Genomic DNA, 44,465 nt, shown 5'->3' with positions numbered 1-44,465 from the left:
CCAACAGCATTGCGAGCTAAATTGTATCTTACTGCAAATCGTGCAGCTTTTAATCAACTGGAAAATCTCAAAGTTTCTTTCGCTATGAAATTCTAAAAAATATAACTATACGCATCGGGTTGCGTAAGGTGAGTTATTAATTAAATAATAAAGCCTAACCAGCGGGTCAAGCTGACCGCGAGTACGCTCGCGGAATATGAGTAATTGAAATGTTGGTTCTACCGTGCAAGCATTCTTGTTCGGTGTAGTTTGTAAATGAAGGTTTGTTCTAATTAATAAATTGTTTAATAAAAGCGGCATTGTTGTGCAGGGCGGACAGCTTACCCGCAACGTCGTTAGTTTGCTAAATAAAATATCGAGGTATTATGAAAAGACAGATAACAGATTCAGAAAAAGAAAAAGTAAAAAATGCTTATCGAGATAAAAAAGGTTATGTGAAATGTTTTATTGACAACGAGCCAATCCTAGATGAAAAAGAAATCCAATATGACCATATAATTCCATTTGTCAAGACAGAAGATAACTCCCCAGATAATATTGCCCCAGTTTGCAGAAAACATAATCTTGCTAAGAAAGATATGTCGTTGTCCGAATACCGGGATAAACTTGAAATGGATAAATTATTTGAAGCAAAAGATGACAAAGGTGAGCAACTAAAATTGAATGAAATTCTAAGTGTAAAGTTGAATGATAATTATGGATTCCCTGTATTATATGATTTTGATTCTACCAAAGAATCAGTTGATTTGAAAATATTCAATGATAAGGACAAATTAAAACTTCCTATGAAGGAAACATATCGAGTTTTTAAATGCCCAATAAGTGGGATGAATTATTTTTATGCAATGATTCCGGTTAGAAATATATTAAATGATGGTAAAGAAGAATCAGAACTTGAACTTCAACCACGTCCAATAATGAAAGAACATTTATGGAATCTTTATAGACACTTGAGAGTAAATACTCAACTTCAACCTTCAATCGGTAGACTTAATGGGGATTCATCAGTTTTAATTTTTGATGGACAGCATAAAGCAGCCGCAAAAATCTGGGCTGGAGCTGAAAGAATTGAAGTGAAAATTTATATAGAACCCGAAGTAACTTGGTTGATGAGAACTAATTTAGTTGCACACGATAAATTGAAACAACTCCGTTTCTATTCTTCAATATTAGCTGATAAACTCGCTCAATTATATGGTGCAAATTGGCAAAAATATATTGAAACCGCAGACAAGAAATCAGAAAAAGGATTCTGTCATTTTATAAAATACGCGGATGACAAGTCAGACGAAAAACCTGATAAACAAATTCAAGCATTTTTAATAACATCAATTTTATCGAATGAAGAAAATAAATTTTCTCAATTTATTGCTCCGGAGAATAAAACTGGTAAACAATATGCAATAAGTTGGGATTCTATGAATAAATATTATTTTAGATATTTTTTGACTTCCCCGCCTCTGGATGTTGAAATCGACTCTAAAGAAGATTTTAGAAATCAAGAAATAGAAAATAATATTAGGCTTCTGAATATTCTTGCAGATAAAATTCTAATTAATAAATGGAATCCAAACGCATCTGATGAAGAGCATAAAAAAGCTGAACGAATATTTAGACCCGGTGCAATTATGGTATGGTTCCCAATGTTAAGGGATATCGTCTTTAATAAATTAGACTTAGTCAGACCTGATGAATCAAAACAAATATTTTTTAGAAACATTCCGAATGAAAAATGGAATGTTATAGAATTATTTGTTGAAAAAATGTTTAACAATAAAATATGGCTTGAAAGAGATACAAACATTGATGTTGTTCTTGGAAATAAAAAAGCTGATTATACTAAAAAGTTGTATGCCGATAAAGGATTTTCAACTGAATGGGTACTTGGTATTAATAAAAACTAAGACGCAAACTAACAAGCCAATCAAGCGGACGCCGTTTTCGCATTAGGCATTTTATAAATTTTGGTGTTAGTCGTTACGTTTTGGCTAACTTGTTAAAGGTAGTTCTATTAAATAACATTGTTGCAAACTGCGCTTACGATTAAAGTTAAGCACAGTTTGCTAAATTAACGGCAGTTGTTTTTAAAGTGGCATCGCTGTTCTGGGGCGCCGCTTATCGGCAACGCCGTTATGTTTTTTTGAAAAAAGAGTAGAGAGTTTATGTTAAAAGAAATATCAGATTTAATAGCTCAACATAAAGTAGTCCCGTTTTTAGGTGCTGGTTGCTCATTTAAGCATTTATCAGTTGATTGGGATAAGATACGTGATGAAATGATATATAAAACATCTTCTACTTCATCAAATCATTTACAAGTTGCTGAAGAATACGTAAATAAATATGGCAAAAATACTTTGTGCGAATTTCTTAACAAAAAACTTATAATTGATAAATTCGATGATGAAAAAGGTGAGATTTATGTTCACATTATGAGTCTAGATATTCCATCAATTTATTCAACCAACCAAGACAATGTTTTAGAGAAATGTTATGAGAAATATGGAAGACCAATTAATATTATTTATGACATTAATGGGATTGCTAATTTAACTCCTTCTTTCCCTAACTATTATAAATTTCACGGGGATTCAAAGGAACCAGATACAGTAGTTTTTACAAATACTGATTATAGTAGTAGGATCAAGAATCCAAGTAATCCCCTTGACATTAGGTTAAAAAGTGATGTCTTATCAAAATCAATTGTTTTTGTAGGGTATTCTTTTCGTGACCCTAATATTCAACTATTGTTTAAGGAATTATTAGAAATCTTTAGTGGGCAACTTCCTAAAAGTTATTTGATACAATATGAACCCAATAAAGATTTTGAAAAAATATTGAAAGAAGAATACGGAATTATCCCAATAAACTGTGTTGAAGAATTTGAAAACAAATATGATTATGAAAATTCGTTTACTATGTTTCTTTCTGAATTAGCTTCCAATGTAATGAAGTTAAAAGGGGAAAATGAACTAGAAGATTTATTCAGACCGCATTTCCCTAATAGTCTTTCTTTTGTATCAAAAGTTGAGATTGATGCACTTAACAACACAATTAATAATGAACCTGTTAATATTGCAATAAACGCTTTTAGACACACTTTTGATGGAAGGCATATTCAAGAAACAAATGAACATCAAGTTGCAGAATATTTTAAAACTATATGCAAACGCTTAACTTCCGATGAACATTTGTCAGATGTATCTGGAGCATTATTTAATTTGCATTTAAGGAATATACAATTTCAACTTGATTGCTTGGCTTGTGCTTTTGCGATTTCTATTTATTCTAAAGAAAATAACCACACTATGCGCAGTTATCGTCCAACCTTAAAAGGACTAGATGAAAATGTAAATATTATTGCCGCAGCTATGGCAATTGAATATTTGCGTGAATGGGGTAAACCACTTAATGAATATTTTTATCATTTTGTTAACTATATAAGCATTCATTTCCCTTCTCGTAGTGAATTACCAACAGAAATTAGAACATATATTGAAGAACAGTTTAATTACGCTTACCAACGAGAAAAAACAACATATGAAAATCCGTTGAATTATGCGGATAGAACGAAAGATTTATTTATTAGCAAAAATGTCGGGAAGAAGATTATGGATTCAATGATTACGATGATGCCTAAAAAATTTAAGAAACCATATAGTTAAAAAATATAACGTTATAAAGGATTAAAACGAAGCTTGCCGAGTTTTAATCCGGTGTTGGGCTAAGCCCCTCCTGCACTACGTTTCGGTGGGCAGGCGTAAAGCGACTTATGGGACTATTTGTAATTTGGATAAATTATTTTTAATGGGATGGTGTTCGTTTAGTATAGTAAGATTGAGTTTTCAATCTGTGGTGATACTTTTTTTTGAATTCAGGCAATCATTTCTACAATTCATATTTCCCTTTCCAGTAATGTAATAAAGATAAGAGTATAAGATTTCATTTGCCACAAATAATAGCTTTTGGCATAAACATTATAAAACCATAATACCAGCAGACGGATAAACCGGCGGAGCTTTATTACTATACGATGTTCCTCTTGGGATTATCATAAATAATGTCATATCCTTTCCGCAAACCGGACATTTAAATGATTTTGTTTTTTTAGGTTCGCATTTAATTTTAGTTTTTACTGAATTACCGGATAAAATATTATTGGCTTTATGAAGCATCATTTTATTTTTGGAAGCAAATAAGCCATAGTAACGTACTTTAACAAAACTCTTAGGTAATACATGCTGGAGATAACAACGCATAAATTCTTCTGCGAGTAAAGTGATTGTTTTCCATAATTTAGTTTTAGACTCCTTGTACTTAAAAGTAACCTTACCGTTTTCAAGTTTTAATATTCTGTTGTTACTAATGGCAGGACGAAAAACATATGGAGCAAGATATTTTAATGCGGCATTGCCTGTACCTACAGGAATAGAGTTAACAACCCAATCGTCCCTCCATACTTTTGAAGGGACTTGATAGAATAATAATGGATTCGCTTTTTTAAGTTCATCGCGGAATTTTGCTTTGAAGATAATTGAAAGTGCCTTTACCGGAAATAAAAATTTGCCGCTTGATTTAACCCACCTGCTTTTATCATTTAATAATCCTCCGCCGGTAACGATATAATGTACGTGAGGATGGTAAGCTAAATTCCTTGCCCACGTATGAATAATGCCAATCATACCAGGCAAACCGCCAATATAATCCAGAGATAATTTATAAATTGTTTTTGATGAACAGGAAAATAACAGATTATAAAACAGTTTTTGATTGCTTCGAGCCAGCTTTCTTAAAAGACCGGGAAGAGTGAAAGTGATCATAAAGTAATTAGCAGGTAATAACAGCTCACTGTTTTTTTCAAACCATTTATCGGCAAGATCATTCTGGCACTTATTGCAGTTACGGTTACCGCATGAGTAATAACTATAATGATATTCTTTACATTCATCACATAAATAAACCTTACCACCCATAACCGGAGAACGGCATTTAATAATATCGGCTATTGCTTTTCTATGCGAAGGAAGGATATGATCTGAGTACCTGCCTAAATATGAATTAGAATAATTTCTGAATATTTCCGACAATTCTACCATTGTGGCTATATCATTATACGGCTATATGAGACCGCTCATAAGAGAATTGATTCGTTTATAAACATTATTTCTAATAAGAGGAGTAAGCTGAGTGTAAATCATTGTAGTTCTTATTGATTTATGCCCAAGATAATCCTGAATAATTCTAATATCGGTACCGGCTTCTAAAAGATGCGTTGCGTATGAATGCCTTAAAGTATGAACATGAGCATCCTTAATTATTCCAACTTCTCTAAGGGATTTCTTAAAGACAGTTTGAATACTGCTGTCCGGCAGTGGTTCTGTTGAAGTAGATTCGTGGATTCCGCCACGTCCCGGAGCGGGAAATACGAGGATAGGATTTTTGTGAGTTTTATAATGGGATCTTAATAATATGAGGGTTGTTTCCGGCAGAGGCACGTATCTGTCAACTCTCCCCTTTGCCTGTTGTATATGAAGCAACATCCTTTTACTGTCTACCTGATTTACTCTTAAGCCGATAGCTTCTTTCAGCCTAAGTCCGCAGGAATAGATTAGAGTAAGACAAACTCTGTGGCGTAATACCCGTATATTTTTTAATATTTTTTTTACTTCTTCTCTTGTAAGTACAACCGGTAGTTTGCTTTCTTTTGGTAAACGGATTATGTTGAATACATCAAAACTTTTATTCAGTGTTCTTTCATAGAAGAACTTCAATGAGCAAAGAGCTATAGTTTGAGTATTCCTTGAATATTTTTTTTCATTCTTCAGATAAAGAAAATAATTTCTTAATTCTTCATTGGAAATTTGGTCCGGTGGTTTGTTGAAGTATTGAAATAATTTCCTTATGCGATATATATAAGTTTCCTGAGTACGAGCGGATAACCCGAAGAGCTGCATATTTTCGAGCATACGCTGGATTAAATATTCCATGATATACCTCCGTTAATAGTTGCTAAATGTTAAAATATGTTGATTGAGATATATCGAATTGATAAATTAAATTGTAATTTGCAAATGATTATGCAGGTCTTACGCGCTGCCGCTTTGCGGCTTAGTTCAACCAGCCAATCAAGCAGACGCCGTTTTCGCTTCCGGCATTTTAGTAATTATTGTATTTGTTCTTCCGTGTAGCGTGACTTGTAAAGTAGTTCTGTTAAAAAAATGTTTTTAAATTATTGGCAGTTGTTTTTGTGCGGCGTTCCTGTTCTGGGACGCCGCTTATCGGCAACATCGTTATAAGTGTTGTTCTTTGGAAAAATTGCATTTGAAGTAGTTCACTAATTAGTTATCTTACGGTGTGAAAAGAAAAATATTATTCTTCGGTGATTACTTTTTAGACTTCTATTCTAAGCAAGAGCTAAAAACAAAAGAAAAGATTGACTTTGTTCTTGATCTAATTAGAAACGTCGAGAGAGTTCCTATCAAATTTCTAAAGTATTTGGAAGGAACTGATGGTTTATATGAAGTAAGAGTTTTAATACACAAGAATAATATTAGAATTTTCGGGTTTTTTGATGAAGGTAATTTGATAATTCTAATAAATGGTTTTATTAAGAAGACAAACAAAACACCGAAGAATGAATTAGAATTAGGAATAAAATTGAAAGAAGAATATTTCTTAGAAAAGGCTGAAAGGAACAGAAAATGAAAAAGATAACTACATACGAAGAGCATTTAGATAAACAATACGGTAAAAAAGGAAGTGAACGGCGAGATAAATTCGAAGCTGATTCAATATCATTCCGTTTAGGTGAAATGCTCAGAAAAGAAAGAACGAAGGCAAAGTTGACACAAGAGCAGCTTGCAGAAAAAACTGGGACTAAGAAAAGTTATATTTCAAGAATAGAAGCTGGTAAAAGCGATATACAGATTTCAACTTTTTATAGGATAATAGAACTTGGTCTTAGGAAAAGATTAAATATTTCTATTACGTAAAATCCTTTCTTAATTCCACACTTATAACCAGCCAATCAAGGTGCAACGCCGTTATACTTTTGGCAGTTACTGTAATTGTATTGTCTTTTGCTTAATTTAAAGTTGTAAATAAGGATAAATCATTATGAAGAAAATTAGAGTTTATGTAGATACTTCGGTGTTTGGTGGTGTCTTTGACGATGAATTTAAAAAGGCAAGTTCAATCTTCTTTGAGCAAGTTAAATTAAATCTTTTTGAAATATTCATTTCCCGATAGTCAGAAATGAAATATCTTTGGCTCCCCAACAAGTGCAAGATTTTTATGCTGAAAATCTCCCACGGACAAAAATAATGGATATTTCGGATGAAGCATTAAAACTAAGAGATGCCTATTTGAATGCTAAGATTATTTCAAAAAAATATTCAAATGATGCACTCCACGTAGCATTGGCAACAATATCTGGATGCTCAATAATAGTGAGTTGGAATTTCAAGCATATAGTTCATTTTGAAAAAATAGCTTTATACAATGCAATAAATATATCAGAAGGTTATCAACAAATATCAATATATTCTCCATTGGAGGTGATTAGTTATGAATAAAAAATTCGATTGTGTAGATATGAAACATAGAGCAGCCAGAATAATTCAGAAAAAATTATCAAAATTATCAAGAGAGGAAGAATTAGAATATTGGAGAGTTCAGACACGAGAATTACGCGAACAACAAAGGAAATTATTAAAAAAGGTAAAGACAAAAGTATAATTTGACAGCGGAAGAGTTTCTTAAAAGTTTAGATACGAAATTAAAATAGTAAAAGCCATATAACCAGCCAATCAAGGCGGGCGCCGTATTCGCTTTTGGCATTTATGTAATTATTGGCTTGCTCTTATGTATAATGTTGCTTGTGTAAAGTAGTTCTGTTTAATAAAATATTTAATAATTATTAGCAGTTGCTTTTTAAGCGGTATGCCTGTTTGGGGGCGGCGCTTTAGTTGCAAAGTCGTTATATGGCAATAAATTTATCAGATATTATCTATTGAAGTAGACTTAAATAAAGACTATATTTTAGTCAAACAAACTGAGATAGAAAATGAAGTTTAGTGAATCAATAAAATCAATCAGCTATTTGAAAACTCACGCATCTGAAGTAATTCGTGATATTGCTGAAAATCAAAGAACTATGGTGATTACTCATAATGGTGAAGCCAAGGTTATAATTCAAGATGTAAAAATATTTGAGCAAACTCAAGAAGCACTGGCTCTTTTGAAAATATTGGCTTTGAGCGGAAAGAATCTGAAACAAAGAAATTACAAACCTCTTGATAAAACTTTCAAAGATGTCAGAAAAAAAATTAATGAGTTTAAGAGAAGTAGAAATGAAATTCAAAGTTAATTTTGTTTCCGATGGTGAGAACGACTTGTTTGAAATCTATAAATATGTTTATTTAAATGATTCTGAAGAAAATGCAGAAAGATTATTTGATAAACTATATCAAAAATGTTTGGCTCTTCAAGAAATTCCAAAGAGAGGTCATGTTCCCCCAGAGTTAAGATTATTGGAATTAGAAAACTTTTTAGAAGTCTATTACAAACCTTACAGAATCATTTATCAAATAGTAAAAGAAGAAGTGTTTATATATTGTATTTTGGATGGTCGAAGAGATATTCAAAAATTATTACAAGAAAGATTAATAAGAGGTTAATTTATATTTGCCAAATAACCAGCGTTTCAAATTGACTGCTTATACGGTTCGGGTTTTCTCAGATTTCCGGTTATAGCTTTTTCATTTTAGGTTCTTGTTTTTGTAGTTCTGTTCAATAAGCCTATAAAGAGTTTTTTTTATTAACTAAATCAACCTGCATTGTTGTTCGGTACAGCGGTTTAGTTGCAAAATCGTTAGCCCGTACGAAGGAGCTTGTAATGAAGTTACCTCAATTCTTAGCCAAACAATTTTTATCGAAGCAATTGGCTCATCCTTCAGGTTTCCTTGGGAAATATGTAATGGGACGTCTTCTAAATCGCACAACATCTTCTCATAATACAATGGTGCTTAACCAAATGACCGTTCAGCGAACAGATCGTGTACTTGAGATAGGATTTGGTGGTGGAGCTTTGCTTGAGAAAATAGTTCAGAAGGCGTCGGATGGATTTGTTGCTGGTCTTGAACTCTCTGAAGAGATGGTAACAAATAGCAGAGAACGATTTCGAGATTTGATCAAGACTGGTCGTCTAGAGATTAAGCAAGGAACCGTTGAGTCATTACCATTTCCTGATGCAAATTTTAATAAAGCTTGCACTGTGAATACTATTTACTTCTGGTCCGATCTTGATAGATGTTTTGCGGAGTTGTTTCGAGTTATTAAGTCTGGTGGCGAGTTGGTAATTGGATACACAGCAGGTAAAGACGTAAGTGGAGCAGGATTAGATAAATGCGGATTTATACCTTATTCAACTGATGAACTAAAGGTTGCTCTCATAGCACAAGGATTTAAACCGGGATTGCTTAAATCAGGTTCTGACAAGCGAGGTAATTATCTTGTACTCACTGCTCAACATTTGGGCTAACCAGCATTCAAAACCGATTGCTGTAGCCGGTCGTAACATTTGCAGTTTAGCTTGGTAGTTTTTTTTGAAAGTAGGAAGTAACTAAATAACATAAACAATAAAATGTAACATTGGTAGCGTAATCCGTGCGGCAGCGGTTTAGTTCCAACGCCGTCAGGCACTTAGTTATTTCCAATATACAATTAATGAATTACTTATAAAACGAAAATTCTATGTTGTCGTAATTAGCGATTAATTTTGTCGTACTTACACCTTGTACATTTTATTATGCAACTATAAATTTATATTTAAAGATTGAATAAAAATATATATTTGAGGAGAACTCAGTCATTAGAAAAGTTATTGTGCTTGAACATATTTCCCTTGATGGTGTCATACAAGCCCCAGGCGGGCCAGACGAAGATACCAGCGGAGGCTTCGCGTATGGTGGGTGGATAGCACCATATTCCGACGCGATTCTTGGAACGGTCCTGAGAAGGCAGATGAACATGCCGTTCGACCTATTGTTAGGGCGTAAAACCTTTGAAATTTGGACACCGTTCTGGCCTCAACATGCGGACGCCTGGTTGGGCGTTAACACGGCGACCAAGTACGTCGCATCGAATACCATGACGTTTAGCGAATGGCAGCCGTCCGTGTTTTTAAACGGAGATATTGCAGAAAAAGTCGCCGAAATCAAGCAACAGCAAGGACCGGATTTGCACGTTTGGGGAAGTGGTAATCTCATTCAGACGCTTATCAAGCATGATTTGGTAGATGCGTTCTGGCTGATGATATATCCAATAACGTTGGGTGTTGGAAAACGGTTGTTTGCCGATGGCACGATCCCAGCAGCGTTCAAGGTAACGGAAAACAAAGTAACATCGAATGGCGTCATTGTTGTGAATTACGAGCATGCAGGTGCAATCACAACCGGAAGTTTATGAATTTTCGCGCCGTAGAAAAATTTCAGAGTTTATTAACAAAAAAAATAAAAGTAAAAAAAGTAATATAAAGGGCGTGTCTAATAAGCGGTGCAAGCTAACTGCGTTTTCGCACTCGGCTATTGTGCAATTTTAAAGGTAGTTGCTCCGTTTTGGCAGTCTTGTTCAAAATTGTTTATTAAAAAATTAATTTAACATTATCGGCATTTGTGTGCTAAACAAGTTTCCTGTTCTGGGTAGCGGTTTAGTAACTACGCCGTTAGAACACAAGAAAATAATACTATAAAAGATTGAGGCAAGTGATGAAATATTTAATTCTCTCTTTAATGTGGATTGGATACTGCGCTCTGCATAGCTTTTTAATTAGCATAAAGTTTACAAATATTATTACTCGCTTATTAAAGAACTTTTATGCTTTTTACAGACTTTTTTATGTGTTGATTTCTTTAGTCTTGCTTGTTTTACTAATCAATTATACTTCAAAGTATGATAATGAAATTATAATATCATACAGCTCCCCTTGGTCAATAATACGGTATATATTGATGTATGGTTCATTACTAATATTCTTTTGGGCATTTTTCTTCAACTATGATTCTCTTTCGTTTTTCGGAATCCGTCAAATACTAAATATTGGAAAATTAAAAAAAGCAAATCCTTCTGAGGAAATAAAAAAGAATGGACTTTTAGGTGTGATAAGACATCCAATGTATTTATGTCTTATAATTTATTTATGGAGTCAAACCTTTAAAAAGATTGATATAATAGTGAACGCTATATTAACAATCTATGTCATCATTGGCACCTTGCTTGAGGAGAATAAATTAGTTTTAGAATTTGGTGATGCTTATCTGAAGTATCAAAAAGAAGTGCCGATGTTAATCCCATTTACAAAAAAAAGTAATATGCACATACCATAATGTGTTTTAACAAGCCGCTCGCTCAACACGGACAGCTTTTTTCCAGTGTGGCATTTGTGCAATTATATAATGTTGTTTGCAAAGTTAAGATGCTCTTTAAGGTAGTTAGTTCTAAGAAACCATTTTTATAAATAAAAAGTAGTTGCAGTTATCCGGCATCCTTGTTCTGGGGTGCCGCTTACCGGCACTATGTTTTATGCTACTAAAAAAGTTTAACACTTTAATGTAACTAAATCATATATCTATTCGTCATACATAAGAAAAAAAAGGAATGTAGAATGAATAAAATTATAAAATTTGGAGAAGAAGTTGAAGGATATAACATACCTGTTTTAAATGAACGGAAAATAAGAGCAGCAGCCGGAATATTATTTGTAATTATGTTTACCTCAATAATGTTAGCGGCTCTAAAAGGGGATTTTTTAATGATAAAGTATGCAATAACGATATTCCTTACAGATATTGTAATACGTGTTTTTATTAATCCAAAATTTTCTCCTTCCTTAATAATTGGGCGATTGATTGTTAGGAATCAAGTTCCAGAATATGTTGGTGCTCAACAAAAAAAATTCGCCTGGATAATAGGTATAGTTTTGGCATCCATAATATTCATTCATTTAGTGGTAGTAAATGCATACAGCCCAATAACTGGTCTAGGCTGTCTAATTTGTCTGATATTCTTATTTTTTGAAACAGCTTTTGGAATTTGTTTAGGTTGTAAATTTTATTCGATTATTTATAAAGAAAAAGCTCAACACTGCCCTGGTAAAGTTTGTGATGTAAAATCAAAACAAGATATTCAAAAAACATCCAGGGTTCAGATACTTATTGTTTTTGGATTCATTGTATACATTTTCGTCGCAGTATTTTTATTTAATGATAATTTTAGTAAAAAACCATATGACTTGTTTGGAATTGAAAGTTCTACTCAAGAAAAATAAATTAAAGATCAAACAGCTTCTATCAAGTGCATCAAACCGAAAGCGTTTTAATATTGGCATTTGAGAAGTTTCAAAGTTTTGTAGTACCGTTTCGGTTTTGTTGTCCGGTGTAGATTGTAATTGAATGATTGTTTTAGATAAATAGTTAATCAATAAAGTGGCATTGTTGTGTTGGGTTTGGGTATAAAGTTGTTATAATGCTGAAAATATTTTTGTAGATATTTGAAACTTAATATGAAGAAATAATTTCTTATTTCGGGTTTAATAACAACAATAATTAAATGGTCTGGTGCAACAACCTTTGCTTCTGGTCTAAAGTATGGATTTATAATAGCAATCCTCTTTTGGGGTTCCGTTAACTTTGGATTATATGCTTCATCCAACTTTTTTTCACAAACAATTGTATTTGTTGATTATGCTTGTAGTGTAACTGCAATGACAATTTCTGGAGCGATTGCAGCCTATCTCTTAAATAGAAGAACAAATTAAAAATGCAGCGTATGCCATTTAACAATCTAAAAAATAGAAATAATCAAGAGTACGGGGAAGTCAAAGAGAAAAATATTTTTGCTTGACAATCGTTTATTAAAATTTGACGTTGCTACAAAAACGGGCTTAAGGATAAATTACCATGAGATAACCCGATTATTAGAGAATATGAGATTCATTTTTTGGGTATGAGGACATTTACTTTGAAATAATTTTAATTTTCAAAAGTAAGATATAACGAAGATCCTTAAATATTTTATTTGATAGTGTTATATTTTAACATAGCACGTTGTTAGGCGTTCCAACATTATTGGATTTAATTTTTTTAGAATAAGACATAGAATGCGAAAGATTGAAATATTAACAATTGGTTTTTTATTGGGTGCAGTACCAATCATTATTTGTTTTCTCGCGGGGTGGTGGATCAGTATTCCCTTTGTTCCTGAATCGAGGATAATTCTATTCGCTCTTGCTGGTTCTTTTGTTGGAGTAATTATCGATATTCTTTTTCTAAAAATGTGGATTCAAACTGCTTATTCGATGAAACCGATTGTTTGGATGATGATTTATCTTTTCTATTCTTTTGGAATGTTCGGATTCTTTATGGGGGTTCCGGTTTTCAATGTTGCACTTGCATTGCCAGCAGGTTTTTTCATCGGTGGATGGCTGATTTATAAAGGCGCTGATTCCATTCGTATGAAAAAAGCCGCACGAAATTCTGCTATTTTCACTACAAGTGTTCTCGCATTTATTTGTGCTGCATCAGCCACAATTGCTCTGGTCAGTTTCTCTACAACTTCCGATCTGCAAGGAATGTTCGGTCTCCAAATTACACCCGCAATGATCATTGGAGTCATTTTGGGTGGAGGCATTTTCTTACTTATTCTTCAATGGTGGCTCACATTCTGGTCCGTCGTGTTAGCGTATAAATATTTTAATACACGTGTCAGTTCATGAACTTGTATTTAGTTTGGGAGCGCCTAACCATCCTCTCGCTCAACCACTACTTCAATAGGTCGTTGTGAATTATTCGGGTTTGGTTTTTTATTTAACTAAGTGCCGCTCACTATCGGTAATGGCTTCCCCAATGTTGGGCTGCCCTTTACCTGTCGTAATCAGATTGCGCAAACTGCTGTTAATATAAGTGCTCCATCCGTCTGAGCAAATTTTGTAGCATTCATATTGGGGAACTAAGCCAATATGAGTGAAGAGCGCTTCCGTTTTATCGCCTTTTTTAGATATTTCGAAACTGATTTTTGTGTCCTTCCACTCGGTTTTGTCTTGTGTAAAATTAAAGTAGTTGTCCAGCACATACCAAACGACTTTTTTGTTGGGAATGAACTCAATTATTTTCATTTTGCAGCGGTGGATATCTTTGAAATGATAGCTAAACTCTGCATTGAGCTTGTCGGTATCACCTTCAATTGCTTCTGACCACCACTCACAAACGTTATTGATTGCCTTAAAAACTTCTTCCGGACTTTGATCCACTGAAAAGCTAATTGAAAAATTATTATCACTCATAATTTTTTTCTGATTTTGATTATACAAGAATTACAAACTATATAACGGCAAAAAGCAACTCTAAATATTATAAATCACTTTCTTATAAAATGCAAGTACGAAATATTTCTAACAAGCCTATGCGAATAAACGTACTTTTGGAGTTGAGGAGAGAGAATGAGTCTGAATCGTTTAGCTTGTATGCGTAAATTTTTTCCATTAGCCAGATAGTAACCTAACAGACACAGCATTCTCAATTTATTCTACTAAAAACAATTTAGATGTGAAAATTTTAAATAACTATTCCGATCTTATTGTGTTTTACCATATTGGCAGTTAAGTTGCGGAAGCGTAATTTGCTTTTATTATAAAATGGAATATTTATTTAGATAAAGGAAATTCTTTTTTTTGAAAATGAAATCGTTCAGATTATTTTTTGTTTTGGTGCTTCTTAATTCGGTATTGTTATCGCAAGTCGATTTTAAATCATCGAACCTTCCTATAATTATTATCAATACCCATGGTCATTCAATAAAGGATGAACCTAAAATTATTGCAGATATGGGAGTAATTGATAATGGAAAAGGCATTACTAATAAACTAACCGATGCTTACAACGTTTATAATGGAAAAATCGGAATAGAAATTCGTGGTCATAGTTCTCAGATGTTCCCAAAGAAACAGTATGGAATCGAATTAATAGATTCGGTGGGTAATTCGGTGAATGCAGGTTTACTCGGAATGCCTTCCGAAAGCGATTGGGTTTTAAATGCATCTTTTACCGATAAAACATTTCTTCGTAACACCCTTTCATATAAGCTTGGGAACGATATTGGGAGATATTCCTCACGCACTGCATTTTGCGAAGTTGTAATTAATAATAAATATATGGGGCTATATATACTCCAGGAAAAAGTTAAGCGGGATAAGAACCGAGTAAACATTAAAAAGCTCGAAGCTATTGATGTAAACGGAGAGGCTTTAACAGGCGGGTATATAATGAAAATAGATCGAATTGATCCTGGTGATAAATATTTTAATTCGATATTTCCTTCTATCTTTCCCAGAACACCGGGACAGCCTTCACCGATTAGTTATATATATGTCTATCCAAACGCACAGGATATTTTACCTGTTCAACAAGATTATATTAAAAATTATATTACCCAATTTGAAACATCACTTTCAAAGAGTACATATAACGATCCCTTCCTGGGTTACTATGATTTTATTGATGTGGATGCATTAGTAGATTATTTCTTAATTAATGAATTCGTTAAATCAGTTGATGCTTACCGTCTTAGCGCTTACTTGTATAAAAACCGGGATAGTGAAGGCGGCAAATTAGTTTTTGGACCTATTTGGGATTACGATCTTTCGTTCGGACTTGCCGATTATGGTGATGCGTGGTTATCATCCGGATGGGAAGCTGAAACGAATCCTTATGAAGGAATCTGGAGTTGGCCTTTTTGGACTAAAAAAATTTTTGACGACCCGATAATCAGAAATAAATTGGCTAAAAGATGGAATGAATTAAAACAGACTGTATTTAATTTGACTGCGATGATGGATTACATAGATAAAACCGTTCTTTATATTAACCAGGCGAGAACCAGAAATTTTGTTCAATGGGCTATTATCGGCGTATATCAATGGCCTGAATATTTTGTGGGACAATCGTACGAGGAAGAAGTTCTTTACCTAAAGGCATGGATCATTCATCGCTTCAATTGGATTGATACAAATCTTTCTGTCAATTATTCGGATGTTGAATGGTTGCCTGTTGATTTTTCCAAAATTAAATTGGAACCTTCCGTAACTAAAAAACTACCAATTTCTCTGTTTGCAGCGAACTTAAAAAATATATCAACGGTTGAATTTAGAAGTGCGGATTCTAATATTAATTTTAAACTCGTGAGTGACTCAGTTGAAATTACGATAAACAAACAGGGCGATTATAATTTTAAAGTAGTGGCAAAATATAATAATAAGATTGTTTCTATTTCTCCAGGATATACAATTAGCATAACAACAGGAGTTAGTTCCGATTTTAAATCCACAGTAATATTCAAGCTGAGTCAAAATTATCCTAATCCTTTTAATCCGAGTACCACAATAAATTATTTAATTCCCAAAACAAGTTTTGTTACAATTAAGTTATACGATGTACTTGGTAATGAAATAGCCACTATGGTTAACGAAGAAAAATTACCAGGTAATTACAAATATGAATTCAATGGAGATAATATTTCGAGCGGTATTTATTTTTACAGAATTCAAGCCGGGAATTTTACGGATACAAAGAAATTTATTCTAATGAAGTAATTGTATAACATGTTCTTTAATAGCGTTTGCTTCTTCAATACGGACTTATCGTGATTCATTTAGATGGAGTTTGCAAAGTAAGTTGATCTTAAAAGTGTAATTAGTTTCTAAAACTGATTATAAAAAAATTATTTTGATAAAACAGTCATAGTTGTGTTAGGCTGATTATATGAATGTTCCGTTTCAATGTAGGAGAAATGGAAAAGAAATACATTCAAACAAAAGGAGAAAGACAAAATTAGTATTGATCTCAACATTCTTCAAGCTATTGGAAATACTTCTTTAGTTCATCTTCGCAATGTTGTACCACCCGGCTGTGCGCAGGTTTTTGTGAAACTTGAATGGGAAAATCCGACTGGCAGTATGAAAGATCGTACAGCACAAGCTATGGTTACAAGGGCGGAGGAAGAAGGCAGATTAAAACCGGGTGATGTTATAGTTGAGTACACAGGAGGTAGCACAGGCATATCACTCGCGTTGATTTGTGTAGCCAAAGGGTACCACCTTCATATCATAACTTCTGATGCTTTCAGTAAAGATAAACTGAATCAGATGGTAGCTTTTGGCGCTGAACTAACACTCATACCTAGCGAAGGTGGCTTAACTACAAAGAAGTTGATTTTAGATATGATAGAAGCTGCAAGAGAAATTAGTAAGGGACCCCACACATATTGGACAGACCAACTTAACAATCTTGATAGCATTGCAGGTTACTATCCGTTGGCTGAGGAAATCTGGAAACAAACAAACGGAACAATTAACGCATTTGTTCATTGTGTTGGCACTGCGGCATCATCTCGAGGAGTTGCAACTGTGTTGAAGAACCACAATCCTAAAATTAAAGTGATAGTCGTTGAGCCAGATGAATCTTCAGTATTATCAGGAGGTCAACCGGGACCTCATAAAATAGAGGGTGTAGGAATTGGTTATACCCCACCGCTTTGGGAACCAAGTCTTGTGGATGAAATTATTGCAGTAAAGACAGAAGACGCGAAAATTATGGCAAGGCGATTAGCACGCGAGGAAGGTCTCTTTGCGGGTACATCATCAGGTGCAAATGTAGTTGCAGCAATTCGGGTAGCAGAGCAATTAGGTCCAGATGCTAAAATCGTTACGTTGATGGTAGATTCTGGTTTAAAATACCTGAGTACAGATGTTTATAAAAAATAGTAGCCGAGTATTACCCAATCCTATGAACAAGTTTAGCAAGAGAAAAAGCAACAGCTAATTTGCAATGTATTGAAAGAACACGATTGAGTGCGGGCTTTTATTCTTAACTCATTATTCAAAACGAATGCAGTAATTAAAAGAGCGTACTTGAAATCCCCATCGGAGTTTTAGACGTGAAGACATAAAGCAAAAGAATTTTCCAAAAAACTTTAGGATTTTTTCCCCGCAAGAATGATTCTAATTTATTAAATATCTGTTTTCTATGTTCCATCATTATTAAAAATCTATAAAAACTTAATCGTTCTTTTCCTTTCCTAACAACTTATACAATCCATATCCAAGCAAAGACAAACCAATAATTCCACCAGTAGTTTTTAAAACTTTTGAGTTAGCTAAATATTCTAAATTTATACCTGAACCAATTTGCTTCATTCCATGATCGCTGTAGATAGAATCCATAAACTCAACTCTATCTTTAAGTGATTTGAATGCTATGGTAATGTTTGAATTATCACCTGTTGGAGTAAATTTTACAGCGCATTTTTCTTCATCAGTTTCTTCAAGTTCATCAATGTTTTCAAATTCCCATTTACCTTTAAAGACTGCATAATTAACTACGCTTCGCTTCTCTCTGGAATATAGCGGGTCGCTAAAGACAAGAACCTTCTCTCCTTTTTCATTTATCGTTAGAGCAGGTCTACCAGACATTTCGTCTTTCGATATGTCAGTCGTTTCAACAGAAATTGTATCTTTAAGAGAATTAGAATCTTTTGCTTTTTCTCTTAAAATGTCATTGGTCTTTTCCAATTTAATTACCGGTTTGTTTTAAAATTTTCTTACATAACTACGATTAATATATGCAAAAGAAAATTATATTTCATTTAACAAAATAAGTTCCTTTTAAGTTCGTTGGTTGTTTGAAGTGGTTGTAAGATACAAAATATTTTTCGGGTTTATAAAGTATATATAATATCAACTCGGAATTTGTACGCTAGTATTTAATAAATATTGGTTGATAAATTTACGTAGATTAAACAAAAATGGGATAATCAAAGTATATAAATCCGCACGCTTAAAAGAATAATGTAATTGATAGATTAATTAGATTTTGAATTTTTAAATTTCATAATTGAAGTAGGGAAAAATGTAAATATAGAAACAGGTTCTTTTTTCCCTTTTACTTGTATTCTTTTTTCAAATGAAAAGACGGAAGCATTTTTAAGCCTTGCTAATGTTGCTTCTGTAATTGAAATTGAATTTGGAGAACAAAACTTTTCTATATGTGAGGCTGTATTTACAACTCCACCAATCACAGTTAATTCTTTTCTTTCAATCGTGCCGATTTCTGCCTGAATAACTTGCCCGCTGTTTATAGCAATCCTAACACTAATTGAATCTAATTTTTCTCTTACCCTTTTTTCATTTAAACTATCAAGAGCTATTAAAATTTTTTCTGCAGCCATAACAGCATCATTTGCATCTATAAAAACAGCCATTATAGCATCACCAATAAATTTATCAATGTCTCCAAAGTACTCTTTAGTTATTAATTCACACAAGCCAAAAAGTTCATTTAGCAAGGCAGCAGCATCTTCTGCAGAGTGTTTTTCTGAAAATGTGGAAAACTGAACAACATCTAAGATCAGGATCGTTAAATCACGCATCTTTGAAGTTCTTTTTACTCCATTTAATACCTGCGACATTACACTTTCTACAGTTGCACTCGAAACATATTTTTTTATCAGGTTATTAAATTTTTCCTGTAAAACTCTTAATTCTTCTTCCTGGGAAATATCTCTAAAGACTTCAATTGCACCAATTATATTTCCATCTTTATTTTTGATTGCAGATATATGTGACTTAACTGGAAACCTGTTACCATTTTTATGCAGCGGAAATATTTTAAGTTTATTTACTTTACCGTTGGTAAGTGTTTTATGCAAAGGGCAACCATTTTTACAAAGTGCTATACCATTTTCATCAATATGGTTAAGTATATCCTCAGAGCATTTATAGCCCAGTACTTCTTTTTGAGTATAACCAGTTATTTCCTGTGCTCCTTTATTCCAAAAGATGATTTTCTTTTCTTTATTAACTATGTAAATACCGTCAGTTATTCCATTCAGAATATAATCAAGTGTAGTTCCTTCGTTTGTCAAATAATCAAGAGATATTTCTTGCATTAATTTTTATCCTTAAAATCATCCTATTAAATTTTCAGTTAAATAATCGAAAATGTATTATAAATGTTAAACTCTTTATATGTAACTGAATTTAGCCGGGCTGTATTAATATTTCCCACTCTATTTGGTAATAATAAGTCCTCATATTTTACTTTTAACTTTTTAGTACGATTTAATTTTCAATTAAACAAAGTATTTATTAATCTTTAACCTAAAAATATGGTGCGAGTATTTGATTTAGGTCGTAACCTTTCCTACTAAGAATAATTCTATTGGAATAAAGGAAGTCAAAAATATTTTCTGTAGGAATTGCCTTAGAAACACCATACTTAACATTTACTCTTTTATCTACAAAAAGATCACCTCTATAAGGAACTAACGGATTATGTTTTGAATAATTAAATTCATCTGTTGGTTTAAGAACATATTCATAATCGGCAAACATAGTTTTAACCATACCAACAAGTTCAAAATTGGGGACTCCATCGCGGATAGCTAAAATTATTCCACCGCTAAATCCTTCATTAAAATTTGCATCTACTATAAAAGAAGAATTCTTATCTCGATTAGGACTACTAACCAACGCTTTTGTTAAAGTTTTAGTACCCATTGGAAATCCAAACAAGTAAACAAAAGTACCCCATTCTAATTCCTTTGCCTTTCCAAAAGGATATTTGAAACAAGGAACAGTGAATGTCGGTGATTTTTTAAATTCTTTACCTAATAATGCTACATCATAATTTTCATCCTTACAAAGAACAACCAAGTCTCCCCCCTCAGGTAGATCAGGGATATAAATATCCTGCCGTTCTTTTATTAAGATTGCATTTAAGTATGGTAAATAGTTACCAAGAGAATCATTTTCAAAGGAGTAAATAGTATCAACAAAAGTTATAATATGTGAACAGGTAAGCAGCGCAATCTTATTAGCTTCAGAATAAATAATTGTGGCAGTTCCTGCAGCAGTTCTTTCTGTTTGTCTTGTTTGAATTGTGATTTTTTCTATTAGTGAGTCAGTTAGTTCTCCCTTTTTTATTTTACTACCTTCTTTAAATATATGAACTTTATAGTAGGTAATACAATTTACAAATTTTATTGTTTCGCTAATTTCCTGAAGTTGTTTTGAGCACCCACGGTATGGAAATTCAGAATCATATTGCCCATCGATTAAAGTTGGATAAGCTTCCTTAAAAATAGAACCAGAACAAGATAATGCAAAAACAGAAGCAATAATAAAGAGTAAATACAAAATATTTTTTGAAGACTTCATTTAAAAACCTTGGACAATTTCTTTTGAGGAAATTAAGAATTCTTTAAATAATAAACTAATGTTACTCAAATAGTGAAACAGTAAACCTTGGTTACCAAGTCTACAGATTTAATTTTTTTACACTCTGACTTTTAATGTAACATTAAATTTCAATTGGGTTTTGTTTTGAGTAATTATTTACTCTGGAATGCATAATTCAAGATTTTGTAAACAAGTTTAGCTGCAACAAAATTGGATGAAGCACTTCCTTTTACAGGCGCTAATTCAACTACATCAAAACCAACAATATTTTTTTCTTTTCCAACAAGCCGCAGTAAGTTCATTGTTTCATCCCAAAAAAGTCCGCCAGGTTCCGGTGTGCCGGTAGAAGGTAATAGTGATGGATCGAATGCATCAACATCAAAAGTAATATAAACATTTTCTTTAAGATGATTAACAATTTCACTTTGCCAATCAGCGCCATATTTGTTAAGTCTTATATCGCGAGCAAAAAAAGTTATAATTCCATTTTCCTTAATATATTTTGATTCTTCGATACATTGCGCTCTAATTCCAACCTGAACAATATTATGTGTAAACTCAGCAACTCTTGCCATTACCGAAGCGTGGGAATAAATTGAATCTTCATAACTCTCTCTCAAATCTGAGTGTGCATCTAATTGAAGAATTGATAGTTCTGAATATTTCTGAAAGTGAGGCTTTATTGTAGCAGAAGATATTGAGTGTTCGCCACCCAAAGTAACAACAAATTTTTTATGATCAATTAAATCTTTAACAGCACTGCTAATTAATTTTAAGGATTTTTCAATGTTTAACTTTTTGAAATTTAATGCAGGCAAGGAGCAGATTCCTTTTTCAAAAACTAATTCACATTCAAGTTCTTCATCATAAAATTCCACATAGTGAGAAGCTTGTAAAATTTCTTCTGGTCCTTTCGAAGTTCCTTTACCATAGCTAACTGTTTTTTCAAATGGAGCAGAAAGAATTGCAATTTGGGAGTTATTAAAGTTGGAATATTTTTTTTCTATTCCTAAAAAATTCTTTTTAATATTTAGGGTTTTCATAACTAAAAAATTCAATTTAATATTTTACTTAAAAAAACTTCTCAGGGAAAATTTTCCATCAATAAATCCAAAACGCAAATCCAAGAATTTATCTTCAGCTTCTTCAATCGAATCAAACACATAACTCTTTTTAGAAATACAAAGAGTGAGTAAATATTTTTTCTTCTCTACTATGTATTCCCCCTTTTTATCATGTAGGATTTTCAAGGATCCGTTGTGGGATTTTACACCTTTTATAAAATCCATTTCATTATTTAAATTGATCCCACTCATATGCCCCCGCTTAATAAGATGAAATTAAAAATTAATTTTAAATAAAAAATAATTTAGAAAACTAAATCTCGGAACTATTTTTTCTGAGTCGGAAGTTTATCATCAAAATTTAGATAATGCCCAAGTTTGTCCCTTTTAGTCTGCAAGTATTTTCGATTTTTATCGTTAGGCTTTATTTCCAGCGGAACTCGTTCAACAATCTCCAATCCATAACCATTTAGTCCAACAATTTTTTTAGGATTGTTAGTTAATAGCTTCATCTTTGTAACACCCAGATCTAATAATATCTGGGCACCAATACCGTAATCACGTAAGTCTGCATCGAATCCAAGTTCTTCATTAGCTTCCACAGTATCCTTGCCTTCATCCTGCAAAGCATATGCACGTATTTTATTTGCCAAACCAATTCCTCTTCCTTCCTGGCGCATATAAACTAATACACCTTTCCCCTCTTTATCTATTTTTTCAAGAGCAGCATGTAACTGGTCATGGCAATCGCATCGGAGAGATTCAAATACATCTCCTGTCAAACACTCTGAATGAACCCGCACAAGAACAGGTTCATCAGAATTAATCTCCCCTTTAACAAGTGCTACATGTTCTTTGTTATCCAAAAGGCTTTTGTAAAGATGAAGATGAAAATTTCCTTTTTTAATTGGGAATTTTACATTTGCTTCTTTTATAATCAGTTTTTCTTTTTTTATACGATATCGAATTAATTCTGCAACTGTTAGAACTTTTAATTTGAATTCATTTGCTAAATTGGTCAAATCCGGAACGCGAGCCATTGTACCATCCTCTTTAAGAACTTCGCAGAGAACGCCAACTGGTTGAAGTTTTGCCAATTTGCATAAATCAACAACCGCCTCCGTATGTCCTGCACGGCGCAAAACTCCTTCATCAAAAGCACGGAGAGGAAAGATGTGCCCAGGACGTGCAAAATCTATATCTATTGCTTTAGAATCAGATAATTTTTTTAGAGTGATTGCCCTATCCTTTACAGAAATTCCAGTTGTAGTTCCATCAATAGCATCAACAGTAACTGTAAATTGCGTACCATGCAGTGCAGTGTTAGAATCCACCATAAGATTAAGTCCGAGTGCATCTAAACGAGTACCAGTCATCGGTGCGCAAATCATACCTCTACCATACTTCGTCATAAAATTAACAATGTCTGGAGTTATAAATTCAGCCGCGCAAACAAAATCACCTTCGTTTTCACGCTCCTCATCATCAATTACAATAATTACCCTCCCCTTCTTGATTTCTGAAAGAGCTTCTTCAACACTACAAAACATTTTATTTCCAATATACTTTTAGAATTATTTTACAACAGAAGCAATCGCTGATTTCTCGAATTTAATTTTGACATTATCACTTACCTGAATTAAGTAAGTCTTATCTTCCAGTCCGATAACTGTTCCATGGATACCACTACTTGTAACAACTTTGTCTCCTTTCTGGATATTGCTGAGCATTTTCTCTCGTTCTTTAGCTCTTTTCTGCTGCGGTCTGATGATCATAAAATAAAAAATTGCAAAGATAGCACCAAACATAATTAAAGTACTTACCATACTTCCACCACCGCCACCTTGGGGAGCCATTGCTAATAATAATTCCACTTAATCCTCCTTAATAGAATTTGTGTTTAAAGATATGTTTTTAATTTTTTCCTGTTTCCATTTATAAAAAGATCCATCTATTATTCTTTCCCTGGCTTCCATTACAAGTCGTAAATAAAAGTGAAGATTATGGATGCTTGCAAGTTCCAGTACAAGTATTTCCTTAGCAATATAAAGATGCCTTAAATATGCCCGTGAATAATTTCTACAAGTATAACAACCACATTCCTTATCCACCGGATTAAAATCATCTTTATACTGGGCATTGCGCATAGAAAGAACACCAGAATTTGAAAACAAGTAAGCGTTCCTTGCGTTTCTTGTCGGCATAACACAATCAAACATATCAACACCACGTTCAATCGCTTCCAAAATATTTTCCGGTCTGCCAACACCCATAAGGTAACGCGGTTTTTCCTCAGCCATTAATCCGGTTGTATAATCAACAATATCATACATTGTTTCAGTTGGTTCGCCAACAGCTAAACCACCAATTGCATAACCGTCAAAATCTAATTTACTTAAATCATCGGCAGATTTTTGACGTAATTCCTTATAAACACTGCCCTGAATAATACCAAAAATATATTGTTCTTTTCCATAAAGTGGTTCAGTTCTTTCGAATGCATCTTTGTTCAATCCAGCCCATTCCGAGGTTAACTCCATTGATTTTTTTGCATATTCATATTCGCACGGAAATGGTGTGCATTCATCAAGCGGCATAATAATATCTGAACCAATGCTTCTCTGAATTTTAATAACCTTTTCCGGTGAAAAAAAATGTTTTGAGCCATCCAAATGAGATTTGAATTCAATTCCATCCTTCTTCATTTTTCGTAATTCGGAAAGACTATAAACCTGAAATCCACCGCTGTCTGTAAGGATTGGTTTATTCCAGTTCATAAATTTGTGCAGTCCGCCAGCCTTTTCAATTATTTCTGTTCCAGGTCGTAAGTAAAGATGATAAGTATTTGAAAGAACAATTTGTGCCTTAATTTCATCTTCAAGTATTCTTTGATTTACAGCTTTTACTGTACCTTGCGTTCCAACTGGCATAAATATGGGAGTTTCCACTATGCCATGATCGGTTTCAAAATATCCTGCTCTTGCCTTGGAATTTTTATCTTTACCAATTACCTTAAATTTTAGCAAACCTACCCTTATGAGTTCAAAGACGCTATTTTTTGCTTTAAAATTTACGTTAATTTTGGAAGGAATGCTATATAAAAGGCATACTACAATTCCTGCAAATGTAATTCAAGTAAATTGAAAATCTTTTTAACTTTTTTTTTGAAAGATTTTCATCTTAACAACAATAGTTTTATTTTGACAATTAAAATTTACTATTGTTTAAATGAAAATATTAATTATAGTTTCCGTTTTGCTGGGAGAATTATTAGCCCAGAATAAATTTAATCCTGAATTGGAAAGGAAAAAAAACTCCATTCTCTTTCAAAAAATGGATGTTACATCTTCGGTTTCTTTTCAATCTAAGCAAACTTCTTCAACTGTTACAAACAAAGATTCTTCCATTTATCAAAAAACTTTTTTCCCTGATGAAAGAATATTTCCTAAATTTTTGGCGGATGGAACTGCACAACAATTTTCTTTAAATAAGAATGCTTACACGCGAAGATGGATTGGAAGTATTGGTGGAATTCAAAGATTTTATGAGTTGAGATATGGTGACATTATATTCCAAATTGGACTTGGTGCTACCGTATATGCCAGCCTTATTAGAAGACCAGATATGCTGGAAGTACAAACTGCTTGCTTTTTTGTTGATGTGCCAATTGAAATAAAATTATCTGAAAAACTTTCACTTCGCACTGGTTATGGACATTACAGCGCTCACTTAGTTGATGACGGAATTGAAGCATTGAAGATTACAGCAATAAATTATGCTAAAGATTTTGTTCCTTTTTTTGCAGCTTACAAACTTTGTTTTATAAACGGATTTGTATATGGTGGACTAAGATTCGATACTTACACTATTCCGGAATATAATAAACGATGGAACTTTCAATTTGGTGGCGAAGGTGGAAATATTGAAATTATAGATGGTTTACGGATTTATGGTGCGATGGATATTAAACTTAAATCAGAAGTTAATTATGCTTCAACACAAAGTTATCAAATCGGGGTAAAGTTTTTAGAGCAGAACTCACACGCTATTCGTATTGCATATACGTACCGGACAGGAATTGAAGACCGCGGACAATTCTATAAAGATAAAACAGATTTAAGTCTTTTCGGAATATTTTTCGACTACTAAAATGAATCAATTTAAAAATACTTTCTTGCAAATATTCTTCTGTTGGATTTTATTACTTCCAGATTTTGCAATTGCACAACCTGATACTAATATTGATTTAACCAATTCATTCTGGTCAAGACATAATCTTGCAAAGGTTGGAACTCTTGGTATCGCAGGAGGAACTCTCATCTATTCCTGGGGAGTATGGTGGAAAAATGATTATAAACCATTTAAATTTTTTAATGAAGAGACAGAAGTATTTGATGCTAACCTTGGAATTGATAAAGTTGGGCATACCTATACTTCATACTTTATGTTCCATGCAGTTGATGATATCTTAAAATGGGGAGGAAATGATCGGGAATCAGCTTTTTGGTGGGCAACGGGTATTTCGGCTTCACATGCTTTAATTATAGAAATTGGTGATGGGTTTAGTAAGTATGGATTTGATTGGCGGGATCTTATTGCGAATTGGTCCGGTGTTGGTTATTCCATGCTTCAGGAATCGGTTCCCTTCTTTAAAAATTTTCAGATGAAGTGGAGCTTATATTATCCTTTGAACAAGCATGCTTTTAAGGTTAATGATTTATATGATTATCATATTTATATGATGTCTGCTAAAGTTAATGAACTATTACCTGCAAAATTAGAACCTTACTGGCCAGATTTTCTTCAGGTTGCATTTGGTTATAGTGGCGCCGATAATGTAAATAGAAGAGAATATGTTTTTACTTTTGATTATGATCTTGAATTACTTCCGTTAAATGGTAAAGACTTTACTTTATTAAAATCATTGATCAATATGTTTCATCTTCCAGCACCAGGTGTAAAATTTTCCAAAGGACACAAACCGGAATTCAGTTTATTACTTTTGCATTGATTAACCGATTACATCTGTCTATTCATTATAGGATTTCCAAAAACAGATTTGTAAGGAATGGAATCGTAGTAAATCTTTTTTTAAAAAATTATCCAAAAACGTTTTAAAAATTGCTGTTAGTGATATACAATAAAAATAGCAGTGAGAACGTATAAAATTAAATTCACAATCATTGGAACATCGGTTAGCATAACTTCCGTTGCATTTTCTCCTTTGCTTTTTATATAAACAAGGTACATAAATCGGAATATGCCAAATACAACAAATATTGTTGTATAAACTAAACCTTCACTTTTAACATATAGAATTGTTCTTTCCGAAACAGAATAAAGAGCATAACAGATTATTACACCAGCAGCGCTAATTGTAGCCATCTGCTCAGTAAATCCAACCGAATATTCTGAAAGAACTTTTCTTGTAGCGCTTGAATTCTCTGAAATATTTAAGTTCAACTCAGAACGGCGTTTCATAATTGCCAAAAATAAAGAAATGAATAATGTAGTTAGTATTAACCAGCTTGAAATATAAACTGAAATTACAAATGCTCCCGCCATAACTCTTAACATAAATCCAGCAGCTATGCTCATAATATCTATGATTACAATTTGCTTAAGTTTTAGTGAGTAAGCGATGTTCAATACAATATAGCCGGTTAGTGCAAGTATAAATTTAATGTTAAGGTATGAGCAAATAAAAATGATTCCAACCGATATAATGGAAACTACAATGATTGCATTTTTTTTGGAAATTCTTCCGCTTGGAATCGGTCTATTTTTTTTTACTGGATGAAGTTTATCGAGCCGGATATCAACTAAATCATTTATTATATAAACTGTGCTGGAAGCAAGACAGAAAGAAAAGAATGCAAGTAAAACAAGATAAAAATTGGATTCAACAAATAATTGCTTTGCAAAAAGTATAGGAACAAAAACAAAAAAGTTTTTTATCCATTGTGGTATACGCAGCAACTGGAAATAATTCTTAACCATTTAGAATACGGCAACCTCCTGGTAAGTACCAAAATGTTTTTTTAATTCATCAACCATCTCCCCCAAAGTTACATAATTTTCTGCTGCATTAACAAGTACAGGCATTAAATTTTTTCCGTCTGATGTTGCATTAGAAATTTCTATTAATGAATTTTGAACTGCTTCGTTGTTTCTGCTTTGCCTTAATTCTGCAAGCTGCAGCTTCTGTTTCTTTTCTACTTCCGGTGAAATTTGTAGTAAAGTTATTTCCACTTTTTCATCTTCCTCAATAAATTCATTCACTCCAACAATAAATTTTTCTTTTTTCTCCAACTCAATCTGATATCTGTAAGCAGCATCAGCAATTTCTTTCTGAAAATAACCAGCTTCAATAGCTCCAATTACACCACCGAAGGAATCTATCTTTTCAAATATTTCGTAAGTCTGCTTTTCCATTTTATCGGTTAAGGTTTCGATATAATAACTTCCTCCAAGTGGATCAACTGTATTTATCACTCCCGTTTCATAAGCAATTAATTGCTGGGTTCGCAGAGCAATCTTTACAGATTTCTCACTCGGCAATGCAAGAGTTTCATCCATTGAGTTGGTGTGAAGAGATTGAGTTCCTCCAAGCACACCTGCCAATGCCTGGAAGGCTGTCCGGATAATGTTATTCTCCGGTTGCTGTGCTGTTAAAGTGCAGCCAGCAGTTTGAGTATGAAATCTTAGCCACCACGAGCGCGGATTTTTTGCATCGTACTTTTCTTTCATACGTTTTGCAAAAATCTTTCTTGCTGCCCGGTACTTGGCAATCTCTTCAAAAAAATCAAGGTGGGAATTAAAGAAGAATGAAATCCTCGGTGCAAAAGAGTCCACATCCATTCCTCTTTTTATACAAGCTTCGATATATGCAAAACCATCGGCAAGAGTAAATGCAAGTTCCTGTGCTGCGGTTGAGCCAGCTTCCCGTATATGGTATCCGCTTACTGAAACAGGATTCCATTGCGGAACTTCATTTGTACAAAACTCAATCATATCCGTAATAATCCTCATAGAAGGATTTGGCGGATAAATATATTCTTTTTGAGCAATGTATTCTTTTAAAATATCATTCTGAAGTGTTCCGCGAAGATTTTTAAAATCAACATTTTGCTTTTTTGCTACAGCAAGATAAAAAGCAAAGATCATAGCTGCAGGAGAATTGATCGTCATTGATGTTGAAACTTGATCCAATGGAATTTTATCGAACAGAACTTCCATATCCTTCAAGGATGAAATTGCAACGCCGCAAATACCAACCTCACCTTGGCTTTGTGCTGAGTCGGAATCATATCCCATTAAAGTTGGTAAGTCGAAAGCAACTGAAAGCCCCGTCTGTCCGTGGTTCAGCAAATAATGGAATCTTTGATTTGTATCTTCCGGCGATCCAAATCCTGCAAACTGGCGCATTGTCCAAATTTTTCCACGGTAACCATTGGGATGTATACCTCGTGTGTAAGGGTATTCTCCCGGAAATCCAATTTCATTTAAGTAATTAATGTTTTCAGTATCATCAGGACTGTAAAGAACCTTGGTTGGTTCACCGCTTACAGAAGTATACTTTAACCCCATCGTAGGTGAAGAATTTGCTTTTGCTAAATATCTATCTTTCGATTTTTTATATTCTTCGTTCATAGTGCCCTCTATGTTGATGAATAAGTTTCTAATAATTATTTCATAATTAAGTTACAAAAATATTTTTGTTTGATATTATTAACATTAAAAGCTGCAGATTAGTTTAGATCGATTGAATTATTTTGATAAGAAACTTTGTTCGAAAATTTATCAACGAAATCTGGGAATAAAAATAAGTTGGCTGATCAGGACGTTCTTCCAAATCTCTTGTCAAATTCATCCAATGGAATCTTGATAACAATTGGTCTACCGTGAGGACAAGTATATGGTATTGATGTTGCAAATAGTTGATCAACAAGTAGCCGCATTTCTCTATCGCTTAATTTATCGCCGGCTTTTATTGCTGCTTTACATGCAAAGGATGCTGCAAGACTATCCTGGTCTCCCTGGTTTCTTTCCTTCTGATTCTTGTTATATTCTTCAAGAATATCAAGCAGAATAGCTTCTTCGGTTCCTAATTTTACATCCTGTGGAACTCCATCAATTACTATTGTATCTTTACTAAAGAACCGGATTTCAAATCCAAGTTTTGTTAAAAATGGTTGAAGTTCTTTTAACATAGCATATTCACCAGCATCCACTTTGATTGTTTGAGAAAAGAGAAGCTGTTGAGAAAATGGCATATTTGCGTCAAATGCTCTTAAAGCTTTTTCATACAAGATTCTTTCGTGTGCAACATGTTGATCTATAATCATCAAACCGCTTCTGATCTGCGAAAGGATATATTTATTATGCAATTGTATTATGAAAGATGATTCCATTCCCTGCTGATTTTTAGTTTTGTCAGTAGCATCAACTTCTGTTTCTTTATACTCTTTTTCCTGCAATCCAGGCGTATCTGTTGAACTTATTACTTGCTTCCTATTATCCATGTTCAACGAACCAAACAGTGCATCAATTTCATTATCACTTAAAGATGTTTTATTATAATCAGTATGCCTGAATGAAATATTTTTATTATCTAAAGCTGGTCGGTCAGAAAAATCATTCCGGTTTAGTTTAACAAAACTGTTATAGGCAAGTTTTTCATTTTCATTTTTATTATCTACAAAGGACATCGTGGGTACCAGGTCGTGGCTGGAAATACTTTTTTTAATTACAGCATGAACAAAATTGTAAACATCTCTTTCATCTTCAAATTTAATTTCCAGTTTGGAAGGATGGACATTTATATCTACTCTTTTAGGATCTAAATCAAGGAATAGAACAAAGAATGGGTAATCACCTTTTTCCAATAGATGTTCATAAGCGTTAAAGACAGCATGATTTATCTGTTTGCTTATCACATACCGATTATTAACATACAGATACTGATCGCCTTTATTCTTTTTTAAAAAATTTGGTTTCGCTGTATAACCAGTCATATTTATGAAATCGGTAAGTTCTTTAACTTCAACAAGAGCATCAAGCATGTTTTCCGCAAATACAGCTTTGATTCTATCTTCTTTAGAACCTGCAGGAAGATCGAATATTAAATCATCATCATTGTATAATTTAAAACTTATGGATGGCTGACTTAAAGCTTCCCGCTTGAAGGTTTCAATTATATGCTTCAATTCTGTTGCATCCGACTTCATAAAATTTCTTCTTGCTGGAGTGTTAAAGAAAAGATTTTTAACAATGATGGATGTTCCTTTAGGATAAGCACCTTTTTCCTTTGAAATGTTTATTCCATCATCTGTCCGGAGATATGTCCCGACTTCTTCTGTTGGCAGATGTGTTTTAATTTCAATCTGGCTTACTGCGGCAATTGAACTTAATGCTTCTCCTCTAAAACCATAAGTACTAATTGCTTCCAGATCTTCATATGTAAAAATTTTGCTGGTAGCATGCCTCTGAAGGCTTAATAAAGCATCATCTTCTGTCATTCCCTCACCGTCATCAACAATTTGAATAAACACCTTACCAGCCCGTTTAACTATCAAATCAATATTTCTTGCACCAGCATCAACCGAATTTTCAAGCAATTCTTTAACAACAGATTCAGGTCTTTGTACAACTTCTCCAGCTGCTATTTTGTTAGCAATATTTTCCGGCAATATTTTAATTTTATTTTTATCCATAATCTTAATTTTAAAATATTGAAAATATAATTCGGGAATTATTCCGAGCAATCATTCCAATATTCCAAGTTTCATTTTTCCTTTCTTTTATAATTAACGATTGTAAAATCTGCAAACTTAACATTAGATACTTCTTTCCATTTGTTTAAATCAATATCCGGAAAGTAAACATCACCATCAGCTTCAAAATTCATATTAGAAATCAATAATTCATCGGCTTCATTAATGCTTTGATTAAAAATTTCTCCACCGCCGATTATAAAAACTTTTTCCGACCTTAATACTTTTTCGCAATAAAGATATGCTTTTTCTAAATCATTAAAAACTTTTACACTTTCGTCAGGTGGAATAAAATTCGGATCTTTTGAAAGTACAATATTCGTACGTCCATTTAATGGATTAATAAGAGATTCAAAAGTTTTTCTTCCCATTATTATTGGAAACCCGAATGTGGTGTTTTTGAAATGTCTAAATTCAACATCGGAATGCCACAGAATTTTGCCCGCTTTACCAATTACCCCGTTTCTTGCGACAGCCGCTATAATTATTTTTTTCACGTAATTTAATTTTTGAAATTAATAAACTAGCGAATCCATTTTTTTTGCTGCAAGCTCAATTATGAAAGTACTCCCTTTACCCGGCTCACCTTCTGCCCATATTTTACCATTGTGTAAGTTTACTATTTCTTTTACAATCGAAAGTCCCAATCCAGTTGAAGACTCACCACCGGTAGGCTTTGCAGATAATCGTTGAAATTTTCCAAAAAGATTTAGTTTATCTTTATCCGATAATCCTGGTCCTTCATCTCTAACTCTAATCTGAACTTTTTCATCATCTCCAACCAATGAGATCCAAATCCTTTTATTACGGGGAGAGTATTTAACAGCATTGCTGATTAGATTATCTATTGCCTGGCGCATCCAATTAGAATCAGCTAAAACGTCATATACATCATAAGAAGAAAAAATAATTTCCTGTCCTTTCAACTTTGCGCTTGGAATATTTTCATTTGTTACTTTCTCTGCAAGCTCATTTAAATCAATCTGTTCCAAATCCAGCTTTAGTTTGGTGCTTTCAACAATAACTGATTCTAATATTTCCGTTATTAATGTAAGCATTGTTAAAGATGATTCATGTATTAGTGTAACCATTTTTACAACATCTGGACTAAGATTTTCTTCTTCTAAAATCATTTGAGAAAAACTCATAATAGTTCCTAAAGGATTCTTAAGATCATGTGCTGCAATACTTAATAAATCACTTTTCAATTCATTTGCACTTCGTAAATCTGAATTTGATCTTTCAAGTTCTTTTTTAGCTTTTTGAGTTTCTCTTAATAATTTTTCTACAACTTCTTTTTCGTCAACAAGTGCTTTCGTTTTTTCAGAAACTAATTTCTCCAGTTCTTCTTTTTGAGCAAGTAAATAATGGAATTTTTTCTTTTGCACACTAAGAATTACAACTACCACAAGCAAAATTAATAGTATCCCATAAACTGTATACATCCACCACGTTTTATACCAGGGTGGGATTACTCTAAAATGGAATTCAGTAATATCACTCCACAAATAACCAGATTGTTTTGCTTTAATCTGCAGAGTATAATTACCTTCCGGCAGCTTTAAATAATCAATTTGTGTTTGAGTTGAAGGTTTAAACCAATTTTCCTGCCGTCCAACCAACCTAATCTGATAATGAATTCTATCAGGAAAGCTAAGTGAAACATAATTTGCTGTTAAATTAGAGTTGCTAATAAATTCCAGATCATTTTGCGTTATTGTTACAGGTTGGTTGTTTATTGAAATATTTAATAATGTCGGCATTGGAGTTTTAGTAATTTGAAAACTTTCCTTTTGCCAATATGCTAAACCGCTGGAAGTAGCAACCCAAATTCTGTTATCTTTGTCAAACGCAATACCTCTTGGTGCAATTACAGAATTAGGAAGTCCATCTTTTTGATTAAATGAAGTTATCTGACCATTAATATTAATTAATAAACCTTTCTCCGTTCCAATCCAGATTTTATTTTTATCCACAAAGATAGCTTTGCTTAAGGGAATATCTGAATAAACACTGGTATTCAAATCGATAACCTTCCGATTTTCTATTTTGAATAAGCCTTTATTTGAAGCAATCCAAATTATGTTTTCATTTGCAACATAAAAATCAGAAATGATTGTAGACTCCCCAAGTTTTTTATTTTGAGAAATATCAACAACTAAAAATTTATCATGTGGTTTATCGTATCTAAGGAAATGAAATTGTTCATCGCAGCTAATAAAATAAATTTTCCCATCTTTCGTAGTTTCCAGAATTTGTGATTTACCAACGAAATTAATTACATCATATTTTTTGATGTTATTGTTATTATCTATCCGAATTATATTTTTTGTTACTTCATCAATTCCCCAAAAATTACCATCTCTATCAGATGCAAGCGAAAATAATCGGCCACCGAGCTGCTGCTGAGAAAATAATTTTTCCTTCTGATCTTTAATATGAGCTAATTCACCATTTCGGTATGATATCCATAATTCATTACCATACAAACAAAAACTTAATATTCTTTTCCCCTTACTGTTATGGATCCGTTTATATTCAAATTTTTTATCCTTCTCAATAACCTTATAAATATATTCCTGGTCAGAGAAAAATATTTCTCCATTGTCCGATGCCGTTAAAACAGTTATGTAAGAATTGCTTGTTTTTTGAATATCTTCTTCATATTCTGATTTAGCAAATGTGGTTTTTAGAATTAACCCTAATCCAGCATCCGAGCATACCCACACTGAATTTTCTTTATCCAGGAATAAATTATTGACAGTCTGAAATCCAAGTTCATCAAGATTTACCAATTGATTTGTTTTAGTTTTCCAAAGGTACATCCCACTTGTCCAGGTACCGATGTAATAATCACCATTATTATTCACCTTAAATGATGATACTGGAGCAAGTGGTAGAACTAATCTTGATGTTACTTTTTTGAAATTGTTTTCGAAAGTTAATTTCAGAATTCCAAAACTGGTTCCGGCAAGTAAAGAATTATCTTTCTGAAAAGAAATACAATTTATATAGAACTGTTTTTGTGAAGGTTCATAATCTAATTTAATAAACTTGTCCTGCTCTTTATTAAAGAGGAATAAATAGCCCTGCCAAGACGAAACAATTAAATTTCCCGCATTATCTTCCGCAAAGGAAAAGGATCTGGAATAACTATCGGTAGTATATTCATGAGCGAAAACGTACTTTTTTAGTTTACCATCTTTGTAAAAAACAACTCCGTTATTATCGCTAATCCATAGATTTTTATTTTTATCAAAATAAATTGATTTTGGATAAAACAAACTTGTATCTGTTTTTAAAGTGTAACCTTTAAGCAATGGAGAATATAGGAATTTATTTTCATGTTGGGTTATGTATCCAACTCCAAGATCTGTCGAAATAAGAATTTCTTTTAAAGGTGTAATTGAAATATCTTTAATATAAAGTGAAGGTAAATTAATATTTATAGAAACAAAATTTTTTCCATCGAATCTTACAACGCCCGCATCTGTAGCAATCCAAATAAATCCGTTTGAATCCTGAACGCAGGCTTTTGTTAAATTACTGGCAAGACCATTCTCATCACTATAATTAATAAAGTTAAAGCTCTGCCCAACAATTAAAGTTGATAAGGAATAGAATAAGAGGAATAGGAATATTACTATTTTTGTCTTTTTCACTTTATTTGTTAGTTTAATTTACAATTCGAAATTGAGTTATAATTTTATAATTAATTACCAAGGAGATTTAATTTTAAGCTTTTCCAATTTCTCCTCAAATTCAAATAATTCCCTGTTTTGTACTTTTTTTGTTCCATCATCTTTTAACCACCCAAACTCTTTACCATAATTTGTTATCATTTCATTTTCATTATTTATCATTGCTGTAATTATTTTTATTTCAAGACCAGAAAAAGTCATCGCATTCATCTGATAATCCCAGAAAGCCTGCCAGGTAATTGGGCACCATCGTTTTACAATTTCGTTGCAAATAACTTCAGCATATTTTCTAATTTCTAATTGTGCATTTACTTCCATTCTAAGTTCCAAAAAGTGAAGCAAATTATGAAGATCAATTTTCCAATAAGCTTCTGTGTATGTGGAAAGAAGAAGATCTTTTCTCGCCTGTTCACGAGCAACTCCAGCTTCAATTCTCTTATTATAAACATCACGGGTCATTTTGTGAAGTTCAGATTCTCTTTGAGTTAATTCTTCTCCAGTATCTTCACTTAAAAATCCTTCACTTCCCTGCCTGTTTGTAATTGCCTGCTTTCTCCATTCTTCAGGAGCGGTTGTTTCCGCGGCATCTATTGCAATTGAATAACGAGTAGAATATTCATTTACGTTTGCTGTGCGATGGCGGATCCATTGGCGCCAGCAATCCATTGGAACCCGTAAGTGTAATTTAATTTCACACATTTCCAATGGAGTTGTATGTTGATGACGAATTAGATACCTGATAAGTGCTTCATCTTCTCTTAGCTTCTTTGTACCTTTTCCATAAGAAACTCTGGCAGCCTGAACAATTGATTCATCGCTTCCTAAATAATCTATTACCCGAACAAATCCATCTTTTAGAACTTTGAATGGAACGCCAAGTATTTCATCTAAAGCTGGGACTCTTAGTTTTTCAAGCTTTTCAAAATTTTCCGTCATTGATTTTTCCTTTACTATCTTTTTATTTTTTTTAGAATTTTATTGTTAAATATAATGCTTAAAATCGTAGTGCAAAATAGAAGAATTAATAGACTAATTGTTTGATAAGTATTTTTTAATAATCTCTTCGCTGGCTAAATGAATTCCTTTTTTAATTTCTTTAATTGATTCATCCTTGCTTCTAAAGAATTCAGACAATTCAATAAAGTAGATGTTGGCATAATTTTTCAGTTCACCTATATCCTTTACAATTCCACAGCAAACAAAAATTGGTTTCCCAGAGCTTTTATACTTATCAATTACAACAGAAGTAGCTTTATCAAAAAAAGATTGCGAATCGAATTGTCCTTCACCTGTAATAATTAAATCAGGTTTTATTTCATCGTTAATTCCTAAATCTTCGGTAATAAAACTTTTTGCAAATTTGTATTTAGCATCAAGAAAATAATAAAATGCTCCGGCAAGACCACCACCTGCACCACTTAAATTATTTTTCTTTTCACCGGTAAGAATATCAACAATATTTCGCAATCCTTTTTCCAATTCCTCAACAACTTCAGCAGAAGCACCTTTTTGTGGAGAAAATATTCTGCTTGTTCCGGATGAGCCGAGCAAAGGAATATTAACATCAAGGATAACTTCGATATCAAATTCAAATACAGGTTTCTTCCATTCAATTCTTTTTACATTTGCAAAATATTTTGGTAGTGCTGCAAGTTCAATATCATTTTCATTAAAAATTTTCATCCCAAGTTGAGCGCACATTCCAATTCCAAAATCTGTTGTACTTGTTCCACCAATTCCAATAACTACTTTATTTAAATTGATTTTATGTGATTGTTGCAATTCTGAAATTTGATTAAACAATTCTCCCATTCCTTTTGAACTAAGAAAAAGTGGTAAACGATTTTCTGCTGGAACTAATTTTAGTCCAAGTACTTTGGCTGATTCAATAAAAATAGTTTTTAATTTTTCAGAATAACCAATCGGGCAGTTAATCTTTTCATTATTGTACGGTGTTGTAATTTGGAATTGAATAATTTGTAAATCGAAAAGTTCTTTGCATACATCAAGAAAACCATCTCCTCCGTCAGAGATGGGTTTACTAATAATTGAGAGATCAAATTTTCTTAATTTGGAAAGTTGGTGTAGTGCTTGAGTAAAGTAACTTGCAATTTCTACAGAACTTGAGCATTCCTTAAAACTATTTGGAGCTAATAAAATTTTCATTTTAACGAAACTGGAAAATTGGATAAATTGAAATTAGCAACCGAGTAGATTGAATTATAAATAATGATCATGTAATATTGAATGTACAAATTCTTGAATTCAATATTATTTTACTATTTCCTTAAAAGCATTAAGCAACTTAGTTTTTGTTTCCAGCAAATCCTGAGAAATAACTTTCACTTCTCCTATTACAGGCATAAAATTCATATCACCATTCCAGCGCGGAACGATATGAAAATGAATATGCTGGTCAATTCCAGCACCAGATACTCTTCCTAAATTTGCACCAATGTTATAACCATCCGGATGTATTGCAATCGCGAGCGCTTTTACTGATAGCTGTAAATTTTTCATCAACTCAATATTTTCTTCCTGAGTTATACTTGAAAAATCATCTGTATGCCTATAAGGGATAACCATCATATGTCCATTGTTATATGGATATAGATTTAAAACAACAAATGTAAGTTTGTCTTTATACACGATAAGATTATTTTTGTCATTCACATCTGATTCTTTCTGATTGCAGAAAATGCAGCTATCAGGTTTTTTCCCATCAGCAAATGAATCAATATATTTCGAACGCCAAGGTGACCAAAGTCTATCCATTGTAACCTCTCAACTGTATAAAATAAATAACCCCGACTAAATCGGGGTTATTAAAATAGATTTAATCAAAAGAAATTATTCTTCTTCTTTCGATTTCTTATACTCTTCAATTACTTTCGCTTCAACTTCCTTTGGAATCTCTTCGTAATAAGAAAATTTTGCTTTATACATTCCTCTACCGGAAGTTAAACTGCGGAGGTGTGTTGAATATTTATAAAGTTCGGATAAAGGAACATTTGCCTTAATAATCTGGAATGGACCATCTGAATCCATTCCTAATATTTTTCCACGACGGCTAGAAAGATTTCCCATAACGTCACCCATAAATTCATCTGGTACTTTTACTTCAACTTCATAAATAGGTTCAAGAAGTACTGGTCTTGCGTCCAGGAATCCTTTTTTAAATGCTTGCGCACCGGCGATCTTGAAAGAAATTTCATCTGAATCAACATCGTGGAATGAACCAAAGTAAAGTGTTACTTTAATATCAACCATTTTAGAACCGGATAAGATTCCTTTTGTCATTGTTTCGATAATTCCTTTTTCAACGGCAGGAATAAATCTACCAGGAATTACACCACCAACAATTGCATTAACAAATTGGAAATCGCCACCGCGTGGTAATGGTTCCAATTTTAAGAAGACGTGACCAAATTGCCCGCGCCCACCGGATTGTTTTTTATGTTTGTATTCAGCTTCATCGCACCTGCCTTTAATTGTTTCTCTGTAAGGAATTTTGGGTTCTTTCAAATCAACATCAACTCCATAACGATCTTTTAGTAATTTAACAGCAAGCTGCAACTGAAGTTCTCCTTGTCCGGAAGCAACTGTCTGGCTAAGTTCAGGATCGAATTTGGAAATGAATGTTGGGTCTTCTTCGTGCAAAGTGTGCAAACCTGCAGAAATTTTATCTTCATCCCCTTTAGCTTTAGGAACAACTGCTTCGTGAATGATTGGATCCGGAAATACAATTGGATCTATAATAACTGCAAAGTTTTTAGATGAAAGTGTATTGTTGGTATGTGTATCTTTCAATTTAACTACCGCACCAATATCACCAGCTAAAACATGCGCAATATCCTGCCTGTTTTTTCCGTTCATCATAAATAACTGACCAAGTCTTTCTGTCTTTACATTTGATTGATTAATAAGATCGAGTCCAGGTGTTACAGTTCCGGAAAAAACTTTGAAAAAAGAAAGTTCTCCAACATGTTGTTCCAACAAAGTTTTAAAAATAAATAAAACAGGTTCAGCTTTTGCATCACAAGGTAGAGATATTTTTGTTCCCTTATCTTTTAATTTAGCTTCAACATTTCCTCTTTCTAAAGGAGTTGGAAAATACTTATTCACAAAATCAATAAAATTATTTACGCCAACACCTTTAGTTGCCGATATAGCAAATACCGGGATAAGACTTCTCTTCAATATTGCAATTTTTAATCCCTGGATTAATTCTTCATCAGTCAATGTACCATTCTCAAAAAATTTATTCATTAAATCTTCGCTGGATTCCGCAATCTTTTCAACTAATTCTTCTCTCAATTTTTCTACATCTGCTTTTTTGTCGGCAGGAATTTCTGCTTCCGTTACTTTCCTACTTCCTGCATCTCCATAAGTATAAGCTTTCATTTTCAAAATATCGATTACAGTATCGAAGTTCATTCCTTCACGTACCGGATAAGTTATAACTGTAACATCCGGATGCAAAATTTCTTTAGTTGATTTTACCGTTTCAGCAAATTTGGAGTGCTCATTATCTATTTTGTTGATGATAATTGCTGCGGGAAGATTATAGTTTTTTACAAAATTCCATGTTGTTTCAGTTCCAACTTCAACACCTTCTGCTGATTTGATTATTGAAACAGCAGTATCAACAATTCTTAGCGATCCTTTAACCTGACCGACAAAATCAGAATAACCAGGCGTATCAATAAAATTTATTTTGGTGTTATTCCATTCAATATGAAGCGGAGCAGCAGTTATTGAGATTTGTCTTTCGATTTCGTTTGGATTATAATCTGATACAGTATTTCCCTCCTCAATTTTTCCAATTCTATTTATTTCGCCGGCAGTAAAAAGGATTAGTTCAGACAGTGAAGTTTTACCGCTTCCACCATGCCCAATGAGCGCAATATTCCGGATTGCTTCCGGTCCGTATTCTTTCAAGTGACCTCCAGAAATTTTTAATTCAACGAATCAGTTATTTTCTTTTGTAAGTATCCCAAAACGCCGAGGCACCTTTTGATGCGCCTTTAAGTTTTCTATACAGATCGGCAATAGGAGAATCTTCAAAGCTTTCTATAATTTTTTTATCAATGTTCAGAAGACTTTCTATTTTTACTTTAACTTGATCAACGAGATTTCCTAAAGTCGAAACTTGATTGTCGATGACATTTGAAACACTTGCAATGCTGTCACTTATCGAATTCAAATTAGACAGAACCGGATCAAAATTTACTTTTAGTTGATGAACGTCTTCCTGTAATTTTTCTATTGCAGTTGCACTTTTCTTTAAAAATTGGATTAGGTATACATACAAGAAAATTGTAGCAACCAATAGTAACGCAATTAAAATATTTATTAGTATTTCCATTATTGACGCTTAAGATTTAGTTTCACTTTTATAGGCATCTACACCGGCTTTGAAAGCGCTTTTAAGTTTTTCGCTTTCCTTAGCAACTGTTTCTTTTCCACTGGAAACATAATCAACAGCCTTGCTTTTTGCTTCAGTTAAAACTTTTTCTGCATCCTGAAGTAATACATCAACTTTTGTTTTAGCATCTGCTACTAATCGTTCAGATTTCTTTTTACCATCGTTTATTATTTCCGTAGCTTTTTGCTTGGCGGTTACTAAATATTCCTGTGCATCATCAAGGAATTCATCAGTCTTTTCTTTTAAATCACCTCTTAATTCTTTACCACTCTTTGGAGCATAAAGTAATGCGATGATAGCACCAATTGCAGAACCAGCCAGGAAGCCAACCAATAGTCCTTTTCCCATACCGTTATCTCGAGACATAAGTCCTCCTTTTTAAATTATAATTTTGAGGTAAAATTACTAAGGATGTGAGTGAAAATCAAATGGAAGAAAAAACATTAAACTCTTCAAATTTACCCAATGGATAATCGTAGGTTTAATTTTACAACAATTTAACTTAAACAATTACATTGCAATGGAATATCTGGTTATCAGGATAATTGGATTATTTATATCTAATAATTTTAGAACACAAATCTTCAGCGATATTATAAAATAATTTCAGCTAAAACCGGGTAATGATCCGAAGGAAGATAGCCATCAAAAGAATCTGAGAGAGTTCCATGGGATAAAACTGTAATTCCCTTTCTTACAAAAATAAAATCAATCGGCTCTTTCGGTTTTGCATTAAGATCAAATCCGGTAAACGTTCCACTTGGACCAAAAGGTTTGCCTTTGGTAACTGAATGGGAATCTACCAGTTTTAAAGATGTGTCAATATCTGAAGTTGAAACAATTATTTGGTAAGGTTCTGAATCAGGAGTTGAATTAAAATCGCCTGTTAATATGATAGGATAATTAGAGCAAAGAATTTGCATTTTTTTCTTAATGAGTTTTGCGCTTTCAAATCTTGCTATTGTTCCTTCATTATCTAAGTGAGTGTTAAACAAATAAAATGCTTTATCTGTTAGTTTGTCTTTAAACTTTCCCAAAGTAGTAATTCTTTGATATGCTGCATCCCAACCTAAACCAGGATGTTCCGGTGTGTTCGAACACCAGAAAGTTGAAGTCTCTAATGTATCAAATCTGTCCTTACGAAATAAAATGGCAGTGAATTCTCCTTTTTCTTTTCCATCATCCCGTCCAACACCAAACCAACCATACCCAGGTAACGATTTCATAATAAAATCAATTTGATGTTTTTGTGCTTCCTGGAGACCAACCAAATCTGCTTTATAAAATTCTATCATGCTTGTAAGATTTGCCTTCCGATTTTTCCAGATATTTTCTCCATCATCCGGACTATCAAGCCTTATATTGAATGTCATTACTCTGATAGGCTGTGGAAATACACTTGCTGATATTATGATAAATATGAATAGTATTGTGGCAAATGATTTAATATATTTTTTCATAAATAATTTACTTTGGTTACAGATGGTTATAGTCAACAAACCTCTCAAAGGAGAGGTTTGTTGTACTTGCTATAAATAACAACAAAAATTTACTTTAATAACATCAATTTCTTAACACTTTGGAATGAACCAGCTTCAATTTTGTAGAAGTAAATTCCGCTACCAAGACTACCTGCATTAAAACTTACAGTATGGTTGCCTGCTGTTTGATATTGATTTACTAAGGTTGCAACTTCTCGTCCAAGAACATCAAATATTTTCAATGTAACTAACTCAGGATTTTGAAGCGAATATGTAATCTTAGTTGACGGGTTGAACGGATTCGGATAGTTCTGAGCTAAGTTATAACTGTTTATAATTTTTGTATCATTAACATCATCAGGAATCATTTTGTTACCAATCCATGTCCATAACCAGCGTGTTGGGTCTTGCCAGGATTGGTCTTCATTATAAGGTGAATAAGTGAAAACTACTTCCCTGTCACCAGTTGCATCAGCATCATTAATTGAGAAATCAACCGGGATTTTCATTCCTTCTTGTGGTACAAAAACACTATCCTTTGCTCCAGTGTAATAATAATTTCGTTTTTTTGCTATATCAACGAATGGAATTTTTGCTTCAAACATATATCCTGTAGGAAACTTTTCTGTGAAGTAATAATTAGGACCGAGCAATAATAAACTATCGCTATAGAATGTGGTAACCCTTTCTTGATCAAAGCGAATTTGATAATGAGGAGTTGCACCACGTTCGTAACTGTCAAAGAAAGTTCTGTGAGAATCAAATAAACCGATGAAAAGATCGACACAGTCGTTCATCCAAGGATCATTAGTTGCTTTCCAAGAGTAAATATCATCTGTAATATCTGCAGCAAAGTAAAAGTTATCTTTATCCATCGCAAAGTAAGCAATTCCACTTATATCTGCGTCACCATCAAAGCTTCCGTTTACAGCAGGAAAACCAGTTCCTTCCGAAAAAATAATTCTAAATTGAGGGACGGATGCCCATTCTGCCAAATCTCCATCTGCTTTGAAATTAGCAGGTGCAGAGTTTGCTATAGTTGGAACTCCCTTTCCTTTATTAATAGTTGGCGTATTCAAATAGAACGGTTCAGAATAATTACCTGCATAATCTTTACAAACTATAGCATAGTAATAAGTTAAATCCTGGTCAGTGCCTGCTGAGCGAAGAATTTGTTCCTTGGCTTGTGTGTTTTCCGGAATACCTAAGGTAAGTACTTCCGCCTTAGTTATATCAGTTATCGGTTTTTCAGAATAATAAATGTCATAAACCTCGCCATTTTCACCTGGCACATCAGTCCAAATTACTAAATTCTGATATTCTAATGGACTGACTGATAAATCGCTTACAGGGTTTGGTGGAGTAACATCAATCTCATGGAAACTTCCTAATGCAAACACTTCCTGGGCGGTAAGTGCATGGTCCCAAATTGCAATTTCGGCACAATCAATTACACCGTCTTCTCCATCATCATCATCAAAAATAAGGAGTAAATTATCAAGCGCAAATCTACCATCTATAGCCTGATTTGCTCCATCGTTAAAAAGCTGACCATCTAAATAATATTTGTACTGCGTTCCATTTTGAACTACTATAACCAACCTGTACCACTCATTGGTAACAATTGTGTGTTCAGAATATCCGGTTACACCCACTCCAATATTACCGGATGGATTTATAAAACAATCTCCGTCACTTCCATTTGTTGTATCTGTTTGGAAGAAACAATGCC

Annotated in this window: 42 protein-coding genes (1 of these 42 cut by a window edge); 18 read left to right on the top strand and 24 right to left on the bottom strand. The window is 33.2% G+C overall.

From position 1 onward, the window contains the following. The first annotated feature begins 365 nt into the window (after positions 1-365). The gene (locus tag NTX22_04190) at positions 366-1,904 is read left to right on the top strand and encodes a hypothetical protein (GenBank protein ID MCX6149708.1); all 1,539 of its coding nucleotides are present in this window, start codon (positions 366-368) and stop codon (positions 1,902-1,904) included. A gap of 258 nt (positions 1,905-2,162) precedes the next feature. Then, positions 2,163-3,662: an SIR2 family protein gene (locus tag NTX22_04185; protein ID MCX6149707.1), complete on the top strand. Its 1,500-nt coding sequence runs from the start codon at positions 2,163-2,165 to the stop codon at positions 3,660-3,662. Positions 3,663-3,974: 312 nt separating this feature from the next. Here NTX22_04185 and NTX22_04180 read toward each other — a convergent pair whose 3' ends face one another. Both NTX22_04180 and NTX22_04175 read right to left on the bottom strand, forming a co-directional pair. Beyond that, complete coding sequence (locus NTX22_04180; protein MCX6149706.1) at positions 3,975-5,093, bottom strand: transposase; 1,119 nt, start codon at positions 5,091-5,093, stop codon at positions 3,975-3,977. Positions 5,094-5,114: 21 nt separating this feature from the next. Continuing rightward, the gene (locus NTX22_04175; protein ID MCX6149705.1) at positions 5,115-5,984 is read right to left on the bottom strand and encodes a site-specific integrase; all 870 of its coding nucleotides are present in this window, start codon (positions 5,982-5,984) and stop codon (positions 5,115-5,117) included. 367 nt (positions 5,985-6,351) lie between these two features. Between NTX22_04175 and NTX22_04170 the strand changes: the two genes are divergently transcribed. From NTX22_04170 to NTX22_04115, 12 genes are all read left to right on the top strand, one after another. Then, positions 6,352-6,702 carry a type II toxin-antitoxin system RelE/ParE family toxin gene (locus tag NTX22_04170; GenBank protein MCX6149704.1) on the top strand — a complete coding sequence of 117 codons (351 nt, stop codon included), beginning with the start codon at positions 6,352-6,354 and terminating at the stop codon, positions 6,700-6,702. Beyond that, entirely contained in the window at positions 6,699-6,989 is a 291-nt protein-coding gene (locus tag NTX22_04165; GenBank protein MCX6149703.1) for a helix-turn-helix transcriptional regulator, read from the top strand. The genes NTX22_04170 and NTX22_04165 overlap by 4 nt, the downstream gene beginning before the upstream one ends. Before the next feature lie 124 nt (positions 6,990-7,113). After that, positions 7,114-7,245, top strand: coding sequence for a hypothetical protein (locus NTX22_04160; protein ID MCX6149702.1), 132 nt, complete (start codon positions 7,114-7,116; stop codon positions 7,243-7,245). A gap of 74 nt (positions 7,246-7,319) precedes the next feature. After that, positions 7,320-7,571, top strand: coding sequence for a hypothetical protein (locus tag NTX22_04155; GenBank protein MCX6149701.1), 252 nt, complete (start codon positions 7,320-7,322; stop codon positions 7,569-7,571). Next, positions 7,564-7,734 carry a hypothetical protein gene (locus tag NTX22_04150; protein MCX6149700.1) on the top strand — a complete coding sequence of 57 codons (171 nt, stop codon included), beginning with the start codon at positions 7,564-7,566 and terminating at the stop codon, positions 7,732-7,734. Before NTX22_04155 ends, NTX22_04150 begins: the two co-directional genes overlap by 8 nt. 328 nt (positions 7,735-8,062) lie before the next feature. Then, positions 8,063-8,365, top strand: a complete 303-nt coding sequence (locus tag NTX22_04145; protein ID MCX6149699.1) for a type II toxin-antitoxin system Phd/YefM family antitoxin — start codon at positions 8,063-8,065, stop codon at positions 8,363-8,365. Continuing rightward, positions 8,349-8,675, top strand: coding sequence for a type II toxin-antitoxin system RelE/ParE family toxin (locus tag NTX22_04140; protein ID MCX6149698.1), 327 nt, complete (start codon positions 8,349-8,351; stop codon positions 8,673-8,675). Before NTX22_04145 ends, NTX22_04140 begins: the two co-directional genes overlap by 17 nt. 218 nt (positions 8,676-8,893) lie before the next feature. After that, positions 8,894-9,538 (top strand): class I SAM-dependent methyltransferase, encoded by a 645-nt coding sequence (locus NTX22_04135; protein MCX6149697.1) that lies wholly within the window; start codon positions 8,894-8,896, stop codon positions 9,536-9,538. Positions 9,539-9,882: 344 nt separating this feature from the next. Beyond that, positions 9,883-10,464, top strand: a complete 582-nt coding sequence (locus tag NTX22_04130) for a dihydrofolate reductase family protein (protein ID MCX6149696.1) — start codon at positions 9,883-9,885, stop codon at positions 10,462-10,464. A 299-nt stretch (positions 10,465-10,763) separates the two neighbouring features. Then, the gene (locus NTX22_04125; protein ID MCX6149695.1) at positions 10,764-11,381 is read left to right on the top strand and encodes an NnrU family protein; all 618 of its coding nucleotides are present in this window, start codon (positions 10,764-10,766) and stop codon (positions 11,379-11,381) included. Positions 11,382-11,659: 278 nt separating this feature from the next. Continuing rightward, on the top strand, positions 11,660-12,322 hold the full coding sequence (locus NTX22_04120; GenBank protein MCX6149694.1) for a DUF4395 domain-containing protein: 663 nt from the start codon (positions 11,660-11,662) through the stop codon (positions 12,320-12,322). Between the two features lie 831 nt (positions 12,323-13,153). Continuing rightward, on the top strand, positions 13,154-13,768 hold the full coding sequence (locus NTX22_04115; GenBank protein MCX6149693.1) for a hypothetical protein: 615 nt from the start codon (positions 13,154-13,156) through the stop codon (positions 13,766-13,768). Between the two features lie 87 nt (positions 13,769-13,855). On the opposite strand, the gene NTX22_04110 is transcribed toward NTX22_04115, so the two are convergent. Further along, complete coding sequence (locus NTX22_04110; protein MCX6149692.1) at positions 13,856-14,335, bottom strand: SRPBCC domain-containing protein; 480 nt, start codon at positions 14,333-14,335, stop codon at positions 13,856-13,858. A 393-nt stretch (positions 14,336-14,728) separates the two neighbouring features. Here NTX22_04110 and NTX22_04105 point away from each other — a divergent pair, with 393 nt between their 5' ends. Both NTX22_04105 and NTX22_04100 read left to right on the top strand, forming a co-directional pair. Further along, positions 14,729-16,639: a CotH kinase family protein gene (locus tag NTX22_04105; protein MCX6149691.1), complete on the top strand. Its 1,911-nt coding sequence runs from the start codon at positions 14,729-14,731 to the stop codon at positions 16,637-16,639. Positions 16,640-16,906: 267 nt separating this feature from the next. Then, entirely contained in the window at positions 16,907-17,809 is a 903-nt protein-coding gene (locus tag NTX22_04100) for a cysteine synthase family protein (protein ID MCX6149690.1), read from the top strand. 294 nt (positions 17,810-18,103) lie between these two features. On the opposite strand, the gene NTX22_04095 is transcribed toward NTX22_04100, so the two are convergent. The 8 genes from NTX22_04095 to tgt form a co-directional block, all read right to left on the bottom strand. Then, positions 18,104-18,616, bottom strand: coding sequence for a hypothetical protein (locus NTX22_04095; GenBank protein MCX6149689.1), 513 nt, complete (start codon positions 18,614-18,616; stop codon positions 18,104-18,106). A gap of 290 nt (positions 18,617-18,906) precedes the next feature. Beyond that, positions 18,907-19,992 (bottom strand): adenylate/guanylate cyclase domain-containing protein, encoded by a 1,086-nt coding sequence (locus tag NTX22_04090; protein MCX6149688.1) that lies wholly within the window; start codon positions 19,990-19,992, stop codon positions 18,907-18,909. 211 nt (positions 19,993-20,203) lie between these two features. Further along, positions 20,204-21,262, bottom strand: a complete 1,059-nt coding sequence (locus NTX22_04085; protein ID MCX6149687.1) for a serine protease — start codon at positions 21,260-21,262, stop codon at positions 20,204-20,206. A 173-nt stretch (positions 21,263-21,435) separates the two neighbouring features. Further along, a complete protein-coding gene (speB, locus tag NTX22_04080) occupies positions 21,436-22,326 on the bottom strand; it encodes an agmatinase (protein ID MCX6149686.1) in 891 nt (296 codons plus the stop codon). 24 nt (positions 22,327-22,350) lie between these two features. Further along, complete coding sequence (locus NTX22_04075) at positions 22,351-22,599, bottom strand: hypothetical protein (GenBank protein MCX6149685.1); 249 nt, start codon at positions 22,597-22,599, stop codon at positions 22,351-22,353. 74 nt (positions 22,600-22,673) lie between these two features. After that, the gene (locus NTX22_04070) at positions 22,674-23,897 is read right to left on the bottom strand and encodes a bifunctional 3,4-dihydroxy-2-butanone-4-phosphate synthase/GTP cyclohydrolase II (protein ID MCX6149684.1); all 1,224 of its coding nucleotides are present in this window, start codon (positions 23,895-23,897) and stop codon (positions 22,674-22,676) included. Positions 23,898-23,921: 24 nt separating this feature from the next. Next, entirely contained in the window at positions 23,922-24,221 is a 300-nt protein-coding gene (yajC, locus tag NTX22_04065) for a preprotein translocase subunit YajC (protein ID MCX6149683.1), read from the bottom strand. Further along, on the bottom strand, positions 24,222-25,373 hold the full coding sequence (tgt, locus tag NTX22_04060; GenBank protein MCX6149682.1) for a tRNA guanosine(34) transglycosylase Tgt: 1,152 nt from the start codon (positions 25,371-25,373) through the stop codon (positions 24,222-24,224). Between the two features lie 202 nt (positions 25,374-25,575). Between tgt and NTX22_04055 the strand changes: the two genes are divergently transcribed. Both NTX22_04055 and NTX22_04050 read left to right on the top strand, forming a co-directional pair. Next, positions 25,576-26,496 carry a DUF1207 domain-containing protein gene (locus tag NTX22_04055; GenBank protein ID MCX6149681.1) on the top strand — a complete coding sequence of 307 codons (921 nt, stop codon included), beginning with the start codon at positions 25,576-25,578 and terminating at the stop codon, positions 26,494-26,496. 1 nt (position 26,497) lies between these two features. After that, positions 26,498-27,358 carry a DUF2279 domain-containing protein gene (locus tag NTX22_04050; GenBank protein MCX6149680.1) on the top strand — a complete coding sequence of 287 codons (861 nt, stop codon included), beginning with the start codon at positions 26,498-26,500 and terminating at the stop codon, positions 27,356-27,358. A gap of 116 nt (positions 27,359-27,474) precedes the next feature. Here NTX22_04050 and NTX22_04045 read toward each other — a convergent pair whose 3' ends face one another. The 13 genes from NTX22_04045 to NTX22_03985 form a co-directional block, all read right to left on the bottom strand. Further along, on the bottom strand, positions 27,475-28,347 hold the full coding sequence (locus NTX22_04045; GenBank protein ID MCX6149679.1) for a decaprenyl-phosphate phosphoribosyltransferase: 873 nt from the start codon (positions 28,345-28,347) through the stop codon (positions 27,475-27,477). Next, the gene (locus NTX22_04040; GenBank protein ID MCX6149678.1) at positions 28,348-30,000 is read right to left on the bottom strand and encodes a methylmalonyl-CoA mutase family protein; all 1,653 of its coding nucleotides are present in this window, start codon (positions 29,998-30,000) and stop codon (positions 28,348-28,350) included. 185 nt (positions 30,001-30,185) lie between these two features. After that, the gene (gene mutL, locus NTX22_04035) at positions 30,186-32,063 is read right to left on the bottom strand and encodes a DNA mismatch repair endonuclease MutL (protein ID MCX6149677.1); all 1,878 of its coding nucleotides are present in this window, start codon (positions 32,061-32,063) and stop codon (positions 30,186-30,188) included. Positions 32,064-32,134: 71 nt separating this feature from the next. Next, positions 32,135-32,620, bottom strand: coding sequence for a dihydrofolate reductase (locus NTX22_04030; protein ID MCX6149676.1), 486 nt, complete (start codon positions 32,618-32,620; stop codon positions 32,135-32,137). A gap of 18 nt (positions 32,621-32,638) precedes the next feature. Further along, positions 32,639-35,785: an ATP-binding protein gene (locus NTX22_04025; GenBank protein ID MCX6149675.1), complete on the bottom strand. Its 3,147-nt coding sequence runs from the start codon at positions 35,783-35,785 to the stop codon at positions 32,639-32,641. Between the two features lie 54 nt (positions 35,786-35,839). Continuing rightward, positions 35,840-36,760, bottom strand: coding sequence for an FAD-dependent thymidylate synthase (gene thyX, locus NTX22_04020; GenBank protein MCX6149674.1), 921 nt, complete (start codon positions 36,758-36,760; stop codon positions 35,840-35,842). A 93-nt stretch (positions 36,761-36,853) separates the two neighbouring features. Further along, positions 36,854-37,990, bottom strand: coding sequence for a glycerate kinase (locus NTX22_04015; GenBank protein ID MCX6149673.1), 1,137 nt, complete (start codon positions 37,988-37,990; stop codon positions 36,854-36,856). A gap of 105 nt (positions 37,991-38,095) precedes the next feature. Further along, complete coding sequence (locus tag NTX22_04010; protein ID MCX6149672.1) at positions 38,096-38,599, bottom strand: HIT domain-containing protein; 504 nt, start codon at positions 38,597-38,599, stop codon at positions 38,096-38,098. A gap of 75 nt (positions 38,600-38,674) precedes the next feature. Beyond that, on the bottom strand, positions 38,675-40,765 hold the full coding sequence (gene fusA, locus NTX22_04005; GenBank protein ID MCX6149671.1) for an elongation factor G: 2,091 nt from the start codon (positions 40,763-40,765) through the stop codon (positions 38,675-38,677). A 34-nt stretch (positions 40,766-40,799) separates the two neighbouring features. Continuing rightward, complete coding sequence (locus NTX22_04000) at positions 40,800-41,192, bottom strand: hypothetical protein (protein ID MCX6149670.1); 393 nt, start codon at positions 41,190-41,192, stop codon at positions 40,800-40,802. A gap of 9 nt (positions 41,193-41,201) precedes the next feature. After that, complete coding sequence (locus NTX22_03995; protein ID MCX6149669.1) at positions 41,202-41,618, bottom strand: YtxH domain-containing protein; 417 nt, start codon at positions 41,616-41,618, stop codon at positions 41,202-41,204. A 227-nt stretch (positions 41,619-41,845) separates the two neighbouring features. After that, entirely contained in the window at positions 41,846-42,712 is an 867-nt protein-coding gene (locus NTX22_03990) for an endonuclease/exonuclease/phosphatase family protein (protein ID MCX6149668.1), read from the bottom strand. 89 nt (positions 42,713-42,801) lie between these two features. Then, a protein-coding gene (locus NTX22_03985) for a T9SS type A sorting domain-containing protein (GenBank protein MCX6149667.1) crosses the window boundary here: on the bottom strand, positions 42,802-44,465 show its 3' portion. The gene runs 322 nt beyond the window's last position; 1,664 of the gene's 1,986 nt are visible here — the last part of the coding sequence; its start codon lies off the right edge, out of view; its stop codon occupies positions 42,802-42,804.

This window comes from Ignavibacteriales bacterium (genome assembly GCA_026390815.1).
Taxonomy (GTDB): domain Bacteria; phylum Bacteroidota; class Ignavibacteria; order Ignavibacteriales; family SURF-24; genus JAPLFH01.
The sequence above is the reverse complement of the archived record's forward strand: the minus strand, read 5'-3'. Positions and strand labels throughout refer to the sequence as shown.

Excerpts from the sequence above, each read along its gene's own strand:
- NTX22_04135 (MCX6149697.1), top strand. The coding sequence starts at position 8,894 with ATGAAGTTACCTCAATTCTTAGCCAAACAATTTTTATCGAAGCAATTG.
- NTX22_04090 (MCX6149688.1), bottom strand. The coding sequence starts at position 19,992 with ATGCAAGAAATATCTCTTGATTATTTGACAAACGAAGGAACTACACTT.
- NTX22_04050 (MCX6149680.1), top strand. The coding sequence starts at position 26,498 with ATGAATCAATTTAAAAATACTTTCTTGCAAATATTCTTCTGTTGGATT.
- NTX22_04120 (MCX6149694.1), top strand. The coding sequence starts at position 11,660 with ATGAATAAAATTATAAAATTTGGAGAAGAAGTTGAAGGATATAACATA.
- NTX22_04045 (MCX6149679.1), bottom strand. The coding sequence starts at position 28,347 with ATGGTTAAGAATTATTTCCAGTTGCTGCGTATACCACAATGGATAAAA.
- NTX22_04085 (MCX6149687.1), bottom strand. The coding sequence starts at position 21,262 with ATGAAGTCTTCAAAAAATATTTTGTATTTACTCTTTATTATTGCTTCT.
- NTX22_04105 (MCX6149691.1), top strand. The coding sequence starts at position 14,729 with ATGAAATCGTTCAGATTATTTTTTGTTTTGGTGCTTCTTAATTCGGTA.
- NTX22_04110 (MCX6149692.1), bottom strand. The coding sequence starts at position 14,335 with ATGAGTGATAATAATTTTTCAATTAGCTTTTCAGTGGATCAAAGTCCG.
- NTX22_04165 (MCX6149703.1), top strand. The coding sequence starts at position 6,699 with ATGAAAAAGATAACTACATACGAAGAGCATTTAGATAAACAATACGGT.
- NTX22_04185 (MCX6149707.1), top strand. The coding sequence starts at position 2,163 with ATGTTAAAAGAAATATCAGATTTAATAGCTCAACATAAAGTAGTCCCG.
- NTX22_04040 (MCX6149678.1), bottom strand. The coding sequence starts at position 30,000 with ATGAACGAAGAATATAAAAAATCGAAAGATAGATATTTAGCAAAAGCA.
- NTX22_04140 (MCX6149698.1), top strand. The coding sequence starts at position 8,349 with ATGAAATTCAAAGTTAATTTTGTTTCCGATGGTGAGAACGACTTGTTT.
- speB (MCX6149686.1), bottom strand. The coding sequence starts at position 22,326 with ATGAAAACCCTAAATATTAAAAAGAATTTTTTAGGAATAGAAAAAAAA.
- NTX22_03995 (MCX6149669.1), bottom strand. The coding sequence starts at position 41,618 with ATGTCTCGAGATAACGGTATGGGAAAAGGACTATTGGTTGGCTTCCTG.
- NTX22_04055 (MCX6149681.1), top strand. The coding sequence starts at position 25,576 with ATGAAAATATTAATTATAGTTTCCGTTTTGCTGGGAGAATTATTAGCC.
- NTX22_04155 (MCX6149701.1), top strand. The coding sequence starts at position 7,320 with ATGGATATTTCGGATGAAGCATTAAAACTAAGAGATGCCTATTTGAAT.
- NTX22_04190 (MCX6149708.1), top strand. The coding sequence starts at position 366 with ATGAAAAGACAGATAACAGATTCAGAAAAAGAAAAAGTAAAAAATGCT.
- NTX22_04150 (MCX6149700.1), top strand. The coding sequence starts at position 7,564 with ATGAATAAAAAATTCGATTGTGTAGATATGAAACATAGAGCAGCCAGA.
- NTX22_04070 (MCX6149684.1), bottom strand. The coding sequence starts at position 23,897 with ATGTTTTGTAGTGTTGAAGAAGCTCTTTCAGAAATCAAGAAGGGGAGG.
- NTX22_04175 (MCX6149705.1), bottom strand. The coding sequence starts at position 5,984 with ATGGAATATTTAATCCAGCGTATGCTCGAAAATATGCAGCTCTTCGGG.
- NTX22_04125 (MCX6149695.1), top strand. The coding sequence starts at position 10,764 with ATGAAATATTTAATTCTCTCTTTAATGTGGATTGGATACTGCGCTCTG.
- NTX22_04015 (MCX6149673.1), bottom strand. The coding sequence starts at position 37,990 with ATGAAAATTTTATTAGCTCCAAATAGTTTTAAGGAATGCTCAAGTTCT.
- NTX22_04160 (MCX6149702.1), top strand. The coding sequence starts at position 7,114 with ATGAAGAAAATTAGAGTTTATGTAGATACTTCGGTGTTTGGTGGTGTC.
- NTX22_04075 (MCX6149685.1), bottom strand. The coding sequence starts at position 22,599 with ATGAGTGGGATCAATTTAAATAATGAAATGGATTTTATAAAAGGTGTA.
- NTX22_04115 (MCX6149693.1), top strand. The coding sequence starts at position 13,154 with ATGCGAAAGATTGAAATATTAACAATTGGTTTTTTATTGGGTGCAGTA.
- NTX22_04000 (MCX6149670.1), bottom strand. The coding sequence starts at position 41,192 with ATGGAAATACTAATAAATATTTTAATTGCGTTACTATTGGTTGCTACA.
- thyX (MCX6149674.1), bottom strand. The coding sequence starts at position 36,760 with ATGACGGAAAATTTTGAAAAGCTTGAAAAACTAAGAGTCCCAGCTTTA.
- NTX22_04145 (MCX6149699.1), top strand. The coding sequence starts at position 8,063 with ATGAAGTTTAGTGAATCAATAAAATCAATCAGCTATTTGAAAACTCAC.
- NTX22_04180 (MCX6149706.1), bottom strand. The coding sequence starts at position 5,093 with ATGGTAGAATTGTCGGAAATATTCAGAAATTATTCTAATTCATATTTA.
- NTX22_03990 (MCX6149668.1), bottom strand. The coding sequence starts at position 42,712 with ATGAAAAAATATATTAAATCATTTGCCACAATACTATTCATATTTATC.
- NTX22_04010 (MCX6149672.1), bottom strand. The coding sequence starts at position 38,599 with ATGGATAGACTTTGGTCACCTTGGCGTTCGAAATATATTGATTCATTT.
- mutL (MCX6149677.1), bottom strand. The coding sequence starts at position 32,063 with ATGGATAAAAATAAAATTAAAATATTGCCGGAAAATATTGCTAACAAA.